Origin of the sequence: Cyanobium sp. WKJ7-Wakatipu (genome assembly GCF_024345355.1) — a bacterium.
Lineage (GTDB): Bacteria > Cyanobacteriota > Cyanobacteriia > PCC-6307 > Cyanobiaceae > Cyanobium_A > Cyanobium_A usitatum.
Map to the genome: position 1 here is coordinate 1 of NZ_JAGQAY010000016.1, position 52,678 is coordinate 52,678.

55 protein-coding genes and 1 tRNA gene are annotated in these 52,678 nt (G+C 64.3%); 32 read left to right on the plus strand and 24 right to left on the minus strand.

Annotated features, from left to right (window positions below; translation table 11 throughout):
- Window positions 1-356 precede the first annotated feature (356 nt).
- Window positions 357-698 carry a hypothetical protein gene (locus KBY83_RS15520; RefSeq protein WP_396093822.1) on the plus strand — a complete coding sequence of 114 codons (342 nt, stop codon included), beginning with the start codon at window positions 357-359 and terminating at the stop codon, window positions 696-698.
- Between the two features lie 180 nt (window positions 699-878).
- On the opposite strand, the gene rfbB is transcribed toward KBY83_RS15520, so the two are convergent.
- A complete protein-coding gene (rfbB, locus tag KBY83_RS09935; protein WP_255019390.1) occupies window positions 879-2,003 on the minus strand; it encodes a dTDP-glucose 4,6-dehydratase in 1,125 nt (374 codons plus the stop codon).
- Between the two features lie 104 nt (window positions 2,004-2,107).
- On the opposite strand from rfbB, the gene KBY83_RS09940 reads away from it, so the two are divergent.
- The 3 genes from KBY83_RS09940 to KBY83_RS09950 all read left to right on the plus strand — a co-directional run bounded on the left by KBY83_RS09940 (window position 2,108) and on the right by KBY83_RS09950 (window position 3,518).
- Entirely contained in the window at window positions 2,108-2,500 is a 393-nt protein-coding gene (locus KBY83_RS09940; protein WP_255019392.1) for a clan AA aspartic protease, read from the plus strand.
- 374 nt (window positions 2,501-2,874) lie between these two features.
- Window positions 2,875-3,123, plus strand: coding sequence for an AbrB/MazE/SpoVT family DNA-binding domain-containing protein (locus tag KBY83_RS09945; protein WP_255019394.1), 249 nt, complete (start codon window positions 2,875-2,877; stop codon window positions 3,121-3,123).
- On the plus strand, window positions 3,120-3,518 hold the full coding sequence (locus KBY83_RS09950; protein ID WP_255019396.1) for a type II toxin-antitoxin system VapC family toxin: 399 nt from the start codon (window positions 3,120-3,122) through the stop codon (window positions 3,516-3,518). The genes KBY83_RS09945 and KBY83_RS09950 overlap by 4 nt, the downstream gene beginning before the upstream one ends.
- A gap of 25 nt (window positions 3,519-3,543) precedes the next feature.
- On the opposite strand, the gene KBY83_RS09955 is transcribed toward KBY83_RS09950, so the two are convergent.
- Window positions 3,544-3,690 carry a hypothetical protein gene (locus tag KBY83_RS09955; RefSeq protein ID WP_255019399.1) on the minus strand — a complete coding sequence of 49 codons (147 nt, stop codon included), beginning with the start codon at window positions 3,688-3,690 and terminating at the stop codon, window positions 3,544-3,546.
- 206 nt (window positions 3,691-3,896) lie between these two features.
- Window positions 3,897-4,799, minus strand: coding sequence for a dTDP-4-dehydrorhamnose reductase (rfbD, locus tag KBY83_RS09960; RefSeq protein ID WP_255019401.1), 903 nt, complete (start codon window positions 4,797-4,799; stop codon window positions 3,897-3,899).
- Between the two features lie 99 nt (window positions 4,800-4,898).
- On the opposite strand from rfbD, the gene KBY83_RS09965 reads away from it, so the two are divergent.
- Complete coding sequence (locus KBY83_RS09965) at window positions 4,899-5,138, plus strand: hypothetical protein (protein WP_255019404.1); 240 nt, start codon at window positions 4,899-4,901, stop codon at window positions 5,136-5,138.
- Window positions 5,135-5,575 carry a TA system VapC family ribonuclease toxin gene (locus KBY83_RS09970; protein WP_255019406.1) on the plus strand — a complete coding sequence of 147 codons (441 nt, stop codon included), beginning with the start codon at window positions 5,135-5,137 and terminating at the stop codon, window positions 5,573-5,575. Before KBY83_RS09965 ends, KBY83_RS09970 begins: the two co-directional genes overlap by 4 nt.
- Window positions 5,576-5,577: 2 nt before the next feature.
- On the opposite strand, the gene rfbC is transcribed toward KBY83_RS09970, so the two are convergent.
- The gene (rfbC, locus tag KBY83_RS09975; protein ID WP_255019408.1) at window positions 5,578-6,162 is read right to left on the minus strand and encodes a dTDP-4-dehydrorhamnose 3,5-epimerase; all 585 of its coding nucleotides are present in this window, start codon (window positions 6,160-6,162) and stop codon (window positions 5,578-5,580) included.
- The gene (gene rfbA / locus KBY83_RS09980) at window positions 6,152-7,036 is read right to left on the minus strand and encodes a glucose-1-phosphate thymidylyltransferase RfbA (RefSeq protein WP_255019410.1); all 885 of its coding nucleotides are present in this window, start codon (window positions 7,034-7,036) and stop codon (window positions 6,152-6,154) included. Before rfbA ends, rfbC begins: the two co-directional genes overlap by 11 nt.
- Before the next feature lie 29 nt (window positions 7,037-7,065).
- Between rfbA and KBY83_RS09985 the strand changes: the two genes are divergently transcribed.
- Window positions 7,066-7,551 carry a GNAT family N-acetyltransferase gene (locus KBY83_RS09985; RefSeq protein ID WP_255019412.1) on the plus strand — a complete coding sequence of 162 codons (486 nt, stop codon included), beginning with the start codon at window positions 7,066-7,068 and terminating at the stop codon, window positions 7,549-7,551.
- Here KBY83_RS09985 and KBY83_RS09990 read toward each other — a convergent pair.
- The 4 genes from KBY83_RS09990 to psbZ form a co-directional block, all read right to left on the minus strand.
- A complete protein-coding gene (locus KBY83_RS09990; RefSeq protein WP_255019414.1) occupies window positions 7,464-7,850 on the minus strand; it encodes a hypothetical protein in 387 nt (128 codons plus the stop codon). The genes KBY83_RS09985 and KBY83_RS09990 overlap by 88 nt on opposite strands.
- Window positions 7,851-7,895: 45 nt before the next feature.
- On the minus strand, window positions 7,896-8,177 hold the full coding sequence (locus tag KBY83_RS09995) for a type II toxin-antitoxin system Phd/YefM family antitoxin (RefSeq protein WP_254998733.1): 282 nt from the start codon (window positions 8,175-8,177) through the stop codon (window positions 7,896-7,898).
- A gap of 163 nt (window positions 8,178-8,340) precedes the next feature.
- On the minus strand, window positions 8,341-8,820 hold the full coding sequence (ribH, locus tag KBY83_RS10000) for a 6,7-dimethyl-8-ribityllumazine synthase (protein ID WP_255019416.1): 480 nt from the start codon (window positions 8,818-8,820) through the stop codon (window positions 8,341-8,343).
- Window positions 8,821-8,823: 3 nt separating this feature from the next.
- Window positions 8,824-9,012 (minus strand): photosystem II reaction center protein PsbZ, encoded by a 189-nt coding sequence (gene psbZ, locus KBY83_RS10005; RefSeq protein ID WP_106632462.1) that lies wholly within the window; start codon window positions 9,010-9,012, stop codon window positions 8,824-8,826.
- Window positions 9,013-9,092: 80 nt separating this feature from the next.
- On the opposite strand from psbZ, the gene mutS reads away from it, so the two are divergent.
- Entirely contained in the window at window positions 9,093-11,873 is a 2,781-nt protein-coding gene (gene mutS / locus KBY83_RS10010) for a DNA mismatch repair protein MutS (RefSeq protein ID WP_255019418.1), read from the plus strand.
- On the opposite strand, the gene KBY83_RS10015 is transcribed toward mutS, so the two are convergent.
- Window positions 11,831-12,529, minus strand: coding sequence for a precorrin-8X methylmutase (locus tag KBY83_RS10015; RefSeq protein WP_255019419.1), 699 nt, complete (start codon window positions 12,527-12,529; stop codon window positions 11,831-11,833). The genes mutS and KBY83_RS10015 overlap by 43 nt on opposite strands.
- A 117-nt stretch (window positions 12,530-12,646) precedes the next feature.
- Here KBY83_RS10015 and KBY83_RS10020 point away from each other — a divergent pair, with 117 nt between their 5' ends.
- The 4 genes from KBY83_RS10020 (at window position 12,647) to KBY83_RS10035 (ending at window position 17,590) form a co-directional block, all read left to right on the plus strand.
- Window positions 12,647-13,390 (plus strand): hypothetical protein, encoded by a 744-nt coding sequence (locus KBY83_RS10020; protein ID WP_255019421.1) that lies wholly within the window; start codon window positions 12,647-12,649, stop codon window positions 13,388-13,390.
- A 16-nt stretch (window positions 13,391-13,406) separates the two neighbouring features.
- Window positions 13,407-14,399, plus strand: a complete 993-nt coding sequence (gene holA, locus KBY83_RS10025) for a DNA polymerase III subunit delta (RefSeq protein WP_255019423.1) — start codon at window positions 13,407-13,409, stop codon at window positions 14,397-14,399.
- 36 nt (window positions 14,400-14,435) lie between these two features.
- Window positions 14,436-16,274 carry an aspartate kinase gene (locus KBY83_RS10030; RefSeq protein WP_255019425.1) on the plus strand — a complete coding sequence of 613 codons (1,839 nt, stop codon included), beginning with the start codon at window positions 14,436-14,438 and terminating at the stop codon, window positions 16,272-16,274.
- Between the two features lie 77 nt (window positions 16,275-16,351).
- Window positions 16,352-17,590 carry a sugar transferase gene (locus KBY83_RS10035; RefSeq protein WP_255019427.1) on the plus strand — a complete coding sequence of 413 codons (1,239 nt, stop codon included), beginning with the start codon at window positions 16,352-16,354 and terminating at the stop codon, window positions 17,588-17,590.
- 15 nt (window positions 17,591-17,605) lie between these two features.
- Here the strand turns inward: KBY83_RS10035 and uvrB are convergent, their stop codons facing one another.
- From uvrB to KBY83_RS10050, 3 genes are all read right to left on the minus strand, one after another.
- On the minus strand, window positions 17,606-19,612 hold the full coding sequence (gene uvrB / locus KBY83_RS10040; protein WP_255019428.1) for an excinuclease ABC subunit UvrB: 2,007 nt from the start codon (window positions 19,610-19,612) through the stop codon (window positions 17,606-17,608).
- A gap of 16 nt (window positions 19,613-19,628) precedes the next feature.
- Window positions 19,629-20,057 (minus strand): phage holin family protein, encoded by a 429-nt coding sequence (locus tag KBY83_RS10045; RefSeq protein ID WP_255019429.1) that lies wholly within the window; start codon window positions 20,055-20,057, stop codon window positions 19,629-19,631.
- Window positions 20,058-20,124: 67 nt separating this feature from the next.
- On the minus strand, window positions 20,125-20,925 hold the full coding sequence (locus KBY83_RS10050) for a DUF561 domain-containing protein (protein WP_255019430.1): 801 nt from the start codon (window positions 20,923-20,925) through the stop codon (window positions 20,125-20,127).
- On the opposite strand from KBY83_RS10050, the gene tilS reads away from it, so the two are divergent.
- Both tilS and KBY83_RS10060 read left to right on the plus strand, forming a co-directional pair.
- Complete coding sequence (tilS, locus tag KBY83_RS10055; protein WP_255019431.1) at window positions 20,924-22,006, plus strand: tRNA lysidine(34) synthetase TilS; 1,083 nt, start codon at window positions 20,924-20,926, stop codon at window positions 22,004-22,006. The two genes, KBY83_RS10050 and tilS, sit on opposite strands and share 2 nt — an antisense overlap.
- Window positions 22,003-22,695, plus strand: coding sequence for a hypothetical protein (locus KBY83_RS10060; protein ID WP_255019432.1), 693 nt, complete (start codon window positions 22,003-22,005; stop codon window positions 22,693-22,695). The genes tilS and KBY83_RS10060 overlap by 4 nt, the downstream gene beginning before the upstream one ends.
- A gap of 17 nt (window positions 22,696-22,712) precedes the next feature.
- Here the strand turns inward: KBY83_RS10060 and KBY83_RS10065 are convergent, their stop codons facing one another.
- From KBY83_RS10065 to KBY83_RS10075, 3 genes are read right to left on the minus strand one after another with little or no spacing between them, the layout of a single operon-like run.
- Complete coding sequence (locus KBY83_RS10065) at window positions 22,713-24,782, minus strand: ribonuclease J (protein WP_255019433.1); 2,070 nt, start codon at window positions 24,780-24,782, stop codon at window positions 22,713-22,715.
- A gap of 59 nt (window positions 24,783-24,841) precedes the next feature.
- The gene (gene dapA, locus KBY83_RS10070; protein ID WP_254961682.1) at window positions 24,842-25,747 is read right to left on the minus strand and encodes a 4-hydroxy-tetrahydrodipicolinate synthase; all 906 of its coding nucleotides are present in this window, start codon (window positions 25,745-25,747) and stop codon (window positions 24,842-24,844) included.
- Window positions 25,744-26,838 (minus strand): aspartate-semialdehyde dehydrogenase, encoded by a 1,095-nt coding sequence (locus KBY83_RS10075; RefSeq protein ID WP_255019434.1) that lies wholly within the window; start codon window positions 26,836-26,838, stop codon window positions 25,744-25,746. The genes dapA and KBY83_RS10075 overlap by 4 nt, the downstream gene beginning before the upstream one ends.
- Window positions 26,839-27,051: 213 nt before the next feature.
- Here KBY83_RS10075 and tig point away from each other — a divergent pair, with 213 nt between their 5' ends.
- The 5 genes from tig to KBY83_RS10100 all read left to right on the plus strand — a co-directional run bounded on the left by tig (window position 27,052) and on the right by KBY83_RS10100 (window position 33,095).
- On the plus strand, window positions 27,052-28,476 hold the full coding sequence (tig, locus tag KBY83_RS10080) for a trigger factor (RefSeq protein ID WP_255019435.1): 1,425 nt from the start codon (window positions 27,052-27,054) through the stop codon (window positions 28,474-28,476).
- A 46-nt stretch (window positions 28,477-28,522) separates the two neighbouring features.
- Entirely contained in the window at window positions 28,523-29,182 is a 660-nt protein-coding gene (gene clpP / locus KBY83_RS10085; protein ID WP_106632476.1) for an ATP-dependent Clp endopeptidase proteolytic subunit ClpP, read from the plus strand.
- 78 nt (window positions 29,183-29,260) lie between these two features.
- Window positions 29,261-30,640 (plus strand): ATP-dependent protease ATP-binding subunit ClpX, encoded by a 1,380-nt coding sequence (gene clpX / locus KBY83_RS10090; RefSeq protein ID WP_255019436.1) that lies wholly within the window; start codon window positions 29,261-29,263, stop codon window positions 30,638-30,640.
- A 14-nt stretch (window positions 30,641-30,654) separates the two neighbouring features.
- Window positions 30,655-31,266 carry a lecithin retinol acyltransferase family protein gene (locus KBY83_RS10095; RefSeq protein WP_255019437.1) on the plus strand — a complete coding sequence of 204 codons (612 nt, stop codon included), beginning with the start codon at window positions 30,655-30,657 and terminating at the stop codon, window positions 31,264-31,266.
- Between the two features lie 17 nt (window positions 31,267-31,283).
- Complete coding sequence (locus tag KBY83_RS10100) at window positions 31,284-33,095, plus strand: DNA polymerase III subunit gamma/tau (RefSeq protein WP_255019438.1); 1,812 nt, start codon at window positions 31,284-31,286, stop codon at window positions 33,093-33,095.
- A gap of 31 nt (window positions 33,096-33,126) precedes the next feature.
- On the opposite strand, the gene KBY83_RS10105 is transcribed toward KBY83_RS10100, so the two are convergent.
- Both KBY83_RS10105 and KBY83_RS10110 read right to left on the minus strand, forming a co-directional pair.
- The gene (locus KBY83_RS10105; RefSeq protein ID WP_255019439.1) at window positions 33,127-34,479 is read right to left on the minus strand and encodes a glycosyltransferase family 2 protein; all 1,353 of its coding nucleotides are present in this window, start codon (window positions 34,477-34,479) and stop codon (window positions 33,127-33,129) included.
- A 24-nt stretch (window positions 34,480-34,503) separates the two neighbouring features.
- Complete coding sequence (locus KBY83_RS10110; protein ID WP_315858967.1) at window positions 34,504-35,961, minus strand: SpoIID/LytB domain-containing protein; 1,458 nt, start codon at window positions 35,959-35,961, stop codon at window positions 34,504-34,506.
- A 221-nt stretch (window positions 35,962-36,182) separates the two neighbouring features.
- On the opposite strand from KBY83_RS10110, the gene rpmI reads away from it, so the two are divergent.
- From rpmI to KBY83_RS10125, 3 genes are all read left to right on the plus strand, one after another.
- Complete coding sequence (rpmI, locus tag KBY83_RS10115) at window positions 36,183-36,380, plus strand: 50S ribosomal protein L35 (RefSeq protein WP_106632482.1); 198 nt, start codon at window positions 36,183-36,185, stop codon at window positions 36,378-36,380.
- Window positions 36,381-36,426: 46 nt separating this feature from the next.
- A complete protein-coding gene (gene rplT, locus KBY83_RS10120; RefSeq protein WP_106632483.1) occupies window positions 36,427-36,774 on the plus strand; it encodes a 50S ribosomal protein L20 in 348 nt (115 codons plus the stop codon).
- A gap of 199 nt (window positions 36,775-36,973) precedes the next feature.
- Window positions 36,974-37,336 carry a tetratricopeptide repeat protein gene (locus KBY83_RS10125; RefSeq protein WP_315858968.1) on the plus strand — a complete coding sequence of 121 codons (363 nt, stop codon included), beginning with the start codon at window positions 36,974-36,976 and terminating at the stop codon, window positions 37,334-37,336.
- A gap of 19 nt (window positions 37,337-37,355) precedes the next feature.
- Here the strand turns inward: KBY83_RS10125 and KBY83_RS10130 are convergent, their stop codons facing one another.
- Window positions 37,356-37,961, minus strand: a complete 606-nt coding sequence (locus KBY83_RS10130) for a hypothetical protein (protein WP_255019441.1) — start codon at window positions 37,959-37,961, stop codon at window positions 37,356-37,358.
- A 58-nt stretch (window positions 37,962-38,019) separates the two neighbouring features.
- On the opposite strand from KBY83_RS10130, the gene KBY83_RS10135 reads away from it, so the two are divergent.
- From KBY83_RS10135 to KBY83_RS10145, 3 genes are all read left to right on the plus strand, one after another.
- Window positions 38,020-38,850 (plus strand): thiazole synthase, encoded by an 831-nt coding sequence (locus KBY83_RS10135; RefSeq protein WP_255019442.1) that lies wholly within the window; start codon window positions 38,020-38,022, stop codon window positions 38,848-38,850.
- 81 nt (window positions 38,851-38,931) lie between these two features.
- Entirely contained in the window at window positions 38,932-40,125 is a 1,194-nt protein-coding gene (locus tag KBY83_RS10140) for an NAD-dependent epimerase/dehydratase family protein (RefSeq protein WP_255019443.1), read from the plus strand.
- Window positions 40,126-40,142: 17 nt separating this feature from the next.
- On the plus strand, window positions 40,143-41,279 hold the full coding sequence (locus tag KBY83_RS10145) for a glycosyltransferase family 1 protein (RefSeq protein ID WP_254998695.1): 1,137 nt from the start codon (window positions 40,143-40,145) through the stop codon (window positions 41,277-41,279).
- A gap of 1 nt (window position 41,280) precedes the next feature.
- On the opposite strand, the gene mrdA is transcribed toward KBY83_RS10145, so the two are convergent.
- The 5 genes from mrdA to cbiD all read right to left on the minus strand — a co-directional run bounded on the left by mrdA (window position 41,281) and on the right by cbiD (window position 46,994).
- A complete protein-coding gene (mrdA, locus tag KBY83_RS10150) occupies window positions 41,281-43,038 on the minus strand; it encodes a penicillin-binding protein 2 (RefSeq protein ID WP_255019444.1) in 1,758 nt (585 codons plus the stop codon).
- 2 nt (window positions 43,039-43,040) lie between these two features.
- The gene (locus KBY83_RS10155) at window positions 43,041-43,424 is read right to left on the minus strand and encodes a hypothetical protein (protein WP_255019445.1); all 384 of its coding nucleotides are present in this window, start codon (window positions 43,422-43,424) and stop codon (window positions 43,041-43,043) included.
- 52 nt (window positions 43,425-43,476) lie between these two features.
- Complete coding sequence (locus KBY83_RS10160) at window positions 43,477-44,058, minus strand: hypothetical protein (RefSeq protein ID WP_255019452.1); 582 nt, start codon at window positions 44,056-44,058, stop codon at window positions 43,477-43,479.
- A 109-nt stretch (window positions 44,059-44,167) separates the two neighbouring features.
- The gene (gene guaA / locus KBY83_RS10165; protein WP_241518288.1) at window positions 44,168-45,802 is read right to left on the minus strand and encodes a glutamine-hydrolyzing GMP synthase; all 1,635 of its coding nucleotides are present in this window, start codon (window positions 45,800-45,802) and stop codon (window positions 44,168-44,170) included.
- 34 nt (window positions 45,803-45,836) lie between these two features.
- On the minus strand, window positions 45,837-46,994 hold the full coding sequence (gene cbiD / locus KBY83_RS10170; protein WP_255019453.1) for a cobalt-precorrin-5B (C(1))-methyltransferase CbiD: 1,158 nt from the start codon (window positions 46,992-46,994) through the stop codon (window positions 45,837-45,839).
- A gap of 89 nt (window positions 46,995-47,083) precedes the next feature.
- Here cbiD and KBY83_RS10175 point away from each other — a divergent pair, with 89 nt between their 5' ends.
- The 7 genes from KBY83_RS10175 to KBY83_RS10205 all read left to right on the plus strand — a co-directional run bounded on the left by KBY83_RS10175 (window position 47,084) and on the right by KBY83_RS10205 (window position 52,272).
- On the plus strand, window positions 47,084-48,238 hold the full coding sequence (locus tag KBY83_RS10175) for an alanine--glyoxylate aminotransferase family protein (protein ID WP_255019446.1): 1,155 nt from the start codon (window positions 47,084-47,086) through the stop codon (window positions 48,236-48,238).
- A gap of 70 nt (window positions 48,239-48,308) precedes the next feature.
- Window positions 48,309-48,380 (plus strand) — tRNA-Gly (locus KBY83_RS10180).
- A 259-nt stretch (window positions 48,381-48,639) separates the two neighbouring features.
- A complete protein-coding gene (locus KBY83_RS10185) occupies window positions 48,640-48,894 on the plus strand; it encodes a type II toxin-antitoxin system Phd/YefM family antitoxin (protein WP_255019447.1) in 255 nt (84 codons plus the stop codon).
- A complete protein-coding gene (locus tag KBY83_RS10190) occupies window positions 48,884-49,165 on the plus strand; it encodes a type II toxin-antitoxin system RelE/ParE family toxin (RefSeq protein ID WP_255019448.1) in 282 nt (93 codons plus the stop codon). The genes KBY83_RS10185 and KBY83_RS10190 overlap by 11 nt, the downstream gene beginning before the upstream one ends.
- 63 nt (window positions 49,166-49,228) lie before the next feature.
- On the plus strand, window positions 49,229-49,546 hold the full coding sequence (locus KBY83_RS10195) for a ribbon-helix-helix protein, CopG family (RefSeq protein ID WP_255019449.1): 318 nt from the start codon (window positions 49,229-49,231) through the stop codon (window positions 49,544-49,546).
- Window positions 49,537-49,893 (plus strand): type II toxin-antitoxin system PemK/MazF family toxin, encoded by a 357-nt coding sequence (locus KBY83_RS10200; protein ID WP_255019450.1) that lies wholly within the window; start codon window positions 49,537-49,539, stop codon window positions 49,891-49,893. The genes KBY83_RS10195 and KBY83_RS10200 overlap by 10 nt, the downstream gene beginning before the upstream one ends.
- A gap of 12 nt (window positions 49,894-49,905) precedes the next feature.
- Complete coding sequence (locus KBY83_RS10205; protein WP_255019451.1) at window positions 49,906-52,272, plus strand: TOTE conflict system archaeo-eukaryotic primase domain-containing protein; 2,367 nt, start codon at window positions 49,906-49,908, stop codon at window positions 52,270-52,272.
- The last annotated feature ends 406 nt before the right edge of the window (window positions 52,273-52,678 follow it).

A 52,678-nucleotide genomic window follows, 5' to 3' on the forward strand; every position in this document is an offset into this window, starting at 1 on the left:
GCTTTGCAACTCTTTGTTGTTCGTCCCAGAAACCTCGCTGGCCCATGGAAAGCATGTAATCTTGAAGCCTTAGTATAATTCAAATTCGGTCGCTATCAAGCGGTCTTGCGATTTTTCGAGGTGCCCTATAACCGCTGTCATAATAACTATATTTTGGATGGTCGGCTTCTTGACGAGTGGACTAGGCATAGGCTATCTCGAGTTTTATTCGAGCGGCTATATTCCATATTTTAGCGCAGGCATAGCAACCTATTATGCATGGCGCAAATTAAAAGACGTAGCCCCAAAAAAGATACTTCAGGTCCTATCATTATTGCTCATAAGCTTGTACATAGCCGCCCAAGCAGGAGTGCCATATATATCCCTTTGCACCTTTTGCCCTTGTTCTTGGCGTCTTGCTCCTGCACAGCGTCGGCAAAAGAATCGAGCACCCATTACTATTGCTAATTGGGTCTGCCTCTTATGCACTGTATCTAATCCATACGATCATTCTGGAAATGGCCAGAACCTTGCAAAACGAGCTCCCTAGTCTTAGATACAATACCAATATAATGGCTGCAATTTTCGCTGTTGCCGTGTGCTCAATAGTATCCACAATTATTCACTTGGGCCTTGAAAAGCCCATTGTCAAGTCATTTCGAACTCATGTATTCCCGATGCTTGACCGAATACAGCTTCAGGAAAGCAGCAAGCAATAGTCACCGTCTCGATTCAGCATAAAAAGGGGACCTCAGGCCAAGGCCACTCATCCTGCTCCTTACCGGAAAGGCAACAAGACACTCTCTGCAGCCAACACTTCAGAAACTTACAACCATATCCACTAGGCCCAAGGGAACACATTCATTTGTTGGCCATCCAAGAAGTCTGCCAGTGCCAATTCACCCACCCCCACGTGCATTTCCAGCCACCAAGCCAATCCGCTGTCCCTGATACCCGGCTTGCACCCTCACCAAGTCGCACCAGCCCTGGTTCTCGACATACCAGCGCACCGTGGCCTCCAGACCCTGCTCAAAACTGTGCCGCGGTGTCCAGCCCAGCTCGGTGGTGATCTTGGCCGCATCGATCGCATAGCGCCGGTCGTGGCCGGGGCGGTCGCCCACACGGGTGATCAATCGAGCATGAGGAGCACCCTGGGGCCGCAGCTGATCCATCAGCGCGCAGATCGTTTCCACCACGTCGCGGTTGGTGCGCTCACTGGGGGAGCCGTGATCGCCGGCACCCCCCACGCAGTAGCTCTCCCCAAGCCGCCCCCGCGTGGCCGCCAGCAGCAGCGCCTCCACGTGATCTTCCACATACAGCCAGTCGCGCACGTTGGCACCGTCTCCGTAGAGGGGAATCGGCTCACCAGCCACCGCCTTGAGGATCACCACCGGGATCAGCTTCTCGGGGAACTGCCAGGGGCCGTAGTTGTTGGAGCAGTTGGTGAGCACCACCGGCAGCCCGTAGGTGTGGTGCCAGGCGCTCACCAGGTGATCGCTGGCGGCCTTGCTGGCCGAATAGGGCGAACGGGGGTCGTAGGGCGTGGTTTCGGAAAAGCGTCCCGTTTCGCCCAGCGAGCCGAACACCTCATCGGTGCTGATGTGGTGGAAGCGGAAGCCCTCGCGCCGCTCCGCCGGCAGCTGCTCCCAATGGGCCCGCACCGCCTGCAGCAGGTTGAAGGTGCCGCTCACGTTGCTCTCGATGAACGCCGCAGGCCCATCGATCGAGCGATCCACGTGGCTCTCGGCTGCCAGGTGCATCACCAGGTCGGGATCGGCCTGGCGCACGGCTGCGGCTGTGGCATCGGCGTCGGGGAGGTCCACCCGCAGCAGCTGGTGGCGCTGGCCCGCCTCGGGGCCCAGGCGTTCAATTCCGGTGAGATCGCTGGCGTAACCGATCTTGTCGAGGTTGAACACCGTGGCGGTGGTGTCCTCCAGCAACCGCCGCACCAGCGCGCCGCCAATGAAGCCGGCGCCGCCGGTAACCAGTACTCGATTGATCCCTTCGGGCAGCAGTGAGGGCATGGGATCAATCAAGCTTTTATGAGGCTACCGGGGAACGTTGTTCCACAAACCATCCCCACGGAAGGGGGGCATGCCTACGGGCAAAACGCCTTTAACCTGACCCCATGGGCTTGATTTACGGCACCGTTCAGCTCTCCAACCCCTCGAGCCCCGAGCTGCAGGGATTGGAGGTGCGGGCCCTGGCCGATTCCGGGGCCGTGCACCTCTGCATCCCTGAGCACGTCGCCATCCAGCTGCAGCTGCGAGAGCTGGAGCAGCGGGAGGTGATCCTGGCCGATGGACACCGGCGCACGGTGCCCTACATGGGCCCCATTGAGGTGCGCTTCGCCAACCGCCGCTGCTTCACCGGCGCCATGGTGCTGGGCAACGAGGTGCTGCTGGGGGCCATCCCCATGGAAGACATGGATCTCGTGCTGCGGCCCCAGCTGCAGTCGATCACCGTGAACCCAGAAAGCCCCAACATCCCCTTGAGCCTGGCCAAGCAGACCGATCGCTAAGCCAACCGCGCCGGCCGCCTGGCCGATGCCTGAGGCTGAGCTGAAAGCGTCCAAAATCTGTACAACTTGTACAGATTTCATGACACCCCCAAACAGCTGATCGACCCCTCCGAACGCAATGCCAGGCGAGTCCGAGATGTGATCTCAGTGCTTGAGGAGTACGGGGGAATGGCGGGCTAAACCTGCGCTGTGAATCGACGTAGGGTCAAATCACAGCGCTGCTCGATCAGGTTGGCGATGTCCACAGAAACCAATCTAATCAGCAAGGGAAAAACGCCTTACAATCAAGATCGAAGGTGCCCATTGCAATGGTCGAGCCCCCAACGCAAAGGCGCAAAAGATCGCGGTCCCTCACCGTCACCCGAAAAGGGCAAGTGACACTGCGCAAGGATCTCCTGGCCCATCTGGGCATTCAGCCTGGCCAGCGCATTGATGTGGAGGTGCTGCCTGGCGGCCGGCTGGAGCTGCACGCCGAGCAAGCCACCGGCAGCATCAACAGCTTCATCGGCCTGCTGGCAGGCCGCAGCAGCCACTGCGCCAGCCTGGAGGAGCTGAATCTGGCCGCCGCCGCCGGCTGGGCCGGGCTCGGCGACGCAAACGCCCAACCCAGCACCAGCCCATGAAGATCACGGCCGACACCAACGTGCTGGTGCGAGCCCTGGTGCAGGACGATCCCGAGCAGGCCAAATCAGCCAGTGCGCTGCTGGAGCAGGCGGAGCTGGTGGCGATCCCCCTCCCTGTGTTGTGCGAACTGGTTTGGGTGCTGCGCCGTGTCTACCGCTTCTCCAACCACGACTGCGTCAGCGCCATCGAAGCGCTGCTTGCCAGCAGCAGCGTGGTGGCCGATCGACCGGCCGTGACAGCCGGGCTCAAGCTGCTCGCATGGGGCGGCGATTTCGCTGATGGCGTGATCGCTTTCGGCGGACGGCAGCTGGGCAGCCAGCAGCTGGCCACCTTCGACCGCGAAGCAGCGCGCCTGCTGAGCGAAGCCGGCGAACCCGTGCATCTGCTGCGGTGATCGCCGGGAAAGGCGATAGGCCCAGCTACGGATGCAGGGTGATCCCCGCCCGGTCGATGTGCCCCAGCAATTCTGGATGGCGGATCAGGTGGCGCAGCTGCAGATCGATCTGCCAGGGCAGCAGCAGATCGTCGAGCTGGGCGCCCAGCACCAGCAGCTCCGCTAGGCCCATGTCCGGAGCCTTTCCACCCGTTGGATGGAGGGATGCTCTGCCAACAGCGCCAGAATCCGCTCGGTGGCCTCCTGCGGGAGTCCCGCAATGCTGGCGCTGGCCATGGCGTCATGCACCGTCATCGCCGCTGAGCGCGCTGCTGCAACAGGAGCTGCAGCCAACTCACATCCGAGGCAGCCATGGCGGATGAAAAGGGTGTACCCAGGCTAAGGACGGGCTGCAGCCATGCAGCGCAACACTTCAGCCAACCCCTCGCGCCAGTGCAACGGCTCCAGCCCCAGGGCTACTCGGCTGGCAGTGCAATCCAGCAGGGAATAGCTGGGGCGCTGGGCCGGCGTGGGGTAATCGGCTGTGGTGAGCGGTTTCACCCTGCCGGCCCGCTCCAGCAAGCCGGCCTGCACCCCCAGCTCGCCAATCGCCACGGCGAAGTCGTACCAGCTGGCGGCGCCGGCATCGCTCCAGTGCAGGATGCGGGGGCCGCTGGGATCTGCGGCGGGATCTGCGCCCACCCCGATCGCCCGCCAACAGGCCGCCGCCAGGGTGAGGGTGCTGGTGGGGCAGCCCACCTGATCGGCCACCACCCCCAAGGATTCGCCCGCCGCGGCCTTCAAAGCGTGGAGGCGCAGCATCGTGAGACAGAAATTTTTGCCCACCGGCCCATACACCCAACTGGGGCGCAGCACCCGCGCCCCCGGCAGCTGCAGCGCCGCCGCCTCCCCCGCCGCCTTGGTGGCGCCATACACACCGAGCGGATCAAGCCGCTGCTCGGGCCGATACGGCGAACCCTGGGCCCCGTTGAACACAAAGTCGGTGCTCACCTGCAGCAACCGGCCGCCCGTTGCCGCCAGCGCCTCAACAAAGGCCGCCGGCGCGCCGGCATTCACCGCCGCCGCCAGCTCCGGCTCGCTTTCGGCCTTGTCCACCGCCGTGTAGGCGCCGGCATTGAGCACCCAATCGGGCCGATGCTGCTGCACCGCCGCCCGGCAAGCCTCGGCATCGGCCAGATCCAGCTCGCCGCGGCTGCAGGCGATCAACTCCTCCTCGGGCGGCCTGGAGGCGATCAGCGCCTGGCCAAGTTGGCCGGTGGCGCCGGTGAGCAGCACCTTCATGGCTGGGGCAAGGACAAACTTGACACCATTGTGAGCAGCAGCGCTGCCAAGCCAGCCACCTTGATGCGCACTAAGATGCGCACACCTGCAGCCTCGGCCATGCGCACCACCCTGGAGCTGCCCGACCCCCTGTTTGCCCGCTTGAAGGCCCGCGCAGCCGGTGAGCAGACAACCCTCAAGCAACTGTTGCGCAACTACGTGGAACAGGGTCTCAACGCAGCTCCCCCAACGACGGCACCAAAGCGCAAAGCAGCAGGCCTACCCCGGCTGAACAGCCCGCTCTCGATGTCCAGCAACACCCTGAGCAACGCCACGCTGTTTGAGCTGCTGGACTCTTGAACACCCGTTCCGACCCAGCGGATCTGCCCGATCTGAACGTGTGGCTGGCCTTGGCCGCAACACAGCACCCTCACCACGCACAGGCATTGACCTATTGGGAACAGCAAGCCTCCGGCCGGGTGCTGTTCTGTACGGTCACGGCCCTAGGGCTGGTAAGGCTATTGAGCCAACCAAAGCTGATGGGCGCATCCGTTCTGGGTTCAGCGGAAGCCTCCGATCTGCTGCAGGCGTTCCGCCGTCAACCCGGTGTGGCCATGGCAGCACCGGAGCACGACGGCTGGGACCTCTTTCACACCCTGCTTTCCAGCGCCGAGCTGCCAGCCCGACTTCAAACCGATGCCTATCTGGCCGCCCTGGTGATCGCCAACGGCTGGCGGCTGGTGAGCTTCGATCGCGATTTCGATCGCTTCAAAGGCCTAAACTGGCTGGCACTCTGACCTCAGCTGAACAGATCGGCAGGAGACAGCTCAGCTAACAGCGGCGCCACAGCATCCTTCCCCGACAGCTGGGGTAGGGCTCCGGCCAAGGCCTCGAGGGGCCAGGCAATCACTAGCGCAGGGTCATCCCAGCGGATGGCGCGCTCACACTCTCGGCTCCAGAAATCAGTGGTTTTGTAGAGCACCTCGGCCTGCTCGCTCAGGGTGAGGAAGCCGTGGGCAAAACCCGCCGGCACCCACAGCTGCTGCTTGTTGTCGGCGCTCAGCACTGCCCCCACCCACTGGCCAAACGTGGGCGAACTCCGGCGAATATCGACCGCCACATCGAAGATCTCCCCCAGCACACAGCGCACCAGCTTCCCCTGGGGATGGGGCGGCAGCTGGTAGTGCAGGCCCCTCAAAACGCCGCGGCTGGAGCGCGAGTGGTTGTCCTGCACGAAGGCGGTGTCGCCGGCGGCAGCGTTGAAGGCTTGCTGGTTCCAGCTTTCGAAGAAGAAGCCCCGCTCGTCGCCAAACACCCGCGGCGTCAGCAGCAACGGTCCCTGAACGGGCACGCCGGCCGCCGTGGTGAGTACTTCAGCCTGCATCGGGGGTCTCCAGAAGTTGCAGTAGATAGTCGCCGTAGCCGCTCTTGCGCAGCGGTGCAGCCAGGGCGGCGAGCTGGTCGGCGCTGATCCAGCCCAGCCGCCAGGCCACCTCCTCAGGGCAGCCCACCTTCAGCCCCTGGCGATGCTCCAGGGTGCGGATGTAGCTGCCGGCCTCATGCAGCGAATCGCAGGTGCCCGTATCCAGCCAGGCCATGCCCCGGCCCATAAGCTCCACCCGCAGCAACCCCTCCTCCAGGTATTGGCGATTGAGGTCGGTGATCTCCAGCTCGCCCCGGGGTGACGGCTGGATGTGACGCGCCCGCTCCACCACCGAATCGTCATAGAAGTAAAGGCCTGTTACCGCATAGCGCGAGCGGGGCCGCGCTGGCTTCTCTTCCAGGCTCAGCACCTGACCGTCTGGCGCAAACTCCACCACCCCGTAGCGCTCGGGGTCCCGCACCGGATAGGCAAACACCGTGGCTCCGGCCGCACCGCCATTACTGGCCTGCAACTGGGGAATCAAATCGTGGCCATGGAACAGGTTGTCGCCCAGCACCAGTGCCGCCGGAGCCCCATTGAGAAAGTCAGCGCCGATCAAAAAAGCCTGCGCCAAACCATCCGGACTCGGCTGGATGGCGTACTGAATCTCCATGCCCCAAGCGCTGCCATCTCCCAGCAACCGCTCAAAAGATGCCAAATGATGGGGCGTACTGATAACCAGCACCTCCCGAATCCCCGCCAGCATCAACGTGCTGAGCGGGTAATAGATCATCGGCTTGTCGTACACCGGCAGCAGCTGCTTACTCACCGCCTGCGTAATCGGATGCAGCCGAGTGCCGCTGCCTCCGGCCAAAATTATTCCCTTACGGGTCATAGGGAACGCTCCGCTGGGAGAATGCTGCCATGGCAGCACTGCGCCTACTAATCCACGCCCCTGGTGCCCCTGGCCTGCGCTGGTTTGGCTTTGGGCCAGGCCTGCGCCCTACCCGGGGCCTGTGGAAGCTGCAGCGCCTGTTCAACAAGCACGCCTTCTGGGCCCAGCAGCGCAGCCACGGGCAGCTGCGCCGCCTGCTGGCTGGCAGCGCCGTGGTGGTGAGCTTGTGGCATGGCAAGCGCCTAGTGGGCTTCGGCCGGGCCAGCAGCGATGGGATCTATCGCGCCGTGCTCTGGGATGTGGTGGTAGCCGGCGACCTGCACGGCCAAGGCCTGGGCCGCCGGGTGGTTGAGGCCCTGCTGGCCGCCCCCGCCCTGCGCGGCGTTGAGCGCGTTTATTTGATGACCACCAACAGTGCTGGCTTTTATCAGCAGCTGGGCTTCCGCGATGCAGCCCCCCAGGCCCTACTGGTAAAACAAGGAGTTTCAGGGGCCTCGGGGGTTTCGACCGGATAGGAAAGCGCGCCAGCCGCCTCAGCTAGATCCCGATCGAGGGTCGCCGGCAACAGGCCCAGGCGATAGGCAAGCTGGAGCTGAAGCAAAAGGGGCAGGGCTGCAATGCCAGGCCTGTAGCGCTGGCGGTGGCGCACCATCGCAAAGTCGTCCGGCTCAAAACAAACCACCGGACAACGTTCCGCCAAAAAGCCATCTAGCAACCGTTGCGCGGCCTGGCTATCGAGCTCCCCCTCGAGCTCCATCACACTCCACGCACTCACCCTCAGCAGCCCCTCCCCCACCCGCTCCAACCAATTCATAGCAGCAGCACTCTTTAGCCATGGCTACCCATGCGCCGCCACGGTTCAAACGGCTCCATGGCCTGCCTCCTGGTGCAGACGACGTAAGCGCTCAAGCCAAAGCTCCGCTCCAGCCTGGCCTGCCAGCTCAGGAATCAGCCGCGCCACCGGTTTGCCGTAGCGACTGATCACCACGCACTCACCAGCTTGTATGCGATCGAGCAAGCCGGACAACTGCTGGCGAGCCTGAGCTAGCGGAACCGTGGTCATGGCGGCGGCGGGGGCGAAGGAAGGGTTGCGCTGATGGGCACTGTCAAAGAAGTTGTACAGCTGTACAACCTCCCGCATAGCGTCGAAACAGCACCACCAGCATTCCCACAGTCAGGAGAAACCCGGTCAAAGGAAACCCAGGCAAGGGAAACCCAGGCAGCCGAAACCAACAACCCGCCACTTACGGCCGCCGCACCCGCGTAGTAGCACCACCAAACCAAGCACCTTCGGCCCGGCGCCTTTAGTCGGGAATAGCCGCCATCAAGCTGCCCATCTCCAGGGCCTGCAGGCCGTAATTCCAGCCCAGGTTGCTCTTGATGCCGGCCCGCTCTAGGGCCTGCTGCAGGGTGTCGGTGGTGAGCACACCAAAGATCACGGGCACGCCGGTGTCGCGGGCCACGGCAGCCACGCCTTTGCTTACCTCGGCCACCACCACGTCGAAATGGGAGGTGTCGCCGCGAATCACGGCCCCCAGGGTAATCACAACCTGATAGCGACCACTGGCCGCCAGGCGCTGGGCCACCAGGGGGATCTCAAAGCTGCCGGGCACCCAGGCCACATCCAGCTGGGCACTGGCATCACTGGTGTCGACACCGTGGCGCGAGAGGCAGTCGAGGCAGCCGCTCAGCAGCTTGCCGGTCACCAGGTCATTGAAACGGGCAACCACCACCGCGATACGCAGACCAGCCGTATCGGTGAACCGCCCTTCAAAAATCGCCACGCTTCAGACCACAAAGATGCTCATGCCCCAGTTGAGCAGCACCAGGGCCACCCAGGCGAGGCCGCCAAGCAGGATCAGGCGATTGGAGCGACCTGAATCTTCACTGCTGGCGTACAGCACCGGCACCGCCACAATCAAGGCGAACGACAGCACCACCAGAGCCAAAACGGTGAGGGTGTTGAGGATCTGCATGGATTAGCAGCGGCTACACGCCGATCGGTTGCGAGATTCTCACACGCAGACCCAGGTCAGCCGGGGCCCTGCTTCACAACATGAAGCCACCGGCTAGTCGACCTACGATCCAACCTCACCAGGAAAGGGCCGTGGCCGCGGAAGCCGAACAACAGCTTTCGCTCACCGCCGCCCTGGGCCTGGCCGAAGAGCCCCAGCCCGCACCCGAACCCGGCCCAACCCGGCCCCGCAGCCGTCAGCGCCAAGCCGCCCTAGCTGCCCCGCCGGCCGCAACCACAGCAAGCCCAAGCCCCGACTCCGACCTGCCCCCCTGGCACCACCACGGCCTGGTGGCACCAGAGCAGTTGACGCCGATGCTGCGTCACTACGTGGAGCTCAAGGCCGCCCATCCCGACCGGGTGCTGCTCTACCGCCTCGGCGACTTCTTCGAGTGCTTCTTTGAAGACGCCATCACCCTCTCGCGCCTGCTGGAGCTCACCCTCACCGGCAAGGAGGGCGGCAAAGCTGTCGGGCGAGTGCCGATGGCGGGCATTCCCCACCATGCCGCCGAGCGCTACTGCGCTGAGCTGGTGCGCCGCGGCCTCAGCGTCGCCCTCTGTGACCAGCTGGAAAGCACCCCGGCCAAAGGCGAACTGCTAAAGCGCGGCATCACCCGGGTGCTCACCCCCGGCACGGTGCTTGAAGAGGGCCTGCTGGCAGCCCGCCTCAACAACTGGCTTTGCGCCGTGGTGATGGAGGGCGCGTGCTGGGGCCTGGCGGTGGCCGATGTCAGCACCGGTGAATTCCGGGTCACCGAGCGGAGCGGTAGTGCCGGCTTGCACCAGGAGCTGCTGCAGGTGGAAGCCGCCGAAGTGCTCTGGCCCGGCGCCACCGCCACCGCAAGTGCCAATGCCGGCCCCTGCCCCACCTGGTGCCCCGAGGCCCTGCGGCTCACACCCCTGCCCCGCACCCCCTTTGAGGCGCCGGAAGCCTCCGCCACCCTCAAGCAGCGCTTCGGCCTGGCCAGCCTTGATGGCCTGGGGCTCGGCGAAGCGCCGCTGGCCCTGCGCGCGGCGGGTGGCCTGGTGGCTTACCTCGACGACACCAGCCAAGCCCGGGTGCCGCTGGATCCCCCCACCACCTGGCAGGCCGGCGACCAGTTGGTGCTCGACGCCGCCACCCGCCGCAACCTGGAGCTCACCAAAACCCAGCTGGGCGGCAGCGTGCACGGCTCCCTGCTCTGGGCGCTCGACCGCACCCACACCGCCATGGGCGGCCGCTGCCTGCGCCGCTGGCTGCAGGCGCCGCTGGTGGAGCGCGCGGCGATCCTCGAGCGCCAGGGCGGCGTGAGCGAGCTGGTGGCCGATCGCGGCCTGCGACTAACCCTGCGCCGGCTGCTGCGCCCGATGGGCGACCTGGAACGCCTGGCCGGCCGCGCCGGCGCCGGCAGCGCCTCGGCCCGGGATCTGGTGGCCCTGGCCGATGGCCTCGAGCGCCTGCCCCAGCTGGCCGCCCAGCTCACCAACGCCACCAGCGCCCCGCTGCAGGCCCTGGCCCGCCCCTGGCCCGAGCTTGAAAGCCTGGCCGGCGAGCTGCGCCACGCCCTGCTCGACACCCCACCCCTATCGCTCACCGAGGGCGGCCTGTTCCACGACGGCGTTGATCCGGCCCTCGATGAGCTGCGCAACCAGCTCGACGACCAGGACACCTGGCTAGCCCAGCAGGAATCGGAAGAGCGCCGGCTCAGCGGCCTCACCAGCCTCAAACTCCAATACCACCGCACCTTCGGCTACTTCCTGGCGGTGTCGAAGGCCAAGGCGGCAGCGGTGCCGGAGCACTGGATCCGCCGCCAAACCCTGGCCAACGAGGAGCGCTTCGTCACCCCAGCCCTGCGCAACCGCGAGGGCGCCATCCAGCAGCTCAAGGCCCGCGCCGCCCAGCGCGAATACGAACTGTTCTGCACCCTCCGCGCCCAGGTAGGCGAGCAGGCCGCCGCCATCCGCACAGCTGCGCGCCTGGTGGCCGAGCTCGACGCCATCGGGGCCCTAGCCGAGGTGGCCGCCACCAGCGGCTACTGCTGCCCCGAAATCACCGACCCCGCCGGTCCCGAGGCCCGCCTGCTGCAGATCGAAGCCGGCCGCCACCCGGTGGTGGAGCAATTGCTGGTGGAAGAGCCCTTCACCGCCAATAGCGTGGTTCTTGGTGCCATCCCCGAGGCCGCCCCCCGCCCCGACCTGATCATCCTCACCGGCCCCAACGCCAGCGGCAAGAGCTGTTACCTGCGTCAAACCGGCTTGCTGCAGCTGATGGCCCAGATGGGCAGCTGGATCCCAGCCACCTCGGCCCGCCTCGGCATCGCCGATCGCCTGTTCACCCGCGTCGGCGCCGGCGACGACCTAGCCGCCGGCCAATCCACCTTCATGGTGGAGATGGCCGAAACCGCCAACATCCTTCACCACGCCAGCGAGCGCTCCCTGGTGCTGCTCGACGAGATCGGCCGCGGCACCGCCACCTTCGACGGCCTCTCGATCGCCTGGGCCGTGGCCGAGCACCTGGCCACGCCAGCCGAGCGCGGCGGCATCGGCGCCCGCAGCATCTTCGCCACCCATTACCACGAACTCAACGCCCTGGCCGGCCAGCTGGCCAACGTCGCCAATGCCCAGGTGCTGGTGCAGGAAACCGGCGACGCCCTGATATTCCTGCACCAGGTAGCCCCAGGCGGCGCCAGCCGCAGCTATGGCATCGAGGCCGCCCGCCTAGCTGGCGTGCCCGCCGCGGTGGTGCTGCGCGCCCGCCAGGTGCTGGGCCGCATCGAAGCCAACAGCGTCGTGCGGGTGGATCAGGACGAACCTAGCGGGGCCGACGGAGCGCTCGCCGCATGAAGCCAGGCAGCCCGCAGCAAGGCGTTGCAGGCCGCTGCCACCAGGCCGGCTCCGCCTTTGGAGCCCTCGAGCCGCATATGCACCAGGCCACTCTCAGCCAGGTGACGCTTGCTCTCCGCCACTCCCACAAACCCCACCGGCATGCCGATCACCAGGGCTGGTGCCGGCACTGCTTTTGAGGCAACCAGCTCCAGCAGCACCTCCAGGGCCGTGGGAGCGCTGCCGATCAACACCACGCCTGGCTGGCCCTGCCCGGCCAGCGCCGCCGCCATGCCCGCCGCAGTCCGGGTGGAACCCGCCGGAGCCTGCTCAGGTGCCCAATCGAGCACACTGCGCACCGGATTACCAAAGGTGCGCCGCGCCATTGGTGCCACAGCCGCGGCCGCCATTGCCGTGTCCGTGAGGATCGGCACCCCGGCAGCTAACGCCGCCAAGCCGGCGGCGCATGCGGTGGCGGGGCAAACCAGATCGGCCGCCAAACCCGGATCACCGCTGCTGTGAATCAGACGCAGCAGCACGTCCTGCTGCAGGGGGCTGAGCGGCGCCAGCGCCGCCGCCGTGCCCGGCAACTGCCGGATCAGCCGCAAGCTCTCACTAAAAATCGGGTGATCCAGGGAAGGGACTCCGCCAAGAGCCGCAGTTTCAGCATTACTCATGTTCCGGTCCATTTCTCATGACCCATTTCTGAGCGGTGCATCAATCACCAGCAGCGCTGTCCTTAATTATGTACAGGTTGTACAGCTTGTACGGTCTGTACAGATTCGTGCACACCCATGCCTGACACCACCCTGGGCGTCGAGGCGGCCAGGCGCCGCCTACCGGAACTGCTGGAGCGAGCGGCGGCAGGCGAGCGAATCGTGATCCAGCGCCACCGCACCCCCATGGCCGCCCTGGTGCCACTGGCAGGACAGGCACCGGTCGATCCCCTGCTCCGCCAACGTCAAATCCAGAGCCTGATGGCCCTACAAGGCAGCGGCAGGGGCTGCTGGGATCCCCAGCAACGCCAACCAGCCCGGCCAGCACCGCCACCGCCAGCTTTTGTACAAACTGTACAGAACCTGCCCCGCCAAGACGCCTTCAACCCCCGCCTGCTAGCCCACGGCTCCCGGATCGCCCTTGATGGCACCGCGCTGGTGGCCTTTCTGGCCGACGCCAAGGGCGCCGGCAAACACCTCGAGCCCCTGATGCATGGCATAGCGGCTGGGTATTGGATTGGGGTTGTCAGCAGCTTGAGCCTGATGCGGGTGCTTGAAGGGCCCCTGGCCCGCGGCGACGAGGCCCTGACCCAGCGCTACATCCAGGCTTTCAACAATCCCCATCACTGGCAACTGATCCCCAGCGATGGAGCCATCGCCGCTGCCGCCGTGCGTCTGCGCCGCCAGGAACCCCAGCTCGACGACAGCTGCGCCATCGAACTTGCTACTGCGATCCAGTCAGGCGCAGTGGTGCTGGTCACCGACCATCCGGCCCTGGCCCAGACTGAGCTCCATCCGGTGCTCAGCGCCCTGCGGATCTGAGCACCGCACACCACCCATGCCCATTCACCTGCTCTGGGGCGACGACGAGGCTGCCCGCAACCGTGCCGTCGAAGCGCTGGTGCAGGCGCAGGTGGATCCCAGCTGGGCCACCATCAACCTCAGCCGCCTCGATGGCAACGACACCGGCCAGGCGGCCCAGGCCCTCGAGGAGGCCCGCACGCCGCCCTTTGGCGCCGGCAGCCGCATGGTGGTGCTGCAACGCAGTCCGTTTTGCAGCCAGTGCCCAGCTGAGCTGGCCGAGCGTTTCGAGGCCGCCCTGGCCCAGGTGGCGGATGGCTGCCATCTGGTGCTGGTGAGTTCCGGCAAGCCGGATGCCCGGCTGCGCACCACCAAAGCCCTGCAGAAGCTGGTGAAGGCTGGCCAGGCCAGCGAGCAAAGCTTTGCCCTGCCAGCCATCTGGGACGGCGCCGGCCAGGTGGAGCTGGTGAGCCGCACGGCCCGGGAGCTGGGTCTGAAGCTGGAGCCAGCCGCAGCGGCAGCCCTTTCCGATGCCATCGGCAACGACAGCGCCCGCCTCGCCAGCGAGCTTGAAAAGCTCAGCCTCTACGCCAATCCCATCACCCTCGCCGCCGTGCAGGCCCTGGTGGGCGGTCAAACCACCAGCTCCCTCGCCGTGGGCGATGCCCTGCTGGCTGGCCAGCCAGCCGACGCCATTGCCCGGCTCGATGCCCTGCTGGAGGCCAACGAACCGGCCCTGCGCATCGTTGCCGCCCTCAGCAGCCAGATCCGCGGCTGGCTTTGGGTCACCCTGCTCGACCAGCAAGGTGAAAGCGACGTAGCAGTGATCGCTAAAGCGGCCGGCATCGGCAATCCCAAACGCATCTATGTGATGCGCAAGCAGATCCGCGGCCGCCGGCCCGCCGTCTTCCTGCGCCTGCTCAGCCAGCTGCTCTCAGTGGAGGCTGCCCTCAAGCGGGGCAGTGATGCCGGCGATGCCTTCCGCGACGGCTTCCTGCTCAACCCCTCAGGGACCAAGACGGATAATTGACCGTTCTTTCACTGACGCCCACCGCCGCACCCCGCCATGGCCCTGCTGGTTCAGAAGTTTGGCGGCACCTCGGTGGCCGATGTGGAGCGCATTCAGGCAGTGGCCCGACGCATAGCCCGCAGCCGTGAGGAGGGCCACGAGCTGGTGATTGTGGTGTCAGCGATGGGCCACACCACCGACCAGCTCACCGGCCTAGCCCGCGCCATCAGTAGCAACCCACCCCAGCGGGAGCTGGACATGCTGCTAGCCACCGGCGAACAGGTATCTATCGCTCTGCTTTCCATGGCACTGCACGCCGAGGGCGTGCCGGCGGTGTCGATGACAGGCACCCAGGCGGGCATCGTTACCGAATCAGCCCATGGCCGCGCCCGCATCCTGGAGATCCGCACCGAACGGCTACGACGCCTGCTCGCTGATGGTCAGGTGGTGGTGGTGGCTGGTTTCCAGGGCACCAGCAGCGGCGCCGGTGGCACCCCCGAGATCACCACCTTGGGCCGCGGCGGCTCCGACACCTCGGCGGTGGCCCTGGCAGCAGCCCTGGGCGCCGATACCTGCGAGATCTATACCGACGTTCCTGGGGTTCTAACCACCGACCCCCGCAAGGTGGCCGACGCCCAACTGATGGCCCAGGTGAGCTGCGATGAAATGCTCGAGCTGGCCAGCTTGGGGGCTTCGGTGCTGCACCCGCGGGCGGTGGAGATCGCCCGCAACTACGGCGTGCCCCTAGTGGTGCGCTCCAGCTGGAGCGAGCAGCCCGGCACCCTGCTCACCAGCGGCGCCCCCAGGCCAATTGGCCATGAGGGTCTGGAGCTAGGTAAGCCGGTGGATGGCGCCGAACTCCTAACAAACCAGGCCGTGCTGGCCCTCGCCCACGTGCCCGACCGGCCCGGGGTGGCCGCCCAGCTGTTCGAGGCCCTCGGCGCCGCCGGTCTCAACGTGGATCTGATCGTGCAAGCCACCCACGAGGGCAGCTCGAACGACATCGCCTTCACCCTGGCCGCCGCTGAATGCGACCGGGCCCAGCTGGTGTGCAGCGAGGTGCTGGCCGCCATGGGCGCGACCCTCAACGATGGCGGCGCCCAGCTGAGCGCCGAAGCCGGCTTGGCCAAGCTGAGCATCTCGGGCGCCGGGATCATGGGCCGGCCGGGGGTGGCTGCCCGGCTGTTCGACACCCTGGCCCGCTCAGGCATCAACCTGCGCCTGATTGCCACCAGCGAGGTGAAGGTGAGCTGCCTGGTGGCTGGAGACCAGGCGGATCGGGCCCTGCGGGCCGCTGCCGAAGCCTTCGAGCTGCCTGATCAGCAGCTGCGCCGCGATCCCAGGCCCTGCCATCAGGGGGATCCGGCTGTCCGCGGCGTCGCCCTCGACCGCGATCAGGCCCAGGTGGCAGTGAGGCGCCTGCCCGATCGCCCCGGCACCGCCGCGGCCGTCTGCCGCACCCTGGCCGACGCCAGCATCAGCCTCGACGCGATCGTGCAATCCGAGCGCACCCACGCGGGGCCAAGCCGCGATATGAGCTTCGTGCTCAAACGCGACGATCTGACGCGGGCGCAGCAGACCCTGGCGCCCCTACTGCGCCAATGGCCCGGCTCCAGCTTCGAAGAGGGGCCCGCCATAGCCCGAATCAGCGCAGTAGGGGCCGGTATGCCATTCACCCCAGGCACCGCGGCCCGCATGTTCCGCTGCCTAGCCGACGCAGGCATCAACATCGAACTGATCGCCACCAGCGAGATCCGCACCAGCTGCGTCGTAGCCGAAACCGATGGGGTAGCAGCTCTACAGGCAGTGCACGCCGCATTTGCACTGGGTGGCATCGCGCAACATCGGGCCGAAGGCACCGAGTCGCCTGGCGAGGTCGAGGTATCCATGGCATGAACTGGGGCCACCACCGCCTTCCCCTTGTCCTTGCGGCAAGTCTGGATGCTGCCGGGTTAATTGCCGCAGCGTTAACCGTGAACGGCCTGCGCCAGAGCAGTGTTGCCAATCAACAGCTCTTGCTGCTGGCCCTGGTGCTGATCTACCTGAGCCTGGGCTGGCTGTTCGGCTCATACAGCCTGCTGAAACTGACGCGGCTGCGCTGGATACAACTGCTGCTGCGGCTCGGAATCACCAGCGCCGCCAGCATCGTGGCGGGCGCCCTGCTGGGTTGGCTGCTGCGGGTACCTCAAGACATCAGCCTGCTGCACCGAGGCAGCCTGATTCCCATGTTCAGCCTGGTTTCCTTCTGGAGCGCCCTGGTGCGGCTGGGGCTGCGCCAAAGCCAACATCTCTCCTCCCAACCTGCCTGGCAGATCGTGGCCCTGCCCCAGGAAGTGGCGGCCATCGCCAAGGAATGGCGACGCAGCTACGGCAGCAATACCCTGCCGCCAATCCTGCCGTTCAGCTCCACGCTCTGGGAACGCGACGCCCCCAGCGCAACCATCGCACTTAGCAGTGGCGTAGCCGCCGAAGCGAACGTGCAACAGTTGTGCCAAGAGGTAGTGGGGCAGGGTCACCCCGTGCTGTCTCTGGCGGCCATTGCGGAGCAAGAGCTACAGCGCATTCCTCCCCACTGGGTGGGCGATCAATGGCTGCTGTTTTCGAGCCGCATCGATGGCACCAAGAGCACGTTTGAGCAGCAGCTCAAGCGCTTCGCCGATGTGTTGATCAGCCTTGTGCTGCTGGTGTTAACCAGCCCGGTCGTGGCGCTGGCCGCCCTATTAATCCGAGCACAGGACGGCGGAGCCGTGATCTATCGGCAACAACGCACCGGGCTACTGGGCCAGTCCTTCGCTGTGCTGAAACTCCGCACCATGGTGCCCCTTGCCGAAACGGGAAGCGCCCTATGGGCAGCAGAGCAGGATGCGCGCATAACTCCGATCGGCCAATGGCTGCGTCGCACCAGGCTCGATGAACTGCCCCAGCTGATCAACGTGCTGCGAGGGGAGATGAGCCTGATCGGCCCGCGTCCGGAACGGCCCGAACTAGAGGGTCAGCTAGAGGCGGAAATCCCCAACTACCGCCTGCGCCACTGGGTGCGGCCCGGCCTCAGCGGCTGGGCCCAAGTGAACATGCCTTACACCTCAAGCATTGAGGATTCGGAGTTGAAACTGAGCTACGACCTTTTCTACCTGCGCAACGCCGGTCTCTGGCTGGATCTACTGATCATGGTCAAAACTATCAAGATCGTGCTCAAGGCCGCCGGTCGTTGACCACTAAGATCCGCCCTAATGCTTCCCCACCAACTTCTGGCGCAGGTTTTTAATCTTGTCGCGCAAGTTGGCAGCATCTTCAAACTGGAGATTTTTAGCAGCCCCCTTCATCTTCTCTTCAAGCTGCTGGATGAGCTCCGGCAAGGCATCCAGCGGCACATTGTTGTGCTCGGCCTGCTCGGTGGCCTCCTCCAGCTGGTCGTCGTTGAGCCGCCGTGACATCTCCAGAAAGGAGAGAATCGAATTGCCGGCCCGCTTGCCTGCAGGGGTGGGGGTGATGCCGTGCTCAACGTTATGGGCGTGCTGAATGGCGCGGCGGCGCTCGGTTTCTGAGATGGCCTTAGCCATCGAATCGGTGAGGTTGTCGGCATAGAGAATCGCCTTGCCTTCGATGTGGCGGGCAGCCCGGCCAATGGTCTGAACCAAGGAGCGCTCGGCCCGCAGGAAACCCTCCTTATCGGCATCAAGAATCGCCACTAGCGATACCTCAGGCAGGTCCAATCCTTCCCGCAGGAGATTAACGCCAACCAGCACGTCGTATTCGCCATTCCTGAGATCTTGAATGATCTCGATCCGCTCAATCGAGTGGATTTCCGAGTGCAAATAGCGCACTCGCACGCCGTTTTCTGCCAGGTAATCGGTGAGATCTTCTGCCATGCGCTTGGTGAGCGTGGTCACAAGCACTCGCTCGTTCTTCTCCGCCCGCACCCGGATCTCGCCGAGCAGGTCGTCCACCTGACCATCACTAGGACGCACCTCCACGATCGGGTCGAGCACCCCGGTGGGGCGGATCACCTGCTGCACAATCTGGCCACTGCTCTGCTCCATCTCCCAGTTACCTGGAGTGGCACTCACAAAGATCGTCTGCTGGGCCTTCTCCCAGAACTCCGAACCCTTGAGCGGCCTGTTGTCGGCAGCGCTGGGCAAGCGGAAGCCGTGCTCAATCAGCACCTGCTTACGCGACTGGTCGCCGTTGTACATCGCCTGCAGCTGGGAGCAGGTGACGTGGCTCTCATCCACCACCAGCAGCCAGTCTTTAGGGAAATAGTCGATCAGGCATTCTGGCGGCGTGCCCGCCTCTCGCCCGGCCAAATGGCGGGCGTAGTTCTCCACGCCATTGCAGTAGCCCACCTGCTCGAGCATCTCAAGGTCGTAGGTGGTGCGCTGCTCCAGCCGCTGGGCCTCTAGGAGCCGCCCCTGACCGTTAAGTACATCGAGCCTTTCACGCATCTCGTGGCGGATGGCCAAAATCGCGTCCGCCAGCCGCTCCTTTGGCGTCACAAAGTGCTTAGCCGGATAGATATTGATTGTGTCGAGGCTTTGCAGGATCTCCCCGGTAGTGGGATCCACGTAGCGGATCGCCTCAACCTCATCACCAAAGAGCTCAATCCGCACCAGCCGGTCTTCATAGGCCGGGCCGATCTCCAGCACATCTCCCCGCACCCGAAAACGACCGCGGGAAATCTCCAGGTCGTTGCGGGAATACTGGTTGTTTACCAACTCCCGCAGGGAGCCTCGCAAATTGAGGGTATCGCCCACCTTAAACTTGACTGCAGCTTTTAGATATTCACTGGGGATACCTAAACCATAAATACAACTAATAGAAGCCACAACGATCACATCGTTGCGTTCAAACAGCGAACGGGTCGCCGAGTGGCGCAGCATGTCGATCTCTTCATTGATCGAAGCTGTTTTGGCGATGTAGGTGTCGGAGACAGCCACATACGCCTCCGGCTGGTAATAGTCGTAGTAGCTGATGAAATATTCAACAGCATTATTCGGGAAGAACTCCCGCAGCTCATTGCAGAGCTGGGCCGCCAAGGTTTTGTTGTGAGCCAGCACCAAAGCAGGACGCCCGGTCTGGGCGATCACATTGGCGATCGTGAAGGTCTTACCGGTGCCGGTGGCGCCTAGCAGGGTCTGGTAGCGCTCGCCCCCATCAACACCCTGCACCAGCCCGGCAATGGCCGTGGGCTGATCTCCCTTGGGTTGGTAGGGGGCGTGGAGTTCAAACGGAACCATGCCCCCATTCTCGGGGTCAAACCACCGGAGCTGTGGTGATTAGGGCAGCTGCACGAGTGAAGTCGACATCAAGGCCAAGGATCCGCAGGATCACGGCCGACAACACGGCATAGACAACGCCGCCGAGAATCGCGCTCACCACTCCGTTTTTGAGGCGGAATCCCTTGATCAACCAAGCCGCCAGACCAAACAGCACCACGGTGATTGCCCAGTTGAACAGCAGGCTCACCGGACTGATCAGGCCCCCCAGGCTGGTGACCGCCCACACCGGCCCCAGCAGCAGCTTCAGCGGCCAGATCAACGGGGTGCCCAGCAAGCCGATCACCACAGCGGAAAGCATGGCGATCGGGAAACTGCTCACCTCCACTCCCAAGGGAAGCCAGGCCACAATCAACAGCACAATGGCCCGAATCGGCCACTGCAATAGCCACATTAAAGAACCCATGAAAAAGATGCGGTGATAATTGCCGCAAAATAGTCATGGGTTCAGGCTAAAACAACTGGGCTTGGCGTTAACCAACAACGATTGCGCCTGCAGGGATTCCAAGTGCCTCGCGTAGGCCGCGCACGACGGCCACCATGGCCAGCGGGTCGTTCAGCTTGTTGATCGCCGAACCAACCCCCACACCGGCGGCACCGGCGGCGATTGCCATCGGCACGGTGACGGCGGAGAGGCCAGAGGCACAGAGCACCGGGGCAGCACTACCCGCTTCAACACTGTCCGCCGCAGCCAAGGCCCGGCTGATGCTGTGGGCAGCGGCCAGGGTTGGAGCCGCCTTCTCAATAAGGCCGAGGCTGCCGGCGCTGAAGGGCTTAGCGCTTGTGCCGCCCTCGGTTTGGATGATGTCGGCACCGGCGGCCACCAGATCCACCGCCAGCTGCTCCTGCTGATCGAGGGGCAGCACATGGGGCACGGTGACGCTCAAAACCACCTCGGGTAGCAACTCGCGAGTGCGGCGGGTGAGCTCAAGCACTTCGGCGGCATCGAAGATGCGACCGAGGGGGTAAAAGGCGTCGTAGTTGCCAATTTCAACCATTGCCGCCCCGGCAGCCACAGCAGCGGCAAACAGCTCGGGCTCAACTGCGCTCACGCAGATCGGCAAACCGCTCACTGCAGCGGCCAGCTGCACCAGCTCCGGATCGCAGGCCACATCGATCAAATCGGCTCCGCCTAGGCCAGCGGCCCGGCAGATCCGCTCCACACTGGCAGCATCAAAATTGGTGAGGCCAGCGATCACCTTGAGCAGGCGGCGATCAGCAAGCGCGGCTTGCAGGGCGGAGGGCAGCTGCTCAAGACGCGACTTCGCAACCATGGAAACGCAAGATTTGAATAGTGAATCGATTCTCCCACCCGGGCCGCGCTGGAGCCCGGACCACCTGCGGCTGCATCGCCACCTGCGGCACCATCCCGAGCTGTTGCCGGCGGGAGCGCCGCTGCTGCTGGCAATCTCGGGTGGTCAAGATTCCATGGCCCTGCTGGCCCTGCTACGCGACCTGCAGCGCCTGCACCAGTGGCCCCTGCACCTCTGGCATGGCGACCACCGCTGGCGGCCGGAGTCGGGCCAGGTGGCAGCGGAGCTGGCCGGCTGGTGCAGCGACCAGGGGCTCGAGCTGCACGTTTCCTCCTGGCTGAGGCCGCTGGAGGCAACCAGCGAAGCTGACGCCCGCCACTGGCGCTACGGCCAGTTGGCTGAGCAGGCCAGATGTTTGGGGGTGGGCCATGTGGTGACCGCCCACACCGCCAGCGATCGAGCCGAAACTCTGTTGCTGCACCTAGCCCGAGGCAGCCATCGCCGCGGCCTGGCGAGCCTGCGCAACCTGCGCCCCCTCACCAGCCCATCGAGCCCAACCACCGATCCAAGCGAGCCAATCGCGCTGGCGCGACCGCTGCTGCCCTTCTCCCGGGCCGACACCGCCCGGCTTTGCGAGCAACTGACGCTGCCCGTGTGGCACGACCCGAGCAATACCGACCGCCGCTACAGCCGAAACCGAATCCGGGCCGAGGTGGTACCCGTGCTGGAGGAGCTCCATCCCGGCGCCGCCCAGCGGATCAGCGCCCAAGCAGAGCGGCTGGTGGAGGAGGTGGAGAGCCGCAACGAATTAGTGAATCTGGCCCTGCAAACTCTAAAAACAGCCGGGAGCGAGGCTGGGACACCAGGCCTACAGCGCCAGGAGTTGGGCGAGCTAGCCGTAGCCAACCAGCGCCAACTACTGCATCACTGGCTTGAGCAAAGCACCAGGCTGGCGCTCCCAGCCAGGCAACTCGAAGAACTATTGCGGCGGCTGCAACCGGGCCATCCCCCAGGCCAGGCAGACTTAGGCGCGGATTGGCAGCTGCGCTGGGATCGCTGCACACTGTGGCTGCACCATCCCGCCGCACACCTGCCGCAATGACAACCTCACCGCACTCGCTACAACAGCGTTATGAGGCCATTGAGCGGGTTTACAGCGAACGTCAATGGGACGATGTGGCCCGCTTAAGCGAGGAGCTGCTGCTCGAGCTGCCCAACGAGCCCGACCACCCCCTGCGCCAAAGACTGCAGCTGTTACTAGGCCACACCTACCTCTACGGCTACCAAGACAGAACTACAGCAACCGGTTTTTACAGCCGCGTTCGAGCAGCCACGCAAGAACCCGTACTGCGGGATATCGCCGACCAGGGGCTGGAGCAATGCGCCAGCCAGGCAGCACAACTGGAAGTTGCACCGGAGCAAGCCACGAATGCTCCAAGCACTGGAGGCCAAGCCTTCCCCTTCGGCAATGAGCCAGTAGCGGCAGAAACAGTACTAAGCAGCGCTGGCTCGGCCATGCCCTGGATGGAGCAACTTGGAGGCATCGAGGGGGCGGAGGCTCAGGTGCCCATGCCAGCGCAGGTGCCGAATCTGGTAGTTGAAGTGGTCGATGAGCCAGAGCTGATCGAGGTGGCCCAGGCAGATGCGGCGACTGCTCAAGAGCTGGACGTGGCCGTGAGCAAAGAGAGCCTGGTTGAGCCAGAAGGGCGTTTTGCCAAGCAAGTCGGCGGACCTAGCCCCGAGGAGTTCGCCGAACTCTCCAAGGGGCTGCTGCGAGTGGTGATCCGCTGAGCTGGTGCTGGGGCCGATCAGCCCGCTACAGCGGCTGAACGGCGGCGCCGGGTACGGCCGGCGGGTTCCGGCTCGAGCTCTGCTGGGGCCGAAACCTCAGCAACTACAGCGGCTGGGGCGGCAGTAGGAGCAGACGCAGGCGTGGCTGCAGGGGCGGCGGCTCCAACGGCAACCAGCTGACGCTGGGGTGCCGGCACAGCGCCATCACGGCCGCGGGCAACTACTTCACGAACGCCTCCATCACGACCACCTCCATCGCGGCCGCCTCCATCACGGGCAGAGCGACCCCGGGGAGCGGGGCGGCTGTCGGGTTCGGCGTCGGCGCGGCCCTTGTAAGCAGGCGTACCGGCAGGGGCTGGCTGCACCAGGCAAATGATCAACGGCTCCACCTGCAGCTCGCGGCGCAGGCGGCGTTGCAGACCCACCTCTACCTCTCGCTGCACACCGACCCAATCCACCTCAGGGGCCTTGCCACCGGTGTTGCGGCAGAGCTGATTCCAGCGATTTTCCAGCACCCAGCCGATTTCGCGCTCGGCCCACATCGAAAGCCTGCGGGCATCAGCAGTGGTGACCACACCACGGATATTCACCCGTGGCGGCGCAGCCATCACACCGTCGGTGCTGATCACCGCAAGCAGAGTGATCACGCCGTCTTCTGCCAGCTGCTGGCGCTCCTTCAGCACCCGGGCATCAACAATGCCGTTGCGGGACGCATCCAGCAGTTCGATGCCGGCCTTGACGGGGTCGCCTTTACGGATCGAATCGGCAGTGAGCTCCACCACATCACCGTTGTCGATGATGAGCATGTTGTCGCCTGGTACCCCCATCGACTGGGCGGTTTTGCTGTGAGCCACGAGCATGCGGTGCTCGCCATGCACGGGCACAAAATACTTGGGCTTGGTTAGGGCCAGCATCAGCTTCTGGTCTTCCTGGAAGCCATGGCCAGAGACGTGAATACCCTCGCCCTTGCCATAAACCACCTTGGCGCCGAGCATCATCAGCCTGTCAATGGTGTTCACCACCGAGATGGTGTTGCCAGGGATCGGGCTGGCCGAGAAAATAATCGTGTCGGTGCTTTTCACCTGCACCTGGGGATGCTCACCACGGGAGATGCGGCTCAAAGCTGCCAAGGGCTCACCCTGACTACCAGTCATCAGCAACAGGGTTTCGCGGTCGGGCAGATCACGTATCTGCTTGATCGGCACAAACAAATCATCGGGGGCGCGCATATAACCCAACTCCCGCGCCTTGGCAATAACGTTGAGCATGGAGCGGCCCAGCAGTCCCACCTTGCGGCCGTTCTTGAGGGCAAGCTCCAGGATCATCGACACCCGGTGAATCGAGCTGGCGAAGGTGGTGATGATCACCCGGCCTTCTGCCTGGGAGATGTGACGATCCAGGCAAGGGAACACTGAACGCTCAGGCGGGCAGAAGCCCGGCACTTCGGCGTTGGTGGAGTCGCTGAACAGGCAAAGCACCCCCTTGTCGCCGTAATGGGCGAGGCGAGCCATGTCGAAGGTCTCGCCATCCACCGGCGTGTGGTCAAATTTGAAGTCGCCGGTGAAGATCACCGTGCCCACAGGGGTGGTGATGGCCAGCGAGAAGCTGTCGGCCATCGAGTGGGTGTTGCGGATGAACTCCACTGAAAAATGTTGGCCCACCTTCACCACATCGCGGGGCGCGACGGTTTGAAGGATGGTGCGATCCATCACACCGGCCTCCTCCATCTTGCCGGTGAGCATGGCCAGCGCCAGGCGCGGTCCATGAATCACGGGGATGCTGAAGTTCTTAAGGTGGTGGGCAATACCACCAATGTGATCTTCGTGACCATGGGTCACGATCATGCCGCGAATCCGCTTCTGGTTTTCCTTGAGATAGCTGGTATCTGGCATCACCACATTGACGCCATGCATCCCATCACTGGGGAAGGCCAATCCAGCATCCACCAACATGATGTCGTCGCCGTACTCGAACACGCAGGTGTTCTTGCCGATCTCGTGTAGGCCGCCCAGGGGAATCACCCGCAGGTGGGGGGGCTTGGTGGCAATCTGACTGGTGCCCTGGGCTCTGCCGTTGGAACTGGTCATGGAGAAGGAGTTTTAGGGAAAAGGAACAAACTGAATCGATCTGGTCTCAAGCCTTGGCGTCAGGTAGGACGCAGGGCGGCCAGGGTTTCGGAGAGGCGTTGTCGCACGTCGGTGGTGGCGGAAAGCAGGGGAAGACGGGGTGCACCCACGGGCCAGCCGCTGAGCTCCAAGGCGGCTTTGACGGGGATCGGGTTGGTGCTGCAGAAAAGGGACTTGCACAGCGGCAGCAGCTGGTCGTGCAGAGCCAGGGCCTGGGCCAAATCCCCCGCATAGAAGGCGCGCACCATGGCGCTGATCTCAGCGCCGGCCAGGTGGCTGGCCACACTCACCACTCCCACAGCACCAACGGCAAGCATCGGCAGGGTGAGGGCGTCGTCACCGCTATAGATCGCCAGACGGTTGCCGCACAGGGCCCGCAGGGCGCTCACCTCTTCGGTGCTGCCGCTGGCAGCCTTGAAACTCACCACGTTGGCGCAGTCGAGCAAGCGGGCCACGGTGGCTGGCTCCAGGCTGGTGCCTGTACGACCAGGAATGTTGTAGAGCATCAGAGGCAGCTGGGGTGCCGCCGCTGCCACAGCGCGGAAATGGGCCTCAAGGCCGTCCTGGGGGGGCTTGTTGTAGTACGGCACTACCACTAGGGCGCCGTCCGCACCGAGGGCCGCCGCCTGCCGCGTCGCCTCCACCGCTTCGGCGGTGCAATTGCTGCCACTTCCCGCCAGCACGCTGGCCCGATGCCCAACCGCTTGCTTCACGGCAACTAAAAGAGCGTGCTGTTCGTCCCAGCTGAGCGTGGGTGATTCACCAGTGGTGCCGCACACCACGATTCCATCGGAGCCCTGGTTGATCAGATGCTCTGCCAGCTGGGCCGCAAGGCCCAGATCCACCGAACCATCGGCGGCGAAGGGGGTCACCATCGCCGTCAGCACGCGGCCAAATAGCGGAGTGGCTGGCTGGATAGGGCTCAAGCAGCACCTCCGGGCAAAACCGCTTCAGTTCCAGCCGCCGGACCCTGGATCAACAGCTCGGCAATCTGGATCGCATTGAGAGCCGCACCCTTGCGGATCTGATCACCGCAGAGCCACAGCTCCAGGGCATTGGCATCACTGAGGTCCTGGCGGATACGTCCCACCGCCACCGGATCGCGGCCCGTCACATCAGTGGGCATCGGGAAACGGTTGGCCTCAAAATTTTCCAGCAGCTCCACGCCGGGGGCCTCAGCCAGCAGGGCTCTGGCCTCCTGCACCGGGAAGGGCTCATGAAATTCAATATTTACGGCCTCTGAATGGGCCCGCAGCACCGGCACCCGCACACAGGTAGCCGAAAGTCGCAGCTCCGGCGTGCCCATGATCTTGCGGGTTTCGTTGAGCATCTTCAGCTCCTCCTCGCAATAACCGTTGTCCTGCAGCGGAGAGTTGTGCAGAAAAAGGTTGAAGGCCAGGGAGTGGGGCAGCACCTCACTCACTGGCTCACCTCCATCGAGCACGATCCGGCTGAGCTGGCGCAGCTCCTCCATCGCCCGGGCACCGGCGCCGCTGGCGCTCTGATAAGTGCTCACCAGCACACGCCGAATTGCCCGACGCGCCGCCAAGGGGGCCAAAACCAGGGTGAGCAGAATTGTTGTGCAGTTGGGGTTGGCAATGATGCCCCGATGGGCAAAAGCAGCCTCGGGGTTCACTTCTGGAACCACCAACGGCACCTCCGGATCCATTCGGAAGGCGCTGGAGTTGTCGATCACCACGGCGCCAGCCCGGGCCGCCACCGGGGCCCACTGACGCGACACCGAGCCGCCCGCTGAGGCCAGCACCACATCCACCCCTTCAAAAGCTGAGGCCTCCACGGGCCGGATCGCCAGCGATGTGCCCTGCCAGGCAAGGCTTTGACCAGCGGAGCGGGGTGACGCCAGGGGAATCAGCTCAGCCACAGGAAAGTTGCGCTCAGCGAGCAGCTCGAGTAATTCCTGGCCAACGGCACCGGTCGCACCGAGCACGGCAACCCTCAAGGGGCGACTGGGCAGGCAGGGAGATGGCGGGGCAGGGAAGGGCTGGGCGGCGGTCAAGGGAGCGGGAAAGGAATCAAAACTCGGTGGCGGAGCTGGTGATGAAACGTCAAACCAGCTAGGGGCGGAAAGCTGCAACAAAGAAACCGGCCATGGTCGAAGCCGTTGTTTGCTGATTCGGGACCTATCGCTTTCGTCGTGCGCCGTTACGACAATACGCGCTAGAAGCTCGGAACGGCCGCTTTCTAGGATCGGGGTCTGCAACTGTTTTCCATGAGCTCAGCCTCCGCCCCCGCCGCCAGTCCGCTGTCGATAAAAGCCAGTCCCCGTCCGGGCAGCCGCGTGGCCCTCGAGGTGGCCATCCCCGGCGGCCGCAGCCAGGCCAGCTATGACGCCGCCGTGGACAAGCTGAGTCGCAGCATCAAGCTTCCCGGCTTTCGCAAGGGCAAGGTGCCCCGGCCCGTGTTGCTCCAGCAGATCGGCCCCCTGCGCATCCGCGCCACCGCCCTAGAAGACCTAGTGGACGCCGCTTTCCGGGATGCTGTTAGCCAAGAAATGGTGGCAGCCATCGGCAGGCCCGAGCTCACCGAAGGCTTTGAAGTCGTGATGGAACGCTTCGAGCCCGGCAGCGCCCTCACCATCACCCTGGAGCTCGACGTCGAGCCCACACCAAAACTCAAGTCCACCAAGGGGCTAAAGGCTGAGGCCGAGGCAATCAGCTTCGATCCAGCCCGCATAGATGAACTGATCGAGCAGTCGCGCAAGCAGCTGGCCACCCTGGTGCCGGTAGAAGGCCGCCCCGCCGCCAGCGGCGATGTAGCGGTGCTCAGCTTCAGCGGCATCTACGTGGATAGCGGCGAGGCCATCAGTGGTGGCAGCAGCGATGCCATGGAAGTCGAGCTGGAGGAGGGCCGGATGATCCCCGGCTTCGTCGAGGGCGTAATCGGCATGGCTATCGGCGCTAGCAAAACCATCGACTGCCAGTTTCCGGAGAGCTACCCCCAAGAGGAGGCCGCCGGCCGCCAGTCGCGCTTCGAGATCAGCCTGAAGGACCTCAAGTGCCGGGAACTACCCGCCCTTGACGACTCCTTTGCCCAGCAGGCCAGCGACAAAGCCACCTTGGCCGAACTGCGCAGCGATCTGGAAACCCGCCTCAAGGATGACGCCGAGCGCCGGGCTAAGGCCAGCCGCCACGACGCCCTGCTCGCCGCCCTGGTGCAAGAGCTTGAAGTGGAACTACCCGAAACCCTGGTTCAACAGGAAATCCGCAACCTGGTGGAGCAGACAGCAGGACAGATCGCCCAGCAGGGCATGGACGTCAAAAAGCTGTTCACCCCGGACCTGGTGCGCTCATTGATGGACACCTCCCGGCCGGAGGCAGAGGAGCGCCTGCGCCGCAGCCTGGCCCTCAAGGCCCTCGCCGCCGCCGAGGCGATCGAGGTGGAAGCCAAGGAGCTCGAAACTAAAATCAAGGAGATCAGCCGCGGCCTGAGCCAGCAGGGCAACATCGATCCCGAAAGATTGCGTCTGGCAGTTGCCGACGACCTGCTGCGCGACAAGCTGCTGGAGTGGCTTGAAGCCAACAGCACCATCACCGAAAAGGCTGCCACCCCAGCCGACGCCGACCCTGACGCAGCAGGCGAGGAGCAGGCAGAGGCCAAAGCGAAAGCCAAGGCCAAACCAGCCAAAGCCCAATAGCCACAGCCAGGACCAATAGATTGGTCCTCCGAGAGCTTCCCCGCGCGTGATCGACGCCACCCTTCGCCATCCCGTCCACAGCAGCTGGAGCCCCAGTGGCTCCCCCGGGGTGCTGCCCACGGTTGTGGAGCAGTCGGGCAAGGGCGACCGCGCCTTCGATATCTATTCGCGCCTGCTGCGCGAACGGATCATCTTTCTGGGCACCGGCATCGACGATCAGGTGGCCGATTCCCTAGTCGCCCAGCTGCTGTTCCTCGAAGCCGAGGATCCGGAGAAGGACATCCAGATTTACGTGAACTCCCCAGGCGGCTCAGTGACCGCCGGCTTGGCGATCTACGACACGATGCAGCAGGTCTCCCCAGACGTGGTGACCATCTGCTACGGCCTGGCCGCATCCATGGGTGCCTTCCTGCTCTCGGGTGGCACCAAGGGCAAGCGGCTGGCCCTGCCCAATGCCCGGATCATGATTCACCAACCCCTCGGCGGCGCCCAGGGCCAGGCAGTGGACATTGAAATCCAGGCCAAGGAGATTCTTTTCCTCAAGGACACCCTCAACGGTCTGATGGCTGAACACACCGGTCAGCCCCTCGAAAAAATCACCGAAGACACTGACCGCGACTACTTCCTTTCCCCCGCAGAGGCGGTTGAATACGGCCTGATCGATCGGGTCGTGACCGAATCCCCTGCCGCCACAGCTGCTGAGTGATTCCGGCCGGTTTGATCCTTAAGGTCAGCTGACGATCCATTATTTCCTGTCGATCCTGGAATCAGGACTCCCCTGCCCATGGCCAAGTTCGACGCCCACCTGAAGTGCTCGTTCTGCGGCAAGTCGCAAGAACAGGTGCGCAAGCTGATCGCCGGCCCGGGTGTCTACATCTGCGATGAATGTATCGATCTCTGCAACGAGATCCTTGATGAGGAGCTGGTAGACGGACATAGCGGCACAGCCAGCGGAGGCGGAAGCGGCCGCCATGCCGCCGACTCCAGCCGCGGTAAGGCCTCCAGCAAAAAAACAACCAAACCCGCTCCAACTCTGGCGGAGGTGCCCAAGCCCCAGGAGATCAAGGCCTTTCTCGACCGCCAGGTGGTGGGCCAAAACGAAGCAAAGAAAAATCTTTCCGTTGCTGTTTACAACCACTACAAACGCCTGGCCTGGCAAGGCGATGGCAAGGGTGAAACGGACCAGACAGCCACCAAGCTGCACAAGAGCAACATCCTGCTGATCGGCCCCACCGGCTGCGGCAAAACGCTCCTGGCCCAGACCCTGGCCGAAATGCTCGATGTGCCCTTTGCGGTGGCCGACGCCACCACCCTTACCGAGGCGGGCTACGTCGGAGAAGACGTGGAAAACATCCTGCTGCGGCTGCTGCAGAAAGCGGATCAGGATGTGGAACAGGCCCAGCGGGGCATCATCTACATCGATGAAATCGACAAGATTGCCCGCAAGAGCGAAAACCCCTCCATCACCCGGGACGTCTCCGGAGAAGGGGTGCAGCAGGCATTGCTGAAAATGCTCGAAGGCACCGTGGCCAACGTGCCGCCGCAGGGAGGCCGAAAGCATCCCTACCAGGAATGCATTCAGATCGACACCAGTCAGATCCTATTCATCTGCGGTGGTGCCTTCGTCGGCCTCGAAGATGTGGTGCAGAAGCGGATGGGCCGCAACTCCATCGGTTTCCTCAGTGCCGATGGCAGCAGCCGGCCCCGCAGCGGCAAGGATTGCCATGCAGCCGAGGTGCTGCGCCATCTGGAGCCCGAGGACCTAGTGCGCTACGGCCTGATCCCCGAATTCATTGGTCGGCTGCCGGTAAGTGCGGTGCTTGAGCCCCTCGACACGCCAGCCCTGCAAGCCATTCTCACCGAGCCCCGGGATGCCCTGATCAAGCAGTTCCAAACCCTGCTTAGCATGGACAACGTGCAGCTCGATTTCGAAGCCGGCGCTGTTGAAGCGATTGCCATCGAGGCCCATCGCCGCAAGACGGGCGCCCGGGCCCTGCGCGGCATCGTCGAAGAGCTAATGCTCGACCTGATGTACGACCTGCCCTCCCGCAACGACGTCAAGAGCTTCACCGTGACCCGGGAGCTGGTGGAGCAGCGCAGCAAGGGCAAGGTGGTGCCCCTCGGCAGAGCCAACCTGGATTCGCCACAGCAGGCCAGCGCCTGATCGGGCCCGCACCGATGTCCGCAGCTGACCACCTACAGGTGCCGCGCCAGCACGGTCTGTTCTTGCATCACGGCATTGATCTAGGCGACGGCAGCGTGGCCCACTACCTGGAAGGGCGCGAAATCCTGCGCAGCCCCCTGGCCGATTTCAGCCGCGGCGAACCTGTAGCGGTGGTTCCCTATGCCGCGGGCGACTGCTCCCCGGCCGGCGTGACCCTGCGGCGGGCCATGGGGCGCCTGGGCGAACAGAATTACAACTTGCTGTTCAACAACTGCGAACACTTCGCCCATTGGTGCAAGACCGGCCGGCATAGCAGCGCCCAGGTCGAGGATTTGCTGCACACCGGCAGCCTCGGGGCCCTGGCCATCGGTCAGTGGGTGCCAGCGGCCATGCTCAGCGCTGCCCGAATGCTGCTGCGCCAGGGCAACCTGGCCGAACTCGACAAGCTGCGCCAAGGCTTGCAGCAAAAGTTGGAGCAGGAGCTTGGCCGGGCGGAAGCTCGCTGGGGCCAAGACCACTTCGAAAACCTGAGGCTGGCGGCCCAGAAACTAGCCGACCAACTCACGGCCGTGGAAGAACTGGAAGAGCGGCTAAGGCGCCAGCTCGAACCGGACCAGGGCCACTAATCTCAAGCCTCAGCTTCATGAGCCCAACGGCGATCTCCAGCTACCAACCCCTCCACCACAAATACCGTCCCCAGCGCTTCGACCAGCTGGTGGGGCAGGAGGCGATCGCCGCCACCCTGGGCAACGCCCTGCGCACCGGCCGGATTGCGCCGGCCTATCTGTTTTGTGGCCCCCGCGGCACGGGAAAAACCTCCAGCGCCCGCATCCTGGCCCGCTCCCTCAACTGCATCGGCAGCGATGGGCCCACCCCCGAGCCCTGTGGCGTCTGCGAGCTCTGCACCTCCATCGCCGCCGGCAATGCCCTCGATGTAATCGAGATCGACGCCGCCTCCAACACCGGCGTCGACAACATCCGCGAGCTGATCGAGCGCTCCCGCTTCGCTCCGGTGCAGGCCCGCTGGAAGGTGTATGTGGTGGACGAGTGCCACATGCTCTCAACCGCCGCCTTCAACGCCCTGCTCAAAACCTTGGAGGAGCCACCGCCGCGGGTGGTGTTCGTGCTGGCCACCACCGACCCGCAGCGGGTACTCGCCACGATCCTGAGCCGCTGTCAACGCTTCGATTTCCGCCGCATCCCCCTACAGGCCCTCGAGCAACACCTCAGCTGGATCGCTGATCAAGAGCAGATCGGCATCACTCCAGAAGCCCTGCACGTGGTGGCCCAGCGAGCCCAGGGGGGCCTGCGGGATGCGGAGAGCCTGCTGGATCAGCTCAGTCTGCTGCCGGCACCGATCGAGGCCACAGCGGTATGGGAGCTGCTGGGGGCTGTACCGGAGCAGGAACTACTGGCCCTAGCCGGTGCCCTGGCCAGTTGCGATCCCCTCGCCCTGCTGGAGGGTTGCCGCGAGCTGCTTGAGCGGGGCCGGGAGCCCGCCGCCGTGCTGCAGGGGCTCGTCAGCCTGCTGCGGGATCTAGTGCTGGCTGGCACGGCGCCCGACCGCCTAGAGCTCACCAGCGTGTCGCCCCAGTTCCGCCAAGCCCTTCCCGATCTGGCCCGCTCCCTCGGCAAAGCCCGCCTACTGCAGTGGCAGGCCCAGCTAAGGGGCAGCGAGCAGCAGCTGCGCCACAGCGTCAACCCGCGCCTGTGGCTAGAGGTGCTGCTATTGGGTCTGCTGGCCGAGCCGGTAGCTGCCGCCCAGCCAATCTCTGCCGCAGCTCCTGCAGTTGCACCGCTGGTTGCACCCCCAATCGCACCGGCGGTCACAACGACGGTCACATCGGCAGTAGCCCCAATCCCGGCTCCGGCTCCAGTCAGCGTCGAGCCCAACAGCTCCGCCAACCTGCCGGAGCTCTGGCAGCAAATCCTGGCGGGCCTGGAGCTGCCTTCTACGCGAATGTTGCTGTCCCAACAGGCCCGGCTGGTGAGGCTCGATGAACGCCGCGCCGTGGTGCAGGTGGCCGGCAACTGGATGGCCATGGTGCAAAGCCGCCTGCCCCTGCTGGAAGCAGCGGTAGCTAAGGCCCTAGGCAGCCCGCGCCAGCTCACATTGGAAGGGGGTGGGGAGAGCGCCGCACCAACTGGGGGCGCCCGCAGTGCCACCACCCCTAGTGCCGCCATCGCCAGTGCCACCCCCAGGCCGACACCACCACCACCAACGCCAGCACCCCTGGCAAACCCAGCACCACTACCAAGCCCAGCAGCCCTGCCAAACCCAGCAGCCGACCCGCCAGCGGCAGCAGCGATTGCGCCCCCTTTAGCCGCACCCCTTGATGACAAGGCCAGAAGGCTGGCGGAGTTCTTCAATGGCGAAGTAGTTGAACTCGATGGACCGCTCGACGAATTAACTGGCGATGCATTGACTTGCGATGCAGAGGAGGCGGCTGCCTGAGCGGGGCCAGCACAATTGCGTAAACAGGAAATCAGGCGGTTGCCGGATCTTCGATTTGGGACTCTTCCTCCTCGCCGAGGTGCATGGTCTTGGCCCAAACCAGGCTCTTGGGAAGCAGGGCCATGCGCAGAGTGGTCCAGGGAATCACCACAAACCAGTGGCTCAAATAGGCAATACCCAGGAGCAGGTTCCAGACGTTCATGGCCGGCAGGGCCGGACCCTCGCTAGGGCGACGACAACCGGCCAAGATCGCCCCTCCAGAGAGCCCAAAGGCAACAAAGGAAAGGGGCCAGATAGTTGGGCGGGTGCCCGTAATAAGGGCGCCGATCAAATCGGCAATCGCCACCACCGGCAAAAAGTATTGGAGCAGGAAGAAGCTGGTTAAATCAAGCTTCTGACTTGCGCTTAGACGCTCCGAAATCAGGCCGGGCCAGTAATCGAAGAAGCGCTGCAAACCGCCTTCAGCCCAACGCTGACGCTGACGCCAGAGGGCAGCCACACTCAGCACCGCCTCTTCCTGTACCGGCGGATCCCAGAGGATGCCAATCGGCTGGCCGTCGAGCAGCAGCCTGAAACTGAGGTCTAGGTCGTCGGTGACCGTGCCCTCGTTGAAACCACCGCTACTGAGCAGGGCGTCCCGACGCAGCAGCTGGCCATTGCCGCGCAACTCCGCTACGCCTCCCACAGCTAAGCGACCTTGCTGGATCACGGCGTCGAGGGCCATCTCCATGGCTTGGGCCCGGGTCAGCCAATTGGCGGTGGCATTCACCTCAGCTTTGCGCAACTGCACGGCCGACCAGCCACCAGCTTCCGCGTAGGGAATCAGCCGCTCCAGGGTGTCGCTCTGAAGGTCGGCATCAGCGTCGAGCACGAACATCCAGCGGCCCTGAAGCTGCTGCAGCACCAGATTTAGAGCGCCCGATTTGCCGCCGCCGGCATCTGGCTCACGCCGCAATACCTGCAGAAAAGGATGACGCTCCTGCAGCTCAGCCAAAACCTGGGGGGTCCGATCGCTGCTGGCGTCGTCAATTACCCAGAGCCGCATCTGCCCCTGCGGGTAGCTCAACTGAGCAATGCGCTCCACCAGGCGGCCAATAACTGCCTGCTCATCGCGGGCCGCCACCACCACGTCCACGGCGGGTAGGGGTTCAGCCCCTTGAGAGGCGGAGGCTTGAGCTGGTTCTGAGCTGCCTAGCGAACCAAAAACCTGGCGCAACACGGTGCGCAGGCTGTAGCCCCCAAGCAGCACGGCCAGGGTGAGAGCCGGGATCAGGCGCAGCGACTCATGGAGCCAATGGGGAGCCATTCCCGCCCAGCCGCAGCCGATCAGGAACAGGGCCGACTTGCCGCGACGGTGATCGGTGGTACGGCCACCCACAGCCATGGCGATCCCTAAAGTCGCCGAACTCTAGGGGGAACTGGCAGCCGAGCCGGGCTCGGACAGGGTGCTGATGCCTGGCAACGCCCTGAGGGACTGGAGCCTGGTGCCCGGATAGTAGTGATCGAGGATGCGCGCCAGGCTCCAGCCACGCCGGGCTAAGTCGATAGCTCCTGCTTGAGACAGGCCGGCACCGTGGCCAAACCCTCCCCCCTCGAAAATCCAGCGACCCGGGCCATCCGGCCGCAACAAAAAGAGGGTGCTGGGCAACTGCCGCAAGGTGCGGCGAATCGCATCACGGCGCAGCACCACGCTCTGCCGCACTCCGCTGGCTGCCTGCGCCTGGATTTCCAGCGCCAATACCCGTCCACTGGGGCCCCGCTCCAGCACCGCCAGGCGTGTGGGCGGCAGGCCCAAGGGCAGGGCAGCGCGGCTCAAGGCCTGCTGAATCTGGGCCGAATCGAGCTGGCGAGACCAGCGGAAGCGGGGGTGGTCGAAGCCATAGGCGCGGGCGGTAGCCGCCAGGGCCGCTCCTAGCCGGGCCGGCTGCAACGGCAAAACCACGGCGGCTGCAACGGCCGGCGGACCATCCACCCGCGGCCTCAGGTAGGGCAGGGCGTCCCCAATCCACACCTCCTCAAACCCGGCCGCAATCCCCCCATTTGTGGCGTGATACACGCCATGAATCGGCGCACCCTGCCAGCTCAAGACTTGATATTGGGTGGCGGCAATCGCCTGGCGTACAGCTGCTCCGGCCTGGCGGGGGTCTGCGTACACCTGGCATTGGGTATCGGCGCATAGGTGGTATCCATCCACCACGAATCTCCCCTGGTTGCGCAGGGCCCAGGTGCGGGCCAGCACCGCCTGGGCAGCCAGGGCCGCCGCGGGGGAGCCTGCCCCGATCTCATGGGGCACAACCCCAAGCAGGTAGCGCTCTAAGGGCACCTCCTCCACCAATGACCAGCTGCCGTAGGCATCTCCCTGGAGCCGGAACGGACCTGCAAACACCCCCCCCTGCCAGCTCAGCCCCCCCGGGGCCTCCAAGCGCAAGGGCCCCTCGAGGCGAACCGGGCCATCCGGGCGCCGCAGCTCCAAAACCAGGCGATCGCGCTGCAGCTGCTCCACCAGCCGCGGCCTAACTCCAGCGGGCGCTGGAGCCTCGGGCGCGGCCCACACTTCCCATTCGGCCGGGTGGGCAATCACGGGGGTGGCACCGGCCAGTCGCCAGCGGCCAGCAGCCTCCTGGGCGCTCTCGTAGCTAGCAAAGGGCCCCCACACCTGACGGCGCAGCACCAAGGGCTCGGCCAACGGCAGCCTGCGCCAGTGCAACTGCAACAGGGGCGCCTGAAACCGCTGGCCCGTCGCACTCAGCAGGGTGAGGTTTCCAGCCGCGCTGCGTAGCTCCAAGGGAGTAGGCGGACCCAAATGGGCAGCCAGGGCCACCCAGAGCACCGGCGCTGTGGCCGCCACTGCCGGCGGAGGCTGCACGGGCCAATGCAGCGCAGAAGTAGGGCCGGATCCAGGTGAACTGGGAGGTGCGGCGGCCCGACATCCCCCCGCGAGCAGCAGCGTGCTGGCCCAAACGGCAAACGGCAACAACGATTGGGCCGAAGAGGACCGGACTGAAAACATTGCTTAAAAGGAGGGGTCTTGGAGGAAGGCACTGCCACGTCGTACTCTGCTTGTTTGTGCCCGCCGCAACGCGAGAAATGCCGAAGCTCAAGACCCGCAAAGCAGCCGCCAAGCGGTTCAAGGCCACCAGCACCGGCAAGTTTCTGCGTCGCCGAGCCTTCCTCAACCACCTGCTCGATCACAAGAGCCCGAAGCGCAAGCGTCATCTGGGCACAATGGCTGTTGTTGATGAGCGCGATGCGGACAACGTAAGGGCGATGCTCCCCTACGCCTGATAGCGACCTCGGCCGATTTTTACTTCTATCTTCCTGATCTACTGCTATGTCACGCGTCAAGAGGGGCAATGTTGCCCGCAAACGCCGTAACAAGATTCTTCGCCTAGCCCGTGGCTTCCGCGGCGGCAATGGCTCCCTCTTCCGCACCGCCAACCAGCGGGTGATGAAGGCGCTTTGCAATGCCTACCGGGACCGCCGTCGTCGCAAGCGCGACTTCCGCCGTCTCTGGATCGCCCGGATCAACGCAGCAGCTCGGCTCAATGGCCTCAGCTACAGCCGCTTCATGGGTGGTTTAAAGAAAGCAGACGTGCGCATCAACCGCAAAATGCTGGCCCAGCTTGCCGTGGTCGACCCCGGCAGCTTCACCACCATCGTGGGCGCCGCTTCAAACTGAGTTCAACCAGTAGGTCTTTTTGGACGCCCTCCTTCCCCAGGCCTACCTAATTGGGCTGATCGTCCTGCTGGGGGTCGCTGCGGTTGTAGTGGCCCGACAAATCTGGCGCGTACGTTCAGATGAAGTCACCCTGGCAAAGCTAGAGCGTAGTGAAGGCCCTAAACCATCAGACGCGGCCACGTTGTACGAGCTTGGCTCTGTGCAACTACGCAAGCGCTTGTATGGCCAAGCCGCCGAATCACTCAAGCAAGCTCTTAAGAAAGCTGAAGCTGCTAAAGAACCGGCTGAAGCCCAAGCTGTGATTCAAAACGCCCTGGGCTTCGCCTTGGCCGCTCAAAACAACTACAAAACGGCAATTCGCCATTACCGGCTGGCGTTGGAAGCCAAACCCGCCTACCCAGTAGCACTCAATAATCTTGCCTTCGCCCTGGAAAAGCAGCTCAAGCTGGAAGAGGCCAAGCAGACCTATGAGCAGGTGATTGAGCTTGACGCCAACAACAAAACCGCCCGCAAAAGGTTGAAACTCCTCGATCGCAAGGCCGGCCTGAATCGGGCGGCCTAAGCGATTATCTATTCAACTTTCACCAAAGTCCGCGTACTGCAGCGCCGCGGGTTGGAGCAACTACGCGGCTAGCACTTGTTAGTGGACGCAGATCAAGGCGGCCGCCAGGGCTGGTGAGGCGAGGTGCTTGCCAGCCTGACAACTGCAGGCCCTGCAGACCCGTAAATACCCCTCCCATTTCCAGACCCGGCACCTCGCACTCGCAGAGCATCAGCAGGTCGAGCTGGTCTGATTCGGCGTTGAGGTTGCCCTGCACGGGAGTGGTAACCCCTCCCACCGTGAGTTCACCCCGCAGGTCGATCATCTGGCCCATCGGCTTGACCGAGGCAAGCCGCAGCTCAGCACTCACAATCTGGGAATTGTCAAAGGATTGATAAGTACCACTCCATACGAGCGGCATCTCCCCAGCCAGCAGCTGGGCCCGGCCAACTGGATCAAAGGTCTCCGCACCTCCCAGACCACTAAGCGACTCACCACCGACGCTGGTAGCCGAGGGAGGGGTAAAAGGCACAAAGGCCTCACTGGCAACGGGTGTAGCCGCCTGCGCCGGGAACAAACCGATTGGCAACAGTGCAAACGGCACTGCGGCTAACGGCAGGGCAGCACGAAGAACGGCAAAAGACACAACAACCAGAACTGACTAGTGGGAGGCTAGGACCGTTGCCGAGATCTGGCCCTGCTCCGTGGTCACCACCGCTTCCACCAGCGAACCGCACACCCACCGGGATCCACTTGTGATCGGGGGGCGCAGCTTCCGCAGCCGCCTGATGACCGGCACCGGCAAATATCCGAGCCTGGCGGCCATGCAGGCCAGCCTGAAGGCCAGCGACTGCGAAATCGTGACCGTTGCCGTGCGTCGGGTGCAGAGCCAGGCTGCCGGCCATGCAGGCCTGCTGGAGGCCATCGACTGGCAGCGCATCTGGATGCTGCCCAACACGGCCGGCTGCGCCACCGCCGAAGAAGCGATCCGGGTGGCCCGCCTGGGACGGGAGCTGGCAAAGCTGGCAGGCCAGGAGGACAACTGCTTCGTGAAGCTGGAGGTGATTCCAGACACTCGTCATTTGCTACCCGATCCATTCGGCACCCTGGCAGCCGCTGAGCAACTGGTGAAGGAGGGCTTCACGGTGCTGCCATACATCAATGCCGATCCACTCCTGGCCAAGCGACTCGAAGAGGCTGGCTGCGCCACCGTGATGCCCCTGGGCTCGCCGATCGGCTCGGGCCAGGGCATCCGCAACGCCGCCAACATCGCCCTGATCATCGAAAACGCCAAGGTGCCCGTGGTGGTAGACGCCGGTATCGGCGTGCCCAGCGAGGCCGCCCAGGCCATGGAAATGGGCGCAGACGCCCTGCTGATCAACAGCGCCATTGCCCTGGCAGGCGACCCCCCGGCGATGGCGCGGGCCATGGCCATGGCCTGCGAGGCCGGCCGCAGCGCCTTCCACGCAGGTCGGCTTCCCATACGTGCAAACGCCAATCCCAGTTCGCCCGAGGTTGGCCGGGTAGGGAGGTGAAGCCGAACGCCTGTAGTAGCTTGCAAAGCGGAGCATCCGCTCGTCCTGCAGGGGTCTGAGGTTTTCGGAATGGGCGTTGCAATGAAGGTCTTCGTTCTCGGTGGCGACGGCTTCTGCGGTTGGCCCTGCGCGGTGAACCTGGCCGATGCTGGCCACGAGGTGGTTGTCATCGACAACCTCAGCCGGCGCAAGATCGACGTCGACCTGGAGGTGGAGTCGCTGACGCCGATCGCCACCATTGGCGACCGCCTTAAGGCCTGGGAACAGGTGGGCGGCAAGCCGATGCGGTTTGTCCATCTGGACATCGCTAGGGAATACGACCGGCTTCTGGAGCTACTACGCCACGAGCGGCCCGATTCGGTGGTGCATTTCGCCGAGCAGCGCGCAGCTCCCTACTCGATGAAAAGCAGCGCCACCAAGCGCTACACCGTCGACAACAACGTCAATGGCACCCACAACCTGCTAGCCGCGATCGTGGAGAGCGGCCTCGATATCCACATCGTGCATTTAGGCACGATGGGGGTGTACGGCTACGGCTCCCACCGCGGTGCCACCATCCCCGAGGGCTACCTCAAGGTGGAAGTGCCCCAGCCCGACGGCAGCCGCTTCGAGGAGGAGATCCTGCATCCGGCCAGCCCGGGCAGCGTCTATCACATGACCAAGACGCTGGACCAGCTGCTCTTCCTCTACTACAACAAAAACGACCAGATCCGTATCACCGACCTGCACCAGGGGATCGTCTGGGGCACCAACACCGAGGCCACCGAGCGCGACCCACGCCTCACCAACCGCTTCGACTACGACGGCGACTACGGCACCGTGCTCAATCGCTTTTTGATGCAGGCAGCGATCGGCTATCCGCTCACTGTGCACGGCACCGGCGGCCAGACCCGCGCCTTCATCCACATCCGCGATTCGGTGAAGTGCGTGCAGCTGGCCCTGGAAAATCCGCCGGCCAGGGGCGAGCGGGTGAAGATCTTCAACCAGATGACCGAAAGCCACCAGGTTGGTGAACTAGCCCGCAAAGTGGCGGCTCTCACGGACGCCCAGATCAATTACCTGCCCAATCCGCGCAACGAAGCCGTCGAAAACGATCTAATCGTCGACAACCGCTGCTTCATCGAGCTGGGCCTCAACCCCACCACCCTCGATGACGGCCTGCTGGCTGAAGTGGTGGATGTGGCGCGCCGGTGGGCTGATCGCTGCGACCGCAGTCGCATTCCCTGCCAATCCGCCTGGACCCAAACCCAGGCTCAGGCCATCCAGACGACCTAAGGCACAACTCCAAACCCTTGAAGATCGCCTTTTTCACCGAAACCTTTCTGCCCAAGGTGGACGGCATCGTCACCAGGCTCACCAAGACGGTGCAGCATCTGGTCGCGGCTGGCGATGAGGTCCTGATCTTCTGCCCGGAAGGCGCCCCCGAGACCTACATGGGAGCCCAAGTGGTGGGGGTGCCCGCAATGCCCCTACCCCTCTACCCCGAGCTCAAGCTGGCCCTGCCTCGGCCGGCGGTGGCAGAAGCCCTGGATCGCTTCAAGCCAGATCTTGTCCACGTTGTCAATCCCGCCGTCCTGGGGCTCGGCGGCATCTGGCTGGCCAAAACCAAGGCCTATCCCCTGGTAGCCAGCTACCACACCCATCTGCCCAAATACCTGGAGCACTACGGCATGGGCATGCTCGAGCCACTGCTGTGGGAACTGCTCAAAGCTGCCCACAACCAGGCCCGGCTCAACCTCTGCACCTCCACCGCCATGGTGCAAGAGCTAAGTGAGAAAGGAATCCAGCACACCGATTTGTGGCAGCGCGGCGTAGACACTGAGCTTTTCCAGCCGGCGCTGCGCTCCGATGCCATGCGACAGCGGCTACTAAACGGCCAGAGCGACACCGGCAAGCTGCTGCTCTACATCGGCCGCCTATCTGCGGAAAAACAGATCGAACGGATCCGGCCCGTGCTTGAAACAATGCCCGATGCCCGGCTGGCCCTAGTTGGAGATGGTCCCTACCGCCTACAACTCGAGAAGATCTTTGCGGGCACACCTACCCACTTCGTGGGCTACCTAGCCGGGCAAGAGCTGGCGGCGGCCTACGCCAGCGGCGACGCTTTTCTATTCCCCTCCAGCACCGAAACCCTGGGCCTGGTGCTGCTGGAGGCCATGGCGGCCGGCTGCCCGGTGGTGGGTGCCAACCGCGGTGGCATCCCGGACATCGTCAGCGATGGGGTCAATGGCTGCCTTTACGAACCAGACCAGGAAGGCAGCCTGGCTGCTGCGGTGGAGCGCCTCCTTGGCGATGCCAGTCAACGGGCCGAGCTGCGCACCAACGCCCGCGAGGAAGCCGAGCGCTGGGGTTGGTCTGGAGCTACCGAACAACTGCGCGGCTACTACCAGCGCCTGTTGGCCAAGCCCGACCTGCAACTAGTGGCCTGAATCAGGACTGGGGCGCCTGCCCCGGCAGGCTGCCCCGGAACCAGGTGTTCATCAAAGCCTTCACCATCGGAGCTGCCACCGTGCCGCCATAGCCGCCGGAGTTTTCCCCGAAGGCGATGATCACCAAGGTGGGCTTATCCGCTGGGGCATAGCCGCCAAACCAGGCGTGATCAGGCCGGGGTGGATCTTCGCCAGTGCCGGTTTTGCCAGCCACCGGAGGCAGGTTGGGATCATTGAGAAGCTTGGCGGTGCCGACGGTCACCACCTGGCGCAGCCCATCCCGCAGCACCTGCAGGGTGGCCGGCTTAAGGCCGATCCAGGTGCGTTTCGTGGGGCGCTCCACCAGGTGGGGCGTCACCAGCCAACCACCGTTGGCCACCGCGGCATATAGCCGCGCCATCTGGATCGGGGTCACCTGTAGGGCCCCCTGGCCAATGGCCGAGGTGATGGTATCCACGGGTGTCCAGCCCTCACCCAGCACCTCCTGTTTCCAAGCCTGATCGCCCAGCAAGCCCGGGGTCTCCTCCTCCACCAGCTCAATGCCCGTGACCTGGCCATAGCCCATGCGCCGGGCGGCTTTGAACAGCTCATCGGGGCCCACCTTCAGCCCCACCTGGTAATAGAAAGTGTTGCTGCTCACGGCCAGGGCGAAAGGAAAACCGATTGCCCCATGGGCGCCATGGTCGCCATAGCAAAGGCCCGCATAACAGAACGAATTCATCGTCATCACCTTCGAGTCGGCCGTGTAGCGGCCCGACTCCAGGCCCGCCACAGAGGTGACAATCTTGAAGGTGCTGGCCGGTGGAAAGCCCTGGAAGGCGCGATTCAGCAGGGGAGCATCGGGGGAATTGAGGCTGCTCCACTGGCTGGAACTCGGCGCCGGCGAAAAAACATTGGGGTCAAAGGTGGGCCGGCTGGCCAGGGCCCGAATTGCTCCGGTTTGGGGGTCGAGCGCCACGATCGCCCCCTTGCGCACCCCGTCGAGGGCGCGCTCTGCAGCCTGCTGCAGCGCCAGGTCCAGGGTGAGCCGCAGGTCCTGACCAGCCTTAGCAGACTTCTCCCCGATGATGCGCTGCACCTGGCCGGCGGCGTTCACCTCCACCTGCTGGCCGCCCCACTCGCCGCGCAGGTGCCCCTCAAACTGCTTCTCGACCCCACTGCGGCCCACCCGATCCTGGATCCGGTAGCCCTTGGGCTGGAGCTGGGTGTATTCCTCTTCCGTGATCCCGCTGGTGTAACCGAGCACGTGGGCTGCCAGCCGGCCGTGGGGATAGCTGCGCAGGATGTCCACATCCACCTCGGCGCCCTGGAGCCCGGCAGCCTGCTCCCGGAAGCGCAGCACCTGCTCAGACTGGAGGCCACTGGCCAGAGCTATCCGAAATCCCTCCGCATTGGCACCACTATTTCGACGCGCCTCCAGCTGGGCCGCAGGCAACCCAACCACCGTCGCCAAGCGATCTCGCAGGGCCGGCCACTGGGCGTCACCCATCTCCCGCGGCTGGATGTAGAGGTTGTAGGTGAGCCGGCTAGTGGCCAGCACTTGGCCATGACGATCCAAAAGGCGACCCCGGATCGGGTTGCGGGGCAGCAGCCGAATTCGGTTTTCATCGGCCCTGGCGCGGTTCTCAGCGCCGTGCAGCAACTGCAACCAGGCCAAGCGCGCCACCATGGCACCGCTGAACAGCAACACCACAGCCAGCAGCAGGGCCGACTGACGGCCCATGCCGGTGTGACGGGAGGCAGCTGGACCAAAGGCCATGGTCAGGCGTTGGGCTCGAGTCGCTGCTCCAGCTGCTCCAGTCGAGCAGCAATGCGGGCCAAACCCTGCTGCAGCTCCAAGGCGTCCTGGGGATCGGCTTGGTGTGCTCCGTCAGCCCCTACGTCGGTGGCCACATCGTGGACCTCCACCTTCATCACCGGGTTGCCCAGGCCGGGGCTGACCCGATCCAGGCCCTGGCGCAGCTGACTAGCGGCAGGCTCGCCCTCCTCCCGCAGACTGCCGAGGGGATCGGCCTCCTGGCCGTCAAAAGCTGCCATCACCTCGCGAGCCCCGCCCTTACGGGCCCGCTCCACCACCGCCAAACCCACGGGCAGGACGTCCTGCATCAAGGTGAGCCGGAGAGCATCAAAGGGGTCGGTGGCCATGGCGGCGTTCCTGGCTCAGGAACCACAGTCTGACCTGCCTGCAACCCGGTGCTCAGGGAGCCAGCCGCTGGATCCCTTGATCAACAATCACCTGGCGGCAGTTCTGCTGACTACCCCACCACCAACCCGCCGCCACGGCGATCACCAGGAGCGAGGCCAGCGGCACCAGGGCCTGGCGGGTGACGTCAAGGGCCAGCCATTCGCCCCAGGCCCGCAGGGTGCGCTCCCGGTCAAAGCGTCGCCGGGCCTTCTCTTCCTCCTGCTGGCGCCGGCGCAGGGAGCGGGTCACCCAGCGCTCAAAAGATTTCTTCTTGGTGACCGCCATCTTGCGCTCAACCTCGAGCAGATGGCCGGCCGAGAGCTCAGGGTTGAAGGTGCTGATCAGCTCCAGGCTCTTGAGGAACATCTCCACGGCGCCATCTTTGGCGGCCCGCTCGCCCTCTTCAAGCAGCTCCCAGTCCACCTCGGGATAAAAGCGGAGCCGGTTGCTGGCGATCTGGTCTTCCATCAACTGGCCTGGCTCCCGCAGCCAGCGGTCCGTATTGGCATCGAAACGGCGCCAATACAGAAAGGGATTGAGATATATGGTTTTGCCGGCCAGGACGATGCTGTCCTGCTGCAGCCGTCGCTGCATGTCGGGATCGGGGGGTGTCGAGCTGGGGGGCGCGGAGGCGGCAGTCACGACGTATGGGCTGGGAGCCGATGGTATCGAAGGTCGGCGTCCCGGGCTACTCCCGCAACACCTACTCCCACTCGATGGTGCCAGGCGGTTTGCTGGTGATGTCGAGCACCACCCGGTTCACGCCCTTGACCTCATTGACGATGCGGTTGGAGATTTTCTCGAGTAGGTCGTAGGGAAGGCGAGACCAATCGGCCGTCATGCCGTCTTCCGAGGAGACGCAGCGCAGCACGATCGGGAAGGCGTAGGTGCGTTTATCGCCCATCACCCCCACGCTGCGCACAGGCAGCAGCACGGCAAAAGCCTGCCAGATCTCGTTGTATAGGCCTGCCTCCTTCACCTCCTCGCGCACAACCAGGTCGGCGTCACGAAGGATGTTGAGCTTCTCGCTGGTGACCTCACCGAGGATGCGAATCGCCAGACCAGGACCGGGGAAGGGGTGCCGGCCAACGATTTCCTGGGGCAGACCCAGGCTGCGGCCCACCTTGCGCACCTCGTCTTTAAACAAACGACGCAGGGGTTCCACCAGCTTGAACTGCAGATCCTTGGGCAGGCCACCAACGTTGTGGTGGCTTTTGATCTTCACTGCCACCCGCTCACCAGTTTTGGGATCAATACCAGTGCCGGCGCTCTCGATCACATCGGGATAGAGGGTGCCCTGGGCTAGGTAGTCGAAGGGGCCGAGGCGCTTGCTTTCCTCTTCAAACACCCGGATAAATTCCGTGCCGATCAGCTTGCGCTTCTCCTCCGGGTCGGTGATGCCATCAAGCTTGCTGATGAAGCGCTCGCGGGCATTGATGTATTCCACGTTGATGTGGAAGCGCTTGTCGAAAAACTCCACCAGAAACTCAGGCTCGCCTTTGCGCATGAAGCCTTGGTCGATGAACATGCAGGTGAGCTGATCGCCAATCGCCTTGTGCAGCAAAAAGGCGAGGGTGGAGGAATCAACGCCTCCCGAGAGAGCCAGCAAAACCCGCTTATCTCCGACTTGGGCACGCACATCAGCCACCGCTTCGTCAATGAAAGCTGCTGTGGTCCAATCGGCCTCACAACCGCAAATGTGGTACACAAAATTGCGCAGCATTGCCATGCCGCCGGTGGAGTGGACCACCTCAGGATGAAACTGCACGCCGTATAAGCGCCGCTGGTGATCAGCGACGGCGGCCTCTGGGGTGTTGTCGGTGTGAGCCAGCCGCAAGAAGCCCTCGGGTAGCCGTTCCACCGAGTCGCCGTGGCTCATCCACATCGTCGAGCCGTCTTCGACGTTGGTGAGCAAATCGATCGGGTCGTCAACGTGCAGCGGAGCCTTGCCGTATTCCGCCCGACCGGCGGCCACCACCGAGCCCCCCAGCTGCTGCACCATCAGCTGCATGCCGTAGCAAACGCCCAGCACCGGAATTCCCAGCTCCCAGATAGCCGGGTCGCACACGGGAGCCCCCGGCTCATACACCGAACTGGGCCCGCCGCTGAGAATGATGCCCCGGGGGGCAATCGCCCGCAGCTCCTCGGCCGTGGTGGTGTAGCCCATCACCAGGGAGAACACTTCGGTTTCCCTAACCCGCCTGGCGATCAGCTCCGAATACTGGGAGCCGAAATCAAGAATCACAATCGCCGGATAGCGCGTCGATTGGGAGGTGGCGTCAAGCTGGGGCACTGGGACGGTAGGGGAAGCGGCGGTAGGGGAAGCGGTGGAAGACATCGACAACGCTGGGCCCTGGAGCATTCGAACCAGCCTAGGCGTCGCTCCGGGCAGGGCTGCGTAAAGCCGTGAGCAATTCCAAGCCAACCGGTCCCTGGCCGCAGATCTGGCGAGAGCGATCAAACAGAACGGCCCCCACCGCCATCGACTCCTGGCCATAGCGGGCCAGATAGCGCAGGCTGCGCTGCTCCACCGCCGCAGCAATGGCCTTACGCAGGCGCTCGGCTCGCGGCCCGTCCCGCTGGGCCAGTTCCCCCAGGGCCGCTTCCACGGTGGGGGCATCGTGAAGAGCTTGCAAGGATTCACCCCCCAGCCCGGCCAAGGCCGCCAGGGCCGTGAGCACCTCGGATCGGCCATCCGCCAAGTGGTGGTGGGTGTGGAAGATGCCGCCCGCCAGCTTGATCAATTTGCCCTGATAACCCAGCAGCAGCAGGCGGCGCACCCCGGCCTCGGCCGCCGCCACGAGCAGCGGTCCGAGCCAGTTTCCCGCCTTGAGCAGCAGCTCAGGTGGCAAACCCAGCCTGGGCGCCAGATCGAGCCCGTTCTCACCGATCACCAGCACCAGATCACCGCAGAAAGCAGGCGCTGCGGCGCGTTCGCGCAGAGCCGCCAGGGCCTGGGCCAGCTGGTCGGGGCCCGCGCTGCGCTGCACCTCAGCCTGGGTGCCGATCAAGGCCAGGCCATCCACCACCCCAAAAGCCGCATTGCTGGTGCGCTCGGCCAGACGCCGGCCCTCTGGAATCACCACCTGCAGCTCCAAACGCCTTCCCGGCGGCACCAGGGGCCGCAGGTTGCACTCGAGCAGCTTTTCGGCATAGGCAGACACGCACGCCTCACCACTGGCCTGCAGCACCCCCACCCCCTCGCCGGCCCGCAACTCGAGCCACTTGCCTGGCCCCTCCAGCCAGCGCAATTGCACCCATAGCTGCAAGCCACGGGTGAGGTCGAGCACCTCCGGCCCCGGATCACAGCAGGCCATGGCCAGCACCCAGCCATCGGCCAAGGGCGCGGCCGCTTGCACCGGCACCCGGGCGGGCAGCTCGCCGGCTGCCTCAGCTTCGGGATGGAGCCAAAGGGGCTGGTGACGCTGCCAGGGCTGGCCAAGCAGGATCACCAGGGCCGCCCGGGCTGCGGCCGTAAGCCACACCGGCACGGTGTATCCGGCAGTGGCATCCGCCGAGGCAGCGTCGATTTGGTTCAGCTCAAGCAACGGGCAATAGAACACTGTTTTTTATGGTGGTTGATTGTGCGGTCCGCCGCCGCCCGCCGTATCCCCTAACCATGCAGGACAAACTCAGCCTGATGATCCCCGGCCCCACCCCGGTGCCGGAACGCGTCCTGCTTGCCATGGGCCGCCATCCGATCGGCCACCGCAGCGCTGACTTTCAGAAAATCGTTAAGCGCACCACCCAACAGCTGCAGTGGCTGCATCAGACAAAGGGCGACGTGCTGGTGATCACGGGCAGCGGCACCGCTGCCATGGAGGCTGGAATTATCAACGTGCTGAGCAAGGGCGACACGGTGCTCTGCGGCGACAACGGCAAGTTTGGCGAGCGCTGGGTGAAGCTGGCTAAGGCTTATGGCCTGAATGTGCAGGTGATCCAGGCCGAATGGGGCCAGCCCCTGGACCCCGAGGCCTTCCGCGCCGCCCTGGAAGCCGACACTGCCAAAGCGATCAAGGCCGTGATCATCACCCACTCGGAAACCTCCACTGGGGTGATCAACGATCTGCAGACCATCGCCTCGCACGTCAAGGACCACGGCACCGCCCTCTGCATCGCCGACTGCGTCACCAGCCTGGGTGCCTGCAATGTGCCCATGGAGGACTGGGGCATCGACGTGATCGGCTCCGGCTCCCAGAAGGGCTACATGATGCCGCCGGGATTGGCTTTCGTGGCCATGAGCGACCGGGCCTGGGAAGCCTGCAAGCACTCCGATCTGCCGAAGTTTTATCTGGATCTGGCCAAATACCGCAAATCGGCCCATGCCGACAGCAACCCCTTCACCCCGGCCATCAACCTCTACTTCGCCCTCGAAGCAGCACTGGAAATGATGCAGGCAGAGGGTCTTGAAAAGATCTTCGCCCGCCATGCCCGTCACCGGGCCGCGGCCCAAGCAGGTATGAAGGCGATTGGTCTGCCCCTCTATGCCGCGGAGGGCTGTGGCAGCCCGGCCATCACCGCCGTGGCGCCAGAAGGCATCGACGCCGAAGCGATGCGCAAAGCCGTGAAAGAAAAGTTCGACATCCTGCTGGCTGGCGGCCAGGATCACCTCAAGGGCAAGGTGTTCCGCATCGGCCACCTGGGCTTTGTTTGTGATCGCGATGTGCTCACAGCCGTAGCTGCAATCGAAGCAACCCTGCAGGATCTGGGCTTACACAAAGGCTGCGCCGGTGCTGGCGTAGCCGCCTGTGCAGCAGCCCTGGCCCAGGGCTGAGCAAGCGTCCGGGGAGAGCAGGCTTTGCGCCGTTCTCCCCAAGACTCTGCTAATTTAATTTATACACCTTGCGGGTGTAATTCAGTGGTAGAATGTCAGCTTCCCAAGCTGAACGTCGCCGGTTCGAGTCCGGTCACCCGCTTTTAGTCCAGGCCTGAAAATTTATTGTTTCTCAAGCGATCATCTCGCTTGGCACTCGCTGGCAGCACGCCAGAAGTTGACTGTGAATGACAGCTAATACCCAGGATTAGTTCAACCTTCTCACAGGGCTTCTCACCTCCGGGTCGTTTCATGGCCTGATTTGACCGTCCTTAATCGGCCCGGGTTGTCGCCGTGGATCGACCGAACCTGAGACCTGACTGGCGACCTAAGATGCGGTTCTGACCCGTCCTGATCCTCTGATGGCACATCGCGTGCTGACCGAGACCGCCGTAAGCATCTCGGAACACAAAAAGAACCCGATGGCCACCGTGGCGGCCGCTGAAGGGATGGCGGTCGCGGTGCTCAACCGCAATGAGCCGGCCTTCTACTGCGTTCCTGCCAAGGCCTACGAGGAGCTCATAGATCTCGTGGAAGACCTGAAGCTGGGCCGCATTGCCGATGCCCGGCTGGCGGATGGGCAGGAGCCGCTGCCGGTCAGCTTCGATGAGCTATGAGCTGGCCTTTCATCCCGAGGCCCTGCGGGAATGGCGGACCCTGAGCGCAGGGATTCGGGAGCAGTTCAAGAAGAAGTTGGCCGAACGGCTGATCGAACCGCGGATTCCCGCCAGCAAGCTGCGGGGCTCCGGTAATCGCTACAAGATCAAGCTGCGCGCCGCTGGTTTCCGCTTGGTCTACGAAGTGCGGGATTGCGAGGTGCTGGTGCTTGTTGTGGCAGTAGGCAAGCGGGAGCGCAATGCTGGCTACCAGCAGGCCGATCAGCGCTGAGAAGACTTTGCCGCACCACCTCGTGCATGACAGGATGGAATACATATTGTCAGCACATCACGCATGGCAGCGCTCAGCCTGCGATTGCCCCACGAGCTGGAGCGCCGACTGGGCGAGGAGGCCCGCCACTGCGGTCAGCCGCGCTCGGAGCTGATCCGCGAAGCCCTGGAAGAGCTGCTGCGCCGCCGGGAGCAGGAGCGCTTGGTGGCCGGGCTCGTCGCTGCCGCCGAAGCGCTGGCGAGCGATGCCTCGGCCCGAGCCGAAAGCCTGCATGTGGCGGCAGATTTCCTGCCGGCCGACAGCGAAGCCCTGGCGTTGGCGGAAGTGGCCGCCTCCCAGGACCAACCCGCACAGCCGATGCCCCAGCAGTGGTGGCGCTGATACATCGGGGTGAGATCTGGGTGGCGCGTCTGAATCCCAATCAGGGCGCGGAAGTGGGCAAGCTGCGTCCAGTGGTGATCGTTCAGGCCGATCCGATCACACATGCCGGCCTGGCCACGGTGATCGTGGTGCCCCTGACCACCCAAGACCGCCCGGGCGCTCGGGCGCTGCGGGTCCCAATCCGCAGCCGCGACCGCCTTCTTTGCGACTCCTTTGCGATGGCGGACCAGCCTCGATCCCTCGATCGCTCCCGCCTGGGCGATGGCCCCCTTACGACCCTCAGCCCCGAGGAACTGGCGGAGCTGGAACGGGCGCTGCTGGGAGTGCTGGGAATCGGCCTGGCCTGAGAGATCCATGCCATGGCCGACTCCAAACCCACTGAGCTCAATCAACTACGCCGGGAGAACGCTCGCCTGATTGGACTGCTGGAGACGCACGGCATCGCCTGGAGCCCCGGCACACCTGGCCCATCTGAGCCTGCGCCGATTTCACTCCAGGCCCCAGTCAAGGGTCCCGCTTCAACCCAAGAGAAGCTGGCCCTGTTCCGGCGTCTCTTCCGCGGACGCGGTGACGTCTATGCCCTGCGCTGGCAGAGCACCAGCAGCGGTCGCTCCGGCTACGGGCCTGCCTGCGCCAATGAATGGCGGCAGGGCATCTGCGAAAAGCCGCGGGTGGCCTGCCGCGATTGCCAATACCGGGAGCTGCTGCCCCTCAGCGATAAAGCGATCTATGGCCATCTGGCCGGAGACCACACGCTCGGCCTCTACCCCCTGCTGGAAAACGACCATTGCCACCTGCTGGCTGTCGACTTTGACGAGCAGGACTGGCGGGACGACGCACGGGGCTTTCTGCGCTCCTGCCGAGAGCTGGGCGTGCCCGCAGCGCTGGAGATCTCCCGCTCCGGCGAGGGCGCCCACGTGTGGGTGTTCTTCGAGGAGGCCGTATCGGCGCGGGAGGCTCGCCAGCTGGGGGCCGCCCTGATCAGCCATACCTGCTCCTCTACACGCCAGCTGGAGCTGAGCTCCTACGACCGGCTGTTCCCCAACCAGGACACCCTGCCGAAGGGCGGTTTCGGCAATCTGATCGCCCTGCCGCTGCAGAAGGAGGCCCGGCAGCGGGGTTGCAGCGTATTCGTAGATGACGACCTGCACCCCTATCCCGACCAGTGGGCCTATCTGGCGACTCTGCAGCGCTTGTCGTTAGCGGGGTTACAGAGCGTGATTCAGGGCGCCAGCGGCGGCGGCCATCCCCTCGATCTCGCCTTCATCGACGCGGAGGACCTGGCGACCCCATGGCTGACACCTCCGCCGGTGCCAAAGATCAGCGGGCCGCTGCCGGCGGCGCTCAGCCTCACCCTGGCCGATCGGCTGTATGTGGAGCGCTCGGGGTTGCCGCAGCCGCTGCTCAATCGCCTGATCCGCCTGGCGGCCTTTGCTAATCCCGCCTTCTACAAAGCCCAGGCCATGCGCCAATCGGTGTGGGACAAGCCGCGGGTGATCGGCTGCGCCGAAAACTTCCCGCAACACATCGCCCTGCCGCGCGGCTGCCTGGAGCCAGTGCAGGCTCTGCTGCAGGAGCAGGGGATCGGCTGGGAGCTGGTGGATGAACGCCAGAAGGGATCACCGCTGGAGCTGGCTTTCGTGGGCCAGCTGCGCGCTGACCAGGAAGCCGCGGTGAAAGCGATGCTGCGCCATGAAATCGGCGTGCTGCAAGCGCCGACAGCCTTCGGGAAAACCGTTGTAGCAGCAGCGATACTGGCGCGCCGCGGGGTCAACACCCTGGTGCTGGTGCATCGGGCCGAGCTGTTGCGTCAATGGCAGGAGCGGTTGCAAACCTTCCTAGACGTCCCCACTGAAGCGATCGGTCGCATCGGTGGCGGCAAGGCCAAACCCTCCGGCCGCCTCGACATCGCCGTGATGCAGTCCTTGGTGCGGAAGGGGGAGGTGAACCCCGTGGTGCAGAACTACGGGCAGGTAATCGTCGACGAGTGTCACCACATCGCCGCCTCCTCCTTTGAGGCAATCCTCAAGCAGTTGAAGGCCCGCTACGTGCTGGGGCTTTCGGCCACCCTGGTTCGCCGCGATGGTCTCCAGCCAATCATTTTTATGCAATGCGGACCCATCCGCTATACCGCCCAGCGGCCCGCCGGAGCGCCCCAGACCCTGGAACTGGTGAGCCGCACCCATCAACTCGAGGGGCTGCCCGCCGATCTGCCGATCCAGGAGCTGATGCGCCGGCTGGTGGAGGATCAATCACGCACCGAACGGATCGTGGCCGAGGCCCTCGCCTGCTGGGAAGCGGGCCGGAAGCTACTGCTTCTCAGTGAGCGCACCGGACATATCACGGCGATCGCCAACGCTCTAACTGATCAGGTACCGAACCTGTTTCTGTTGCATGGCCGCCTGAGCGCACGCCAGCGCAGCGCCACCCTGGCCGCGCTAGCAGCGTTGCCACCGGAGGCACCCCGTATCGTGCTGGCCACCGGGCGTTTGGTGGGTGAGGGTTTCGACCATTCACCGCTCGACACCCTGCTGCTGGCAATGCCCGTGTCCTGGAAGGGCACCCTGCAGCAGTACGCCGGCCGCCTGCACCGGCATCAAACGGGGAAAACCAGCGTGCGGATCATCGACTGGCTCGACCTCGGCCATCCGGTGCCGCAACGCATGTGGGAGCGGCGGCTGCGGGGTTATCGGGCCATGGGGTATTTCCTGATTTCAGATCAGTGATCCACGTCGAGCTTCTGGTCCTGAAGCAGGCGATGGGGAATGCGCACCAGCCGCACCCATCGCGCAGGTGATGCTGCAGGGCACCGGTGATGAAGCGCCGCAGATAGGGAACTGGAGGCTCGCCTGCTCGGCTGCGGGGAGCGGAGCGAACCAGGGCCTCGCGGGCCTTGGGTGCAGAACGGCTGAGGGCTTGGGCCTGCTGAGCAAAACCTGCTGCTGGCGGCGTGATGGGGAAGCGCGGGAAGCCAACTTGAAGACAGCGGAAAACCCCACCCCACCCAGGGCTGATTCAAAGTCTTAGCAAGGGTTGGGCTGTGTCCTGCGCATGACCATCGCCATCAGCGCCGTGATGTCGTGCATCACCGACTGCATCCCGGTGCGGATCGATTGAAAGCCTGCCAGCCGC

What these genes read in the sequence shown, in the direction of transcription:
- rfbB (WP_255019390.1), bottom strand. Translation starts at nt 2,003, where the DNA reads ATGCCCTCACTGCTGCCCGAAGGGATCAATCGAGTACTGGTTACCGGC.
- KBY83_RS09940 (WP_255019392.1), top strand. Translation starts at nt 2,108, where the DNA reads ATGGGCTTGATTTACGGCACCGTTCAGCTCTCCAACCCCTCGAGCCCC.
- KBY83_RS09950 (WP_255019396.1), top strand. Translation starts at nt 3,120, where the DNA reads ATGAAGATCACGGCCGACACCAACGTGCTGGTGCGAGCCCTGGTGCAG.
- KBY83_RS09955 (WP_255019399.1), bottom strand. Translation starts at nt 3,690, where the DNA reads ATGGGCCTAGCGGAGCTGCTGGTGCTGGGCGCCCAGCTCGACGATCTG.
- rfbD (WP_255019401.1), bottom strand. Translation starts at nt 4,799, where the DNA reads ATGAAGGTGCTGCTCACCGGCGCCACCGGCCAACTTGGCCAGGCGCTG.
- KBY83_RS09965 (WP_255019404.1), top strand. Translation starts at nt 4,899, where the DNA reads ATGCGCACCACCCTGGAGCTGCCCGACCCCCTGTTTGCCCGCTTGAAG.
- rfbC (WP_255019408.1), bottom strand. Translation starts at nt 6,162, where the DNA reads ATGCAGGCTGAAGTACTCACCACGGCGGCCGGCGTGCCCGTTCAGGGA.
- rfbA (WP_255019410.1), bottom strand. Translation starts at nt 7,036, where the DNA reads ATGACCCGTAAGGGAATAATTTTGGCCGGAGGCAGCGGCACTCGGCTG.
- KBY83_RS09985 (WP_255019412.1), top strand. Translation starts at nt 7,066, where the DNA reads ATGGCAGCACTGCGCCTACTAATCCACGCCCCTGGTGCCCCTGGCCTG.
- KBY83_RS09990 (WP_255019414.1), bottom strand. Translation starts at nt 7,850, where the DNA reads ATGAATTGGTTGGAGCGGGTGGGGGAGGGGCTGCTGAGGGTGAGTGCG.
- KBY83_RS09995 (WP_254998733.1), bottom strand. Translation starts at nt 8,177, where the DNA reads ATGCGGGAGGTTGTACAGCTGTACAACTTCTTTGACAGTGCCCATCAG.
- psbZ (WP_106632462.1), bottom strand. Translation starts at nt 9,012, where the DNA reads ATGCAGATCCTCAACACCCTCACCGTTTTGGCTCTGGTGGTGCTGTCG.
- mutS (WP_255019418.1), top strand. Translation starts at nt 9,093, where the DNA reads ATGAAGCCACCGGCTAGTCGACCTACGATCCAACCTCACCAGGAAAGG.
- KBY83_RS10015 (WP_255019419.1), bottom strand. Translation starts at nt 12,529, where the DNA reads ATGAGTAATGCTGAAACTGCGGCTCTTGGCGGAGTCCCTTCCCTGGAT.
- KBY83_RS10020 (WP_255019421.1), top strand. Translation starts at nt 12,647, where the DNA reads ATGCCTGACACCACCCTGGGCGTCGAGGCGGCCAGGCGCCGCCTACCG.
- holA (WP_255019423.1), top strand. Translation starts at nt 13,407, where the DNA reads ATGCCCATTCACCTGCTCTGGGGCGACGACGAGGCTGCCCGCAACCGT.
- KBY83_RS10030 (WP_255019425.1), top strand. Translation starts at nt 14,436, where the DNA reads ATGGCCCTGCTGGTTCAGAAGTTTGGCGGCACCTCGGTGGCCGATGTG.
- uvrB (WP_255019428.1), bottom strand. Translation starts at nt 19,612, where the DNA reads ATGGTTCCGTTTGAACTCCACGCCCCCTACCAACCCAAGGGAGATCAG.
- KBY83_RS10045 (WP_255019429.1), bottom strand. Translation starts at nt 20,057, where the DNA reads ATGGGTTCTTTAATGTGGCTATTGCAGTGGCCGATTCGGGCCATTGTG.
- tilS (WP_255019431.1), top strand. Translation starts at nt 20,924, where the DNA reads ATGGAAACGCAAGATTTGAATAGTGAATCGATTCTCCCACCCGGGCCG.
- KBY83_RS10050 (WP_255019430.1), bottom strand. Translation starts at nt 20,925, where the DNA reads ATGGTTGCGAAGTCGCGTCTTGAGCAGCTGCCCTCCGCCCTGCAAGCC.
- KBY83_RS10060 (WP_255019432.1), top strand. Translation starts at nt 22,003, where the DNA reads ATGACAACCTCACCGCACTCGCTACAACAGCGTTATGAGGCCATTGAG.
- KBY83_RS10065 (WP_255019433.1), bottom strand. Translation starts at nt 24,782, where the DNA reads ATGACCAGTTCCAACGGCAGAGCCCAGGGCACCAGTCAGATTGCCACC.
- tig (WP_255019435.1), top strand. Translation starts at nt 27,052, where the DNA reads ATGAGCTCAGCCTCCGCCCCCGCCGCCAGTCCGCTGTCGATAAAAGCC.
- clpX (WP_255019436.1), top strand. Translation starts at nt 29,261, where the DNA reads ATGGCCAAGTTCGACGCCCACCTGAAGTGCTCGTTCTGCGGCAAGTCG.
- KBY83_RS10095 (WP_255019437.1), top strand. Translation starts at nt 30,655, where the DNA reads ATGTCCGCAGCTGACCACCTACAGGTGCCGCGCCAGCACGGTCTGTTC.
- KBY83_RS10100 (WP_255019438.1), top strand. Translation starts at nt 31,284, where the DNA reads ATGAGCCCAACGGCGATCTCCAGCTACCAACCCCTCCACCACAAATAC.
- KBY83_RS10105 (WP_255019439.1), bottom strand. Translation starts at nt 34,479, where the DNA reads ATGGCTGTGGGTGGCCGTACCACCGATCACCGTCGCGGCAAGTCGGCC.
- rpmI (WP_106632482.1), top strand. Translation starts at nt 36,183, where the DNA reads ATGCCGAAGCTCAAGACCCGCAAAGCAGCCGCCAAGCGGTTCAAGGCC.
- rplT (WP_106632483.1), top strand. Translation starts at nt 36,427, where the DNA reads ATGTCACGCGTCAAGAGGGGCAATGTTGCCCGCAAACGCCGTAACAAG.
- KBY83_RS10140 (WP_255019443.1), top strand. Translation starts at nt 38,932, where the DNA reads ATGAAGGTCTTCGTTCTCGGTGGCGACGGCTTCTGCGGTTGGCCCTGC.
- mrdA (WP_255019444.1), bottom strand. Translation starts at nt 43,038, where the DNA reads ATGGCCTTTGGTCCAGCTGCCTCCCGTCACACCGGCATGGGCCGTCAG.
- KBY83_RS10155 (WP_255019445.1), bottom strand. Translation starts at nt 43,424, where the DNA reads ATGGCCACCGACCCCTTTGATGCTCTCCGGCTCACCTTGATGCAGGAC.
- KBY83_RS10160 (WP_255019452.1), bottom strand. Translation starts at nt 44,058, where the DNA reads ATGCAGCGACGGCTGCAGCAGGACAGCATCGTCCTGGCCGGCAAAACC.
- guaA (WP_241518288.1), bottom strand. Translation starts at nt 45,802, where the DNA reads ATGTCTTCCACCGCTTCCCCTACCGCCGCTTCCCCTACCGTCCCAGTG.
- KBY83_RS10175 (WP_255019446.1), top strand. Translation starts at nt 47,084, where the DNA reads ATGCAGGACAAACTCAGCCTGATGATCCCCGGCCCCACCCCGGTGCCG.
- KBY83_RS10185 (WP_255019447.1), top strand. Translation starts at nt 48,640, where the DNA reads ATGGCACATCGCGTGCTGACCGAGACCGCCGTAAGCATCTCGGAACAC.
- KBY83_RS10190 (WP_255019448.1), top strand. Translation starts at nt 48,884, where the DNA reads ATGAGCTATGAGCTGGCCTTTCATCCCGAGGCCCTGCGGGAATGGCGG.
- KBY83_RS10195 (WP_255019449.1), top strand. Translation starts at nt 49,229, where the DNA reads ATGGCAGCGCTCAGCCTGCGATTGCCCCACGAGCTGGAGCGCCGACTG.
- KBY83_RS10205 (WP_255019451.1), top strand. Translation starts at nt 49,906, where the DNA reads ATGGCCGACTCCAAACCCACTGAGCTCAATCAACTACGCCGGGAGAAC.